Consider the following 42,215-nt stretch of genomic DNA (forward strand, 5'->3'; position numbering starts at 1 on the left):
GCTCGGCGTGATCACCCTCGCCTTCGGCCAGTTCTTCATGCAGCACATCTTCTACGCGGGCGGGTTCCTGACGGTGATCATCGAGTTCGTCGGCGGCATCCTGTTCCTGTTCATGCTCCTGAGAAAGGGAACGCTGTGATCGAGTTCCACGACGTCTCGATGTCGTACCAGGACAAGCGGGTCCTCGGACCCGTCTCCGGCACGATCCGCGAGGGCGGCATCACCTCCCTGATCGGACCGAACGGTGCCGGCAAGTCGACGCTCATGACGATCATCGGCCGACTGCTGCAACCCACCAGCGGCACCGTCACCGTGGGCGGACTCGACGTGCATTCCACGAAGACCCGGGAGCTGGCCAAGCATCTGTCGATCCTGCGGCAGGAGAACCACATCACCGCGCGCCTGACGGTCCGCGAACTGGTCGGCTTCGGTCGATTCCCGCACTGCCAGGGCAGACTCACCGCGGAAGACGTGCGGCACGTCGACGAGGCGATGGAATTCCTCAACCTCACCGACCTCGCAGACCGCTTCCTCGACCAGCTCTCCGGCGGTCAGCGGCAGCGCACCTTCGTGGCGATGGTGCTGGCACAGGACACCAAGTACGTGCTGCTCGACGAGCCGCTCAACAACCTCGACATGAAGCACGCCGTGCTGATGATGCGTCAGCTGCGGCGGGCAGCGGACGAACTGGGCAAGACGATCGTGCTCGTCATCCACGACGTGAACATCGCCGCCGCGTACTCCGATCACATCATCGCGTTGCGCGACGGCCTGATCGTCACCAGCGGCACGTCCGACGAGATCATGAGGGACGAGATCCTCACCGACGTGTTCGATACCCCCGTGACCGTCCACGCGATCAACGGGCAACCCACCGCGGTCTACGCGCGCTGAGCGGAACTTCGCTCAGAACAAGGTCAATTCGGCGTCGTCGGCGCACTTCGGCGGCTTGTGCGCGACCACGGGCGTGCTCGGCACCTCGATCGGGCCGGGCTGCGCCGCGATCTCGCGGGCGGCCTGGCCGGCGAGCGTGTCGGCCATCTCGTTGAAGTGGTTGCCGACGTGGCCGCGCACCCAGCGGAACCGCACCGGACCGGTGCGGTCGGTGAGCTCGCGGTCGATGGCGCGCACGAGTTCGAGGTTCTTCACCGGCGCGCCGGTGGCCGTCTTCCAACCCTTGCGCTTCCATCCGGGCAGCCACTCGGAGGCGCACTTGATCGCGTACTGCGAATCGGATTCGATGATCATCGGCTCGGCGCCGGGATGCGCGCGCAGTGCCTCGAGCACCGCCCGGAGCTCGGCGATCTGATTCGTGCCCGAACGCTCACCGCCCGACGCGCTGGGCCCCTCGTGATTGACCCACGCCCACCCGATGGCGCCACCGGGATTGCGAAGGCAGGATCCGTCGGTGCTCACGATGATCATGCGCCCGACCATAGCCGCACCCTCCGACACCACGAAAGTCGGCTCGAGCGCACAGAGTCGCGAAAGTCGGCTCCAGCGCACAGAGTCGCGAAAGTCGGCTCCAGCGCACAGAGTACGGTAGGACGGTGACCGTGTCCGACGAGCGAGGCCGTCGCATCGCGAGCGTGGCGGACGAAGCACCCCTCGACACCCCCGTGCGCGTGCCGTGGCCGGTCGACGTGGTGCGCACCCTGCGCCCGCTGCAGCGCGGGCCGTGGGATCCGTGTCATCGCGTCGTCGCCGGCGCCGTCTGGCGTACCTCCCGGATGAACACCGGTGCCGTGACGTACCGACTCACCCAGGACGGTCCGCACGGCGCGCGGTGTCTGGCGTGGGGTCCGGGCGCATCCGAGTTGGTCGATCGGCTTCCGGCGCTGCTCGGCGCCGACGACGACCCGTCCGGCTTCGTACCCGAGCATCCCCTGCTCGTCGAGGCGCACCGACGCATGCCTGCCCTGCGCATCACCCGCACGGGCCGGGTGCTCGAATCCCTGGTGCCGGCCATCCTGGAACAGCGGGTGCACGGGGTGGCGGCGTTCGCGTCCTGGCGTCGTCTCGTCACGTGGTTCGGCGATCCGGCGCCCGGTCCGGCCCCGGAGGGCATGCGCGTGCCGCCCTCCGCGGCGACCTGGCGGACCGTGCCGTCCTGGGAGTTCCATCGGGCGAACGTCGACCCCGGCCGCGCACGCACTGTGGTGCGGTGCGCGCAGGTCGCCGACTCCCTCGAGCGCCTCGTGCATGAACCGGCCGCCGACGCCCGACGGAAGTTGCGGGTCGTGCCGGGGGTGGGCGTGTGGACGGCCGCGGAGGTCGCCCAGCGCGCGTTCGGCGACACCGATGCGCTCTCCGTCGGCGACTACCACCTCGCGAAGGTCGTCGGATGGGCGCTGCTCGGTAAGCCCCTCGACGATCCCGGCATGATCGAATACCTCGAACCCCTGCGCCCGCAACGCTATCGGGCGGTTCGACTGATCGTGGAGTCCGGTGGGTACGCGCAGGTTCCGAAACGCGGCCCTCGCACCCCCATCACCGACCACCGTCGGCGGTGACGGGGTCTCGATCCACAGGGCCCGTAATCGTAGACTCGGTCACATGTCCGCCACCCACGACGCGGCCGGCCCCGATCGGCTCGGACACCTCCCGAGCTATCTGATGACCCTGGCGGCGCGACACGTGCATCGCGTCGTGTTCGACCGCCTCGATTCCGCCGATGCCCGAGGTCACCACTACCGGATCCTGGCCGCCCTCGAGGTACACGGTCCGTCCAGTCAGATCGACCTCGCCCGTCGCTGCGGACTCGATCGCAGCGACGTCGCCGCCGCCGTCGACGCACTCGTCGACCGGCGTTTCGTCGAACGAGCACCCGACCCGACCGATCGGCGACGCAACATCATCACCCTCCCCCAGCGCGGGCGCCGGCGACTGTTCGATCTCGACCGGATGCTCACCGCGGCGCAGGACGAGGCGTTCGCTCCCCTCGACGCGGCCGAACGCGCACAGCTCACCGCCATGCTGACCAGGATTGTCGAGTATCACACCAGGCCTGCGCCGATTTCCGCGCAGCAGTCGTAGGCTTGTAGAGGTGCATCCGGCGGAGATCCCGCCGTGAGCACGATCTACGAAAGGACCATCGGCGTGCAGGCCAAACCTTGCCGAGAATCGCGAGTCGTCAAGACCAGCAGGGTGTTTCCCAACGACGTCAACGACCACAACACGTTGTTCGGCGGGAAGCTGATGAGCGACATCGACATGACCGCGTCGATCTCGGCGACCCGTCACAGTCGTGCCTCGGTTGTGACGGCGTCGACCGATTCCGTGGCCTTCCTCGAACCCGTCCGTCCGTCCGATTCGGTGTGCCTCGAGTCGTTCGTGACGTGGACCGGACGTAGCTCGATGGAGGTCTTCGTCAAGGTCACCGCCGAAGATCTGCGCAGCGGGGAGCGGCGCATCGCCGCCACCGCCTTCCTCACCTTCGTCGCCGTCGACGACGGCGGTCGAACCATGCAGGTCCCACCGGTGCTGCCCGAATCCGACGAGGAACGCAAGCTGAACGAGTCCGGTGACGAGCGGGCGGAGCACCGCCGCATGCACCGCGCGCAGAGTCAGGAGATGGCGAAGTATCTCACCACGAGCCGGCCGTGGTAGGTGCCTTCACCCGGTGAAGGTCCGTCAACGGCCCGTCGCGAAGGCCGGCGAGCAGCCTCGTGAGGTAGATCGGGCAGTGGGACACTGCGCGGACGACATTCGCAGCATCCTCGGGTGGTATGGCGTCGAGTCGCCGGCTCGCGTTCCGGAGGATCGGTCGTTGGAGCCGTGCCCAGGCCCGCTCACCGAGCACCCGCGCCGCTGCCGCCAACGGAAACTGCGCAATGAACGACAAGCCGATACGGAACTCCCTCCATGAGAAACGTTTCCGACCGCGACTCGGACTGACAGCAGCCGGCGAACGTGCACGGCCATGGCGTTCGAGTTCGAACCCGACCTGTCCACGGAGGGAGTTCCCGACGATGTGGCAGGTGCCCCAGCCCGATGCGTCGAGTTCACGCTCGATACCGTCGGCGATTCCGCGGACCCGACCTCATGCACCCTGACACGTTCCCGACGACGAGAAAGGAGCATCGTGACCGAGTATCGGAATCACAACACGGCCTTCCACTCGGAGTTGCTCGCAGCGGTTCCGCACCGTGACAGCAGCGTCCTCGATATCGGCTGCGGCGACGGACTTCTCCTTCGGAAACTCGCCACGGCAGCTGCATCGGTCACCGGCATCGATTCGGATCACGCGGCTGTCGCCCGAGCGCGCGCACGCCTTGCCGACACCCCCGACGCGCACCTCGTCGAGGGAGATGTCCTCACCTCGTCGGAACTCGATGATCGGCGCTTCGACCTGATCACGTGCGTCGCCACCCTCCATCACATGCCGCTGATCATCGCGCTCGAACGCATGCGAGAACTTCTGGCCCCGGGAGGGAGCCTGCGCATCGTGGGGCTGTCTGCCAACAAGACCGTGATCGATCGGCTCGTCGCCGGGGCCCTTGTTCTTCCCGTTCGCGTAGCGAGCACCATCCACCGCGAATCCGGCTACCTCGGCATGACGACCGAACAACCCCGCGAGTCACTCGCCGATATCCGTCGCGCGGCCGCGATGGTGCTGCCCGGAAGCCGTATCCATCGACGCTTCTACTACCGCTACACGCTGGACTGGGCCAAGCCCCTCTGAGGGAATCAGTGAAATCCCGGTGATCGGCGTCGAACTGTGGAAGTATCTCGACGACTCGACGCGAAGGGGGATCGCGTGTTCGACATCGAGCTTTCGGCAGGAACGATCGAGTACGAGGACACCGGTGGCGACGGACCGGTTCTCGTGTTCATCCACGGTCTACTGATGGACGGAACCGTGTGGCGAAACGTCGTGGAACAACTCCGCGGCACCTACCGCTGCATCGCGCCGACCTGGCCTCTCGGCTCGCACCGCATACCGATGCGCCCGGAGGCAGACCTCACCCTCGTCGGCATGGGCCATCTCATCGGGGAGTTCCTCGACGCTCTCGACCTGCGTGACGTCACGCTGATCCAGAACGATTGGGGCGGCGCCCAGGCGTTCTTCGCCGTGTCGAATCCCGAACGGGTCTCGCGACTCGTGCTCGCCGCGTGCGAGGCATTCGACAACTACCCTCCCGGCCCGGTGAAACGACTCCTGCCGCTGGTCAAGCTTCCGGGTGGGGTACGCCTGCTCATGGCGGTGCTCGGCACGAAGTTCGGCCGGCGTGGCCCCGGCACCTGGGGATGGATGAGCAAACGTCCGGTACCCGGACCCGTCATGGACGCCTGGTTCCGCCCGGCCACCGTCGACCGGAACATCCGGCGTGATCTGGCCAAGTACGCACTCTCGGCCCCGCCCAAGCAACAGCTGCTCGAGATCGCTGCGAAAGCGGCGCAATTCTCCGGGCCGGTGCTGGTCGTGTGGGCCACCGAGGACCGCATGATGCCGCGCGATCACGGGCGACGCCTCGCCGAGGCCTTCCCCGACGCGCGGCTGGTCGAAATCGACGACAGCTACACCCTGCTGGCCGAAGACCAGCCAGAGAAGCTCACGGCGGCGATCGAAGAGTTCTTGACCGCCACAGCCCGCTGAGACGTCCCGCATCCGGATACGACTCGGCGGTTACAGCGCCCGCGCGATGATCTGCTTCATGACCTCGTTCGCGCCGGCGTAGATCCGCTGGACGCGCGCGTCCTCGTACATCCGCGCGATGAGGTATTCGCGCATGTAGCCGTAGCCGCCGTGCAACTGCACGCACCGGTCGATGACCTCGCACTGCTTGTCGGTCAGCCAGTACTTGACCATCGCGGCATCGGACGGATCGAGTTGGCCCTTCAGGTGCTGCTCGATGCAGTGGTCGAGGAAGATGCGGCAGGTGCGGGCGATGGTTTGACACTCGGCGAGTTCGAAGGCCGTGTTCTGGAACTCGAACAGGCTGTGCCCGAACGCCTGTCGCGCCTTGGTGTAGCGGACGGTCTCCTCGACGGCCCGGTCCATCGCACCGGCGGCCTGCGCGCCGATGATCAGACGTTCCTGCACGAGCTGTGCCATGAGCTGACCGAAGCCGAGACCTTCGGATTCGCCGAGCAGGTTCGTCACGGGCACGCGCACGTCGACGAACGACAGCTCGGAGGTGTCGGCGGCGTGCTGGCCGACCTTGTCGAGCACACGGCCCACCGAGAAGCCCGGGGCGTCACGGAGATCCACGATGAGCAGCGACACACCCTTGGCGCCTGCCTTCGGGTCGGTTTTGACGGCGAGGACGATGACGTCGGCCGAAGAACCGTTGGTGATGAAGGTCTTCGAGCCGTTGACGACGTAGTGGTCGCCGTCGCGCACCGCGGTGGTCTTGATCGCTTTGAGGTCCGAACCCGCGCCGGGTTCGGTCATGCCGATGGCACCGAGGATCTCGCCGGTGGCCATGCCCGGCAGCCACGTCTTCTTCTGCTCCTCGTTGCCGTATTCGAGGATGTAGTGCGCGACGATGCCGCTGTGCACGGAGTTGCCGAACGCGAGATCGCCGGAGTAGCCCTGCGCGTCGAACACCGCGAGGTCGTGCGCGAAGGTACCGCCGCCACCCCCGTATTCCTCGGGGATCGAGCAGCACAGCAGACCGAGTTTGCCGGCCTCGAGCCACACCTCACGATCGATACGACGCTGCGAATCCCACTTCTCGGCCTTGCCCATGACCTCGCGATCGAAGAACTCGCGCGCGAGATCGTAGACGGCAGAGACCTCGTCGTCGTACCAGGAGGCGACGTGCTTCTTCGGCATCGGGTTCGGATTTCCTTTTCGCAGTGTTCGGTCGGAGTGGTCAGGATCCGCGCAGTTCGCGCTTGAGGAGCTTGCCGCTCTGGTTACGCGGCAGGACGTCGGCGAAGCGAACGGCCTTGGGCACCTTGAACGGTGCGAGGCGCTGCTTGACGTGGTCGATCAAGGTGGGCTCGTCGAGCTCGTGACCGTCCTTGAGGACGACCACCGCGGTCACCGCTTCGATCCATTTCTCGTCCGGAGTACCGATCACCGCGACCTCCGCGACGGCCGAATGCGTGTAGATCGCGTCCTCGACCTCACGTGAGGCGACGAGGATGCCGCCGGTGTTGATGACGTCCTTGATGCGATCGACGACGGTGATGAAGCCTTCGGCGTCGCGGGTGACGAGGTCGCCGGAGTGGAACCAGCCGTCGCGAAAGGCCTCCTCCGTCGCGGCGGGATTCTCCCAATAGCCCAGGCACAGTTGCGGTGAGCGGTACAGGATCTCACCGGGTTCACCGTCGGGGACGTCGTTGCCGTCGGCGTCGACGACGCGGGTTTCGACGAACAGCACGGCCCGGCCGCACGAGGCGGGGCGCGCGTCGTGTTCCTCGGGGCGGAGGACGGTGGCGAGCGGACCGATCTCGGATTGGCCGAAACAGTTGTAGAAGCCGAGCTCCGGGTAGCGGCCGCGGAGTCGCTCGAGGACGGTGACGGGCATGATCGACGCTCCGTACTGCGCCTTGCGCAGCGACGACAGGTCGCGCTCGTCGAGGTCGGGATGGTTGGTCAGCGGCACCCACACCGTCGGGGCGAGGAACAGCGATCCGATGCGCTCCTCCTCCACCAGCCGCAGGATCTCGGCGACGTCGGGTGCGGGCAGCAGCCGCACGGTCGCACCGACCGCGAAGTACGGGATGAGGAAGACGTGCATCGCCGCGGAGTGGTAGAGCGGCATGCACACGAGCGGGTCGTCGCCGGCCGACAGGTCGAGCGCCTCGATCGACGACATGTATTCGAAGGTGAGCGCCTGGTGGGTCATCATGGCGCCCTTGGGCTTCGACGTCGTGCCCGAGGTGTAGAGGAGCTGGACGAGGTCGGTGTCGGCCACGGCGACGTCGAGCGTCGGCACGTCGCCGGTCTGCGCGACCGTCACCAGGGAGTCGTCGGCGTCGCGGAGCGGGACGACGGTCTCGGCCGGCACGTCGGCCAGGACGGCGTCGAGATTGTCGCGCAACACGGGGTCGACGAGCACGGCTTTCGCGCCCGACTGACCGAGCAGGTACGACAGTTCCTCGCCGCGCAGTGCGTAGTTGATCGGCACGTGCACCAGACCGGCGCGGGCAGCGGCGAGATATCCGATCGCGTAGCCGTCGGAGTTGGTGCCGTAGGCGGCCACGCGGTCGCCCTTGGACAGGCCCAACGAGAGCAGGTGCGCAGCGGCACGGGTGACGGCGTCGTCGAGTTCCCGGTAGGTGAACTGCCGGTCGCCGAAGCGGAGTGCGACGCGGGCGGGATAGCGCGCGGCGGTGCGGTGGAGGATGCCGTCGACGGTGCTCTGACGCGGGTCGGGGGTCATGCAGTGAACTTTATAGGACGTCCAACCAACTAGTCCAGACCTAGCGATCGCTCGGGATCAGCGGTCCTTCCAGACCGGTGCCCGCTTCTCGAGGAAGGCCGTCATCCCCTCCTGCGCGTCGTCGATCATCGCGTTCGACGCCATCGTCTCCGCCATTGCGGCATAGGCCGTCTCTTGCGGCAGATCGATCTGCCGGTAGAACGCCTCCTTGCCGATCCGCATCGTCTCGGGGGACGACGTGGCGATCTTCAGGGCGAGCTCGGTGGTCGCGGTCTCCAGCGTCTCCGGTTCGACGACGTAGTTCACCAGGCCCCAGTCGGCGGCGGTCTGCGCGTCGATGGTGTCGCCGGTCAGCAGCATCTGCAGCGCCCGCTTGCGGCCGATCGCGCGGCTGACCGCGACCATCGGCGTCGAGCAGAACAACCCGATCCGCACACCCGGGGTACCGAAGCGAGCGTCGCCGGCAGCGACGGCGAGATCGCACGCAGCGACGAGCTGGCATCCCGCCGCGAGCGCCGTGCCCTGCACCGATGCGATCACCGGTTGAGGGATCGACTGCACGGTCCGCATCATCTCGTTGCACGTCTCGAAGATCGCGCGTTCCTCGTCGAGCGTGCGTCCGATCATCTGCCGCAGGTCGTGCCCGGCCGAGAACACCGGGCCTTCCGCGCGGACCACGATCACCTTCGTGTCGGCCGCGAGCGCCGTCAGACCGGCGATGACCTCGCGCATCGTCTCCACCGACAGCGGGTTGCGCTGCTCCGGGCGGTCGAGGGTGAGCACCCCGATACCGCTGGCCTCGTCGACAGCGATGAGCACGGGCGGGGGCAGGGTGTCGACGGCGTCGGGGCCGTCCGCAGAGCGATCCGTCACGTTCCCTTTCCTACACCACCGGCGGGTTACCGGCGCGGCATCGACGAGACGAGATCCGCGACGCGGGCGGGCGCCCGACCGAGCAGCGCCGCCGTCACGGCGCTTCCCGCGACGAAGCCGTGATCGTCGTAGAAGTCGAACATCGCCGCCAGACGCTCCCGGGTATCCGCGGGCAGGTCGCGGCCGTGGCGCTCCATCCACACCGGGACGGACACCTGCTCGATCTCCACCGACCGCCCGGCGACCGCGCACAGCTGCCGCACACTCACCGAGTCCGGTCCCCCGAGCTCGTAGGTGGCGCCGTGGTGGATGTCCGTACCCTCGACGAGGACACGGGCCGCCACCGTCGCGACGTCCGACAGGGCGACGAACGAGAACGGCGCGTCGGGGTCGTAGGGGACGTCGAGTGCATCGACCGAGCCGTCGAGGACGGATGCGAAGTTCTCCGTGTACGCGCAGGGCTGCAGAACGGTCCACCGCACCCCGGAAGCGTGCAGGATGTCCTCGCAACGCGCCTTGTCGAGGTGGTGCGGCATCGCCGGCGTGTACGGCCAGGCGACGGAGTGGTAGACGACGTGATCGACAACTGCCTCGGCCACCGCCGCGAGGAACCGTTCGAACAGCGCCGGTTCGTCGGGGTGCATGTTCGGGGCGATGAAGTAGACGCCACGGCAGCCCGACAGGGCGTCGACGAGCCCGGCACCGGTCTCGAGGTCGACAGCACGATCCCCCGCCTGCCGAGCGGTGTGCACCACTCGGCGGACGGGGGTCGTGTCTGCCGTCTCCAGCGCCGCGATGACAGCCGTTCCGGTCTTCCCCGCGGCACCGATCACTGCGAGATCGGTGCCGCGGGAGAAAGTGGCCGTCGTCGACATCAGTTGCCGATGAAGTCGTACTCGGCGAACTCGGCACCACCCGACAGGCGGGCGTAACCGGGACCGCGGTCGAAGAAGGGCTCTTCCTCGCCGCGCTCGGCGCGCATCTGCGCACGCAGCGCCTCGGTGGCCTCGACGTCGGCGACGGGCTCCTCCGCCGAGGTGTCCTTCAGGATCACGCCGTAGTCGTCGCGGGCGCCCTCGACGGACACCTTGCGCCACAGCACGTCCCGGACCACCTCGCCGATCGGACGATCGAGCGGGTCGCCCCAGCCACCGCCACCGGTGGTGCGGATGCGCACGACCTCGCCGGCCTTGATCGGCTCGGCGTCCGTGAGGGCGTCGAACTCGCGCTCGTTCGGGCCGCCGGGATCGAGGGTGACGGAGAACGGCTTGCCGGCCTTGCCGCCCTTGACGCCCCAGCAGGCGAGGATCGAACGGTCCGCGATGGACATGAAGTTCGCATCCTTGAGCATGCGGATGTGCTTCTCGTAGCCGAGACCACCGCGATAGCGGCCGGCCCCACCGGAATCGATTGCCAGACCCAGCTTCTCGACGATGAACGGGAAACGGCTCTCGGTGAACTCCGTGGGCAGGTTCCGCGAGTCGGGCACCACGTGGATGGTGTCCTCACCGTCGGCGTAGTGCCGGCCGCCGGAGCCGCCGCCGAGCACCTCACGCATGAGGTAGGAGTGGCCGTCGAAGTCCTCGCCGTACACACCGGTGTAGCGGATGGTCTCCTGGTCGGCGGGCATGTTGCCGTCGACCGCCTTGGCGACCACACCGGAGAGCACACCGAGCAGACGCAGGATCACGAACGTGCGAGCGTTGGTGGGAGCGGGGAAGATCGGCGTGATGAGCGTGCCCGGCTCCGGGAACCTCATCTCGATCAGCGGCACGACACCTTCGTTGACGTCCAGTTCCGCCATGCGGTCCGGGGTGTCGGCCAGGTTGCGGAGGATCGGCGCCAGCCACTTGATGAGGAAGTTGCCGTCGGCGTAGTCACCGCAGTGGTTGATCGGGCCCTTCGCCTGCGGACCGGTGCCGTTGAAGTCCAGGATCAGGCGCTCGCCGCCCTCGTCCTCCGGGGAGGTCTTGGTGAGGGTGATGCGCTGCACGTGCAGCATGGGCTCGTCCACACCGTCGTGCTCGGCGTAGTCCTCCCAGGTGTACGTGCCCACCGGGATCTTGCTGAGGATCTCGCGGCGGTAGGTCTCCGTGGTGGCGTCGAGGATCGCGTCGAAGCAGGCCTCGACGGTCTCGACACCGTAGCGTTCGAACAGTTCCGACAGTCGACGCGCACCCATGAGGCACGCCGAGCACTCGGCGTCGAGGTCGGCGGCGAGCGAATCGGGCATGCGGGAGTTGCGGGTCATGATCCGCAGCGCCGCCTCGTTGGGAACGCCCTGGTCCCACAGCTTGATCGGCGGGACCATCAGTCCCTCCTCGTACACGGTGGTCGCACCCGAGGGCATGGAGCCCGGGCAGCAACCGCCGATGTCGTCGTGGTGGCCGAAGGCCTGCACGAACGCGACCACCGAAGGCTCGGTGTCGCCGGGGCGGGTCGCGAAGACCGGGACCGTGACGCACAGGTCGGGCAGGTGCCCGATGCCGCCTTCGGAGAGGTAGACGTCGTTGTGGAAGAAGACGTCGCCGGGCTTCATCGTCTCGAGCGGGAAGTCCCGCGCCACCGGATGCACGAGCGCCGAGTACGAACGACCGGTGAGCTTGCGCAGGTTGCGGTCGTGGATGCCGGCACGGAAGTCGTGGGCGTCGCGGATCATCGGCGAGCGCGAGGTCCGGGAGATGGAGGTCTCCACCTCCATCTCGACACTGGCGAGGTAGCCGGCGACGATCTCGACCAGCACCGGATCGGGAGCGCTACCCGAAGCGTCGGTCAGCCGGAAGGGCTTGCGGGTCGTGGCCGCGGCGGGTTCGAGAGTCGCAGTCATCGGGTGGCTCCGTTCGAGTCGGACGTCTTGCTGAGGCGGATGTTGCCGAAAGTGTCGATGCGAGCGCGGAATCCGGGATGAACCGGGATGGTCGAGCTGAATTCCTCGATCACGGCGGGACCTTCGAGTTCGTCGCCGGCGCCGAGGCGGGCGCGGTCGTACACGCGGGTGGTGACCCACTCGTCGAAGTACGCCTGACGGGTGCCGGTGAGCGCGTCGTCCGCCCCCGTGCCCGGGGCGATCTCGGCGAGTTCCGGTCGCTTGATGGGGCCGATACCGCTGACGCGGAGGTTGACCCATTCCACGTGCTGGTGGGGATCGTTGCGGAAGTCGTAGCCGTAGAGCTCGCGATGGGCCTGGTGGAAGCGTTCGGCCGCCTCGTCCATCAGTTCCTGGGTGATGGGGCCGTCGCCGACCGGCACACGCACCTCGAAGGCCTGGCCGAAATAGCGCAGGTCCGCCGAGCGGGCGTACTGCCGCTGATCGGGCCCGAATCCCTCGTCCTCCAGGGCACGTTCGGCCTCGGCCGCGAGGGCGTCGAGTCCGGCCTGTAGTTCCTCGATCTCCAACCGGTCGTGGCGGCTGACGTGCGTCTGCACATAGTCGTTGCGGACATCGACGGTCAGCAGCCCGAAGGCCGAGACGTTGCCGGGCTCGAGCGGCACGAGGACGTCCTTGAGACCGAGGATGTCGATGAGGCGACAGGCCAGCAGCGACCCGGAGCCGCCGAAGGTCACCAAGGTGAAGTCGCGGACGTCGAGACCACGCTTGACGGTGATCTGGCGCAGCGCGTTGGCCTGGTTCCAGGCCGACACTTCGAGAATGCCCGTGGCGCACGCCTCGAATTCGAGGCCGAGACGGTGTGCGAGCTCCTCGACGCCCTTGCGGGCGAGTTCGGTGTCGAGCGGGATCTCACCGCCGAGCAGGTGGGGAGGGATGCGACCGAGCAGGACGTGGGCGTCGGTGATGGTCGGCTCGTTGCCACCCTTGGCGTAGCACAGGGGTCCGGGATCGGCGCCCGCCGACTGCGGGCCGACGCGCAGGGTGCCCTCGGGGGTCATCCACGCGATGGAGCCACCGCCGGCGCCGACGGTCACCACGTCGATCATGGGGATCTTGGACGGGTAGACACCCACGCGACCTTCCGTGGTGAGTGCCGGCTCGCCGCCGACGACCACGGTGACGTCCGTGGAGGTGCCGCCACCGTCGCAGGTCAGCACCTGGTCGACACCGGCGACGCCGGCAATCAGCGCCGCACCCAGGGCACCGGCTGCAGGGCCGGAGAGCACGGTCGTGATCGGTTGGTGCACGACCTCCTTCGCCGACAGCACGCCACCGTTGGACTTCATCACGTAGAACGGGATGTCGCGCTGTTCGCCCTCGGCGGAGGAGAACTCGCGGAGCCGGTTCGCGATGTTGTTGACGTAGTTGCGGATGTTGGGCTTGACCGCGGCGTCGACGAGGGTCGTGATGGACCGCTCGTACTCGCGGTACTCGCGCAGCACCTCGCTGGAGATGCTCACGGTCGCCTCCGGGTACTCCTCCATGAGGATGTCGCGGACGCGGCGCTCGTGCTCGGGGTTGGCGTAAGAGTGCATGAGGCACACGCCGACGGTGCGGATCTCGCGGTCCTTGAAGAAGCGGGCGGCGGCGCGGACGTCGTCCTCGTTCAGGGGACGGATCTCGCTGCCGTTGTAGGCGAGACGACCGCGGATGGTGCGGACACGGTCGGCCGGCACGATGCGGTCGGGCTTGACCCAGAAGTAGGAGTTGCCGTAGCCGTCGGGGACCGACTGGCGGGCGATCTCGAGGACGTGTTCGTAGCCCTCGGTGGTGATGAATCCGAGGGTGCCGACCTTGCCCTCGAGGAGCTTGTTGGTCGCGACGGTGGTGCCGTGACTGACGGCGTCGATCGCGTCGCCGGTCTCGCCGAGCTGCGCGAGGACCTTCTCGATGCCTGCGAGGAAGCCGATGGCCGGATCCTGCGGTGTCGACGGGGTCTTCGTGGTGACGATGGCGCCGGACTCGTCGTCCACCGCGACCACGTCCGTGAATGTTCCGCCGGTATCGATACCGACCCGAATCTTCCTGGATCCCATGTTTCCTCCTGGGTTCGTCTCGCCGGTGTCCCACCTGACGTCTGATGACATTCCACCCCCTGAGCGGCGGTGTTTCTTTGTCACATCTCGCCGAACTCGTCGCCTGGAGTTCGGGGTTCGTGCACCTGCCACCTGCAGACGACGGCACCCCCGGGCCGTGATGGCCCGGGGGTGCCGTGGAGATTCGACGAGAAGGTCAGCGTCGGGCGAGGATCGCTCCCAGGGCGACGCCCGCCAGCGCGATACCGGCGCCCACTCCCGCGGACAGCAGAACGGTTGCTACCGAAGGTGTTCCGGCCGGTACCGGTGCAGCGGACGCAGCGGCCACGGGCAGCGCGGTGGTCTTCACACCCGCACCCTCGGCGACCTCGGCCACCTCGGCTCCGTTCACGCCCGCGACAACTTCGGCTTCGGCCGCACTCGGCGCCGCCGGCAGACCGTCGGCGATCACACCGTCGATGCCGTTGAAGAACACACCGGCCATCTTCTTGGCGACACCGGTGATCATCCGTTGTCCGACACCACCGACCATGCCGCCGACGACCGCGTCCGCGTCGTAGGTGAGCACGGTGCCGCCGTCGCGTTCTTCGAGACGCACCGTCACATCGGCCTTGACCGTTCCCGGGGCACCGGATCCCGATGCCGTCATCACGAACGATTCGGGGCGATTCTGCTGCGACAGAACCACTTCCCCGTCGTAGGTGCCCTTGATGGAGGCCACTCCGGCGGTGATGGACAGCTTGTAGTGGTTGTCGTTGATCTGCTCGAGCGACTGCACGCCCGGGATCGTCGCCGCGAGAACACGGCCGTCCTGCAGGCTGTCGTACACCACGTCGGGAGGTGCCTGCAGTTGCGCGGTACCGGCGATTCTCATTCGTTCTCCTTGTTTCGGGACGCCGCGTGGGTCAGACGCAGCTCGAACAACTCCGAGGGGGAAATCGGCATGCTGATGATCGGGATACCCTCCGCGTCCTCGACGGCCGCGGCGATCACCGCCGAGGTCGGGATGACACCGGCCTCACCGGCGCCCTTCATCCCGAGGGGATTGAGTGCGGACGGGGTGACGGTGTGGTCCATCTCGAGAGAGTCGGGCATCTCCGTCACGAAGGGCATGAGGAAGTCCATGTACGACGCGTTGAGCATCTGCCCGTGCTCGTCGTAGACGATCTTCTCATAGAGTGCGCCGCCGATGCCCTGCGCAACCGCGCCCTGCACCTGGCCTTCGACGATGCGCGGGTTGATGACGTTGCCGCAGTCGTGCACCACCGCGTACCGGAGCACCCGGATCTCGGCGGTGACGGGATCGGTCTCGACGATCGCCGCGTGGATTCCCGACGCGAACGTCGAGGTGGGCGGCGAGTAGTAGCCGGTCGCCTCCAGGCCGGGCTGCTCACCCTCGAGGACGGGCGGCACCGACATGTCGGTCTCGGCGTTCGCGAATCCCGTTGCGCGACGGGATGCGTCGTCGAAGGCGTAGCGGAGCGGGTTCGACAGTACGGCCACGACACCGAGTGGGATCGAGGTGCCCTCCGCGCCGGGTTCGGTGCCCACCACGCACACGTGCCCCTCGCGCAGTTCGAGATCGGCGACGTCGGCGTGGAGGTGGTCCGCGGCGATCTTCTTCGCCTTCTCCGCCACCATCTGCGCGGCGACGTGGAAGGCGGATCCGGACATCACGGCACCGCGCGAGGCGAACGTGCCGACCGCGTACCCGAATCGGCGGGTGTCGCCGGTGACGATCTCGACATCGGAGACCGGCACGCCGAGATCGTCCGCGACGATCTGCGCGAAGGAGGTCTGGTGTCCCTGGCCCTGGGTGGTCAGGCCCGTGGCGGCCTTGACCTTGCCCGAGGTCTCGATGAGCACGTGTGCGCCCTCGTACGGGCCCGGTCCCGTGCCCTCGACGTACGCTCCAACACCGATTCCGACGCGGCGGCCCTCGGCGCGGGCACGTTCCTTGTACTCGGCGAACTCGTCCCAGCCGATGAGCTTCTTGAGCTTGTCCATTCCGGCCTGGTAGTCGCCGGTGTCGTAGATGAGGGGACGGCCGTCCTGGAAGATCAGGTGGAAGTCGTAGGGCATCTCCTCGGGGCGGATGAAGTTGGTCTCGCGGACCTCGAGGACATCCTTGCCGAGATGCTTGGCGATGGCGTCCATCGCCCGCTCCATTGCGAACACGCCCTGGGGTCGTCCCGCGCCGCGGTAGGGCGTGACGATGACCGTGTTGGTGTACAGCGAATAGGCGTCCACCCGGAAGGCGCGCGGTTTGTAGGGGCCGAGCACCTGGGTGGAGGTGTTGAGCAGCACGATGATTCCGTACGGCAGGTACGCGCCGTTGTCGTGCCAGATCGAGAAGTCGAAGGCCAGCAGCCTGCCGTCGTCGTCGAACCCGACGGTGACCTCGTGGACCTGCCCGCGCTCGTGGGCGCTCGAGATGAAATGTTCGCGCCGGTCCTCGACCCACTTGACCTCGCTGGAGATCCCGGCCTGCCCCAGCTTGCGGGCGGCCCAGGTGACCATGACCTCCTCGGGCCACGGGTGGACGATCTTCACACCGAAACCACCACCGACGTCGGGGGCGATGCAATGGACCTTGTTGTGCGCCATGCCCAGTCGCGCGGCGATCGCAGCACGGGCGGACGTCGAGGTTTGGGTGGACGTCCAGAAGGTCAGCACCTTCTCGTCGTCGTCCCAGCGGGCGTAGACGCCCTTGCCCTCCATCGGCATCGACGCCGAACGTTCGATCTCGAGGTCGAGGGTCAACGTGTGCGGTGCCGCGGCGAGTTCCGCCTCGATGTCGCCGAACCCGTGCTGGAGGTGCGCCGCGACGTTGTCGGGCACATCCGGATGGACGACGTGCTCGGCGTTGCGTGCGGTGTCGACACCGACCACGGCCGGAAGGGCCTCGTAGGTGATGTCGATCAGCGCGCAGGCGTCCTCGGCGATGTACCGGTTGTCGGCCACGACCATCACGATCGCCTCACCGACATGGTTCACCTCGTCCTTGGCGAGCGGATATCCGTTGCGCGGAGCGGTGATCGCGGGGTGCGGGATGAGCAGTGGGAGATTCTCGGCCATCTCGGGCGAGTCGGCCTCGAGATCGTCGTAGGTGTAGATGGCGTGCACGCCCGGCAGTTCGAGAGCCGCATCGACGGCGATGTCGAGGATGCGGGCGTGCGCGTGCGGCGACCGGACGAAGGCCGCGGCGAGCGCGCCGTGCCCGAGATCGTCGAGATAGCGGCCGTTACCGCTGACGAGCCGGTTGTCCTCGACACGCGGGATGGGCTTGCCGAACGACTTGCCCGACTCGGTGGCACCACCGATGTCGGCGGGGGCGAGGTCGGTTGCCGTGCTCGTCGAGACCGAGGTGGAGACGGGCGAATCGGAGACGCTGGTCATGCTCGTCCTGCCTTTCCTCCGACCGGAGCGGTGGCGCCGCGGACCTTGGCGTCGAGCGAGGCGCGTGCCGCCTCGCTGTCGGGGCCGAGCGGTGAGCCTCCGGACCGTTCGCGCTTGATCTCGGCGGCGCGCAGCACGGCCGCCCGGATGTTCTGGTAGCCCGTGCACCGGCAGAGGTTGCCGGCGATCGCATCGGTCGCCTCCTCGTGGGTGGGCGACGGGTTCTCCTCGAGGAAGGCGGCGATCGTGGTGACGAATCCCGGTGTGCAGAAACCGCATTGCAGACCGTGGCAGTCGACGAATGCCTCCTGCACAGGGTGCAGGGTGCCGTCCGGTTCGACGAGCCCTTCGACCGTCGTCACCGAGCGGCCCTCGAGGCTCGCAGCGAGCACGAGGCACGACCGCACCGGCTTGCCGTCGAGCAGCACCGTGCACGCGCCGCACACACCGTGCTCGCATCCCACATGGGTCCCGGTCTGGCGGAGGTGATGACGGATCGCGTCCGATGCCAGCGTGCGCGAGGGCAGCACCACGGTCTGCGTCACGCCGTTGAGGGTGAAGGTCACGGCGACGTGGTGCTCGCCGGTCTCCGCCTGCAGCTCGTCGACCTGTTCGGCGACGGTCCGCCGCGAGGCGTCGCGACCACCCTTGTGGATCGAGCTCGTCATCGACTTCCTCCCGTGTGCATCGGTACCCGTGTGTCGTCGCGGATCGCGTCCTGCGCGGCCGCGAAGCCGACACGGCCGGTCAGTGCCGCCACCAGCTGCGACCGGTAGCGGTCGGTGGCGTGGATGTCCGCCTCCGTCTCGACGGTCTCGCGTGCCTTCTCCGCGACCTGCTGCCAGAGCGGGTCGCGCTCGTCGTGCGCCGAGGCTCCGCGCAGGATGTCGGTGTAGTCGACGACCTGCCCGAGTTCTCCCGCGGAGACGTAGGTCATCCGGGCGGACGTCACCGCGCCGTCCTCGACCTCCACCTGCGCGACCACGCCGACGAGGGCGTAGTCGCCGTGGCGTCGTGCGATCTCGTCGATGGCGGTGCCGGTGCCCGGCCGCGCAGCCGGCACCGTCACGCTGGTGGCGATCTCGTCGGCCTCGAGGGTCGATTCGAGCGGCCCGGCGAACAGCTCGGCGGCGGGGATCTGCCGGACTCCGCGGACGGAGCGAACGGTGAGCGTTCCCCCGAGCAGCGACAGCACGGCCGGCATCTCCGCGGACGGATCGGCGTGGACGATCGATCCCACGGTCGTTCCGCGATTGCGGATGGTCGGGTGTGCGACCAACCGGAGCGCGCGGCCCAGCAGGGGCTGGACCTGCGCGACCGTGGGATCGGATTCGAGCGCTGTGTGGGTGGTGAGAGCGTCGAAGGTGACGCCGAGTTCCGGTGAAGCGGAGATCGCGTCGAGGCGCGGGATCGAGCCGATGTCGACGAGGTGAGCCGGTGCCGCCAGGCGCATCGACAGCAGCGGAATCAGTGACTGGCCGCCGGCGAGCACTTTGCCCTCGTGCGCGACCCCCGCGAGGATCTCGCAGGCTTCATCGATCGACCGCGGTCGGTGATAGGTGAGTGGCGACGGTTTCATTGAACAGATCCTGCCCGCATAGTGTGATCGGCGTTTCGTGGAGAAGTGACAAAGCTCACCGGTCGACAATGTCAGATGTAATAGAGGTCACGCGAACTCCTTCAGCCTCCCGGCGCCGCTCTCCCCGTCGGGATCGGGCTCCGTCCGGACCGGTTCTCCCTGATCGGAGGGGGTATCGGGATCCTCGGGGGCGATGTCCTTGGGGGCGATGACCCGGCACAGGTGGTAGAGGCCGATAACGACGATGGTGCCCAGCGCGATGCCGCTCAGCGAGAACGTGTCGGTGAACTCGAGGCTGGTGTCGCCGATGGCGATGATCAGGCCGGCCGCGACGGGCATGAGGTTGCGCGGGTCGCCGAAGTCGACGCCGTTCTCCTTCCAGATCTTGGCGCCGAGCAGGCCGATGATGCCGTAGAGGACCACGGTGATGCCGCCGAGCACGCCGCCGGGGGTCGCGGAGATGACCGCGCCGAACTTCGGAGAGAAGCCGAGGAGCATCGCGATGACACCGGCCGCGGCGTAGGCGGCCGTCGAGTACACGCGGGTCGCGGCCATGACGCCGATGTTCTCCGCGTAGGTCGTCGTCGGGGAACCGCCGACACCGGTGGCGAGGGCCGTGGCGAGACCGTCACCGGCCAGCGCGCGTCCCATCATGGGGTCGAGATCGGTCTTGGTGATCTCGGCGACCGCTTTGACGTGTCCGGCGTTCTCCGCGATCAGGGCGATGACGCCGGGCAGCACGAGCACGATGAAGGTGAGGCTGAACGACGGGGCATGGATGCCGACGACACCGGCGGCTTCGTCCGTGAACGGCGGCAGACCGAACCACGGCGCGGACGCGACGCCGTCCCAGTTCACGCGGAAGTGTTCGGTGACGGCGTCGGCACCGGCGTCGTAGGAGGTGATCGGTCCGCTGATCCGGTCGAGGATCCACGACAGTGCGTAGCCGAACAGCAATGCCAGGAAGATGGCGACGCGGCCGAGGAAGCCGCGCAGCACGACACTGCCCACGATCAGCGCGATCATCACCGTCAGCGCGACCCACTGATCCTGCGGCCAGTAGGTACCGGCCACCACCGGTGCCAGGTTGAAGCCGATGAGCATGACCACCGCGCCGGTGACCACCGGCGGCAGGATCTTGAAGACCAGCGAGCCGCCGAGGAAGTGGATCACCACACCGATCGCGGCGAGCACGAGCCCGGAGACCATGATCGCACCGGTGACCTCCGACGGCGAGCCGCCCTGGGCGTAGATCGCGGCGATGCCGCCGACGAAGGCCGCGGAGGTACCGAGATAGCTGGGGATCCGGCCCTTGACGACAGCGAGGAAGAACAGGGTGCAGAAGCCCGAAAGCATGACTGCGAGTTGCGGGTTGAGTCCCATGATGATGGGGAAGACGAAGGTGGCGCCGAACATCGACACCACGTGCTGGCCGCCCAGGCCGATGGTGCGGCCCCAACTCAGGCGCTCCATCGGCGCCACGACCTGTCCCGGTTCTATGTTCTTGCCGTCTCCGTGCACTGTCCAGATGGGCATATCGGACCTTTCAGCAGAGTGTGGGTGCCGATAGCGTTCACGTGGATCGTTACGCCTGTGTTGCCGATCACACGTGTACTTCGGTAGCCGCAAACGCTAACGGAGCAGCTCCGGCCCGGCGTGGGAGGAATCTGCCAGGAGCGACCTTCCGAAATTGGCAAGATCGGTGGTTGATCGTCAGGAATCGATCCCGCGCATCGCGATGATCTTGAGGGCGAGCGAAAGGTCCAGCCGCAGTTCGGGCTGCTCGGTGAAGGGACCGAGGATCTTTTCGAGTTTCGCCACACGATAGCGCAGAGTGTTGTAATGAAAATGTAACTGGCGCGCGGCTTCTGCGATGTTGATGTTGGTGGCGAGGAGCACCTCGAGGGTACGGCACATGTCCTGCGCCTCGGCCGTGCCGTCGGTCAGTTCCTTGAGCGTCTCGCGCGCGAACGACTCGAGTTCCTCGGTGTCCTCGACGAGGCTCAGCAACCGGTACACACCCAGATCGTCGAAATGGGTCACCGCCCACGGCCCGGAGATCTTGCGGCCCACTTCGAGTGCCGTGCGCGCCTGGGCGTAGAGCACCGGCAGGTCGTCGGTGGACGACGACGCACGCGAGACCCCCACACCGAACGGGCGACGTCCTCCCCCACCGGCTCCGCGCACCTGGGCGACGAGTTCGTGCACGAGGGTCATCGTGTCGCTGCCCTCACCCATGAGCACGACGGTCTCGGTCGCCAGGGCCGTGACGGACGCTCCGGAATCGCGGCCGGCGAGCGCACCCGCGAACGCGCGGGCCTGCCGTTCCACGACGGGCAGTCGCGCCGGTGCCGCCGAGGAATCGTCGTCCACGCGATCGGGTTCGACGGCGACCACCACCACCGGGCGGTCGAGATTCCAGCCGAACATCTGGGCGTGCACGATCACCTGTTCGGGTTCACCGGCGCGGCCGCGCAACAGGTCCCGGACGAAGTTGGCCCGGTGCTTCTCCTCGACCGCAGACACTGCGAGCTCACGGCTCACGACGAGCGCACACACCGTCGCCGCCTGCTCCACGAGATACAGATCCGGCGCGGAGAGATCACGTGCAGGACAGAAGAATACGAGCCGACCGTGGTCGATGCCGTTGGCGGAGATCGCGGCGATCGCCACGTACTCGTCGCCGAATCGGTGCAGACCGAGACCGCCCTCGATCGAATCGGTCCGTACCCGGCCTGTCGAGTCGACGGCTGCCGTCGAGGACAGCCAGGCGAAGTCGGATTCATTTCCGGCCCTGTAGGTCTGACGTCCGTCCGGGGTGGTGATCAGCACCGCCCCGCCGAGCCGGCGCGAGATGCCTTCGGCGAGCGCCCTGTGCCCGCCGCCGGCCATGACGATCTCGAGCAGCCCGCGACGGAGGTGATCCGCCTCGAAGACCGCTTCCACCTGAGCGACAGCCATGTCGCGAAGACCCCGCGCGAGACGGTGATCCGCGACGACCTCCTCCGGCGTCGTCAGCACCGGGAGGGGAACGTCGTCGGTGAGGCTCTGCGGCAGCGGATGTCCGGTGTCGAGCCGGACCACGAGCGCCGAGACCTCGCTTCGGTCCAGCCGCGCCAGGAAGTCGGCGACCGGCACGGCGAGTCGCGCGAGCACGGTGGTGGAGGTGACGAGCAGCAGCCCCGGACGCAGCCAGGGACCGATCTCGGGGAGCATCATCACCGCGACCCCGGTGACAGGTCGCGCCGTGGAGACGTCACCGGCAAGCACCGTCGGTGCGACGAGGAGACCCGAGGAGACGACGTCTGCGAGCGGGCACGGTTCGAATACGACCGCTGCGCTGTCCTCCGGATCGGCTGCGCTGCGTCCCGGTTCGGATGCGCTGGGCCCCGGTTTCTCAGCCTTGCGCACCGTCACAGCACTACCCGTCCACCTGCCAGTCGTTCACCCCCGCATGGGAGACACGTGACATTAGAGGGCTGCCGCAATACCGTCAATCGCAGGCGGACAATCCGCAGGTCGGGCAGCGCGTCCCGCCGGCACCCGGTGGATGGGTCCGCGCAGTGTCGCAAGGCTGCGCCCGGTGGCACCGCGCGTGCTCACGAGGATCTCCGCGAGGATCGACACGGCCGTCTCCTCCGGGGTGCGTGCCCCGAGGTCGAGTCCGATCGGCGAGTGCAGTCGTCCCAGTTCGTCGGCCGACAGACCGGCCTCGCGCAACAGGGCGACCCGGCGCTCGTGCGTGGAGCGACTGCCCATCGCCCCGATGTATCCGGCCTCGCAGCGGAGGGCGCGTTCGAGCAGCGGGATGTCGAACTTCTCGTCGTGGGTGAGCACCGCGACGACCGTGGTGGGGTCGACCGGCGCCGACTCGAGGAAGACGTGCGGCCACGCCACCACGACCTCGTCGGCGTCGGGGAATCGGGCGGGCGTCGCGAAGACGGGCCGGGCGTCGATCACCGTCACGCGGTAACCGGCAAACTTCCCCAGCGTGCACAGGGCGGACGCGAAGTCGATGGCACCGAAGACGTACATCCGCGGTCGCGGCGCGAAGATCTCCACGATCTGCGCACGCCCCTCGTCGACATAGACCTCCGAAGCGCCGTAGGACAGGCGCAGGCGCACCTCGTCCCCGACGTCGGTGCCGTCGCCCCCGTCGAGGGTGACCACACGATGGTCGGCGGACTCCCGATCGGTAACGACGGCGACCGGCTCTCCAGCCCCGATCCGCCGTGCCACCTCGGGGAACTCGGGATAGGTCGCGGCATCGACCCGCTGCACGAACACCTCGATGGTGCCGCCGCAGGTCAGACCCACTCCGAAGGCGTCGTCGTCAGTGACGCGGAAGACCTCGGTCCGTGCACGCCCGTCGGCGAGCACGTCACCCGCGATGTCGTACAGCGCGCCTTCGATGCACCCTCCCGAGACACTGCCCACCACCTCGCCCGACCGCGAGACGGCCATCGCGGCGCCGGGTTCGCGCGGCGACGACTTCCAGGTGCGCACGACGGTTGCGAGCGCGAACGTCTCACCGTCGTCGAACCATCGCGACAGCTCGTCGAGAATGTCCCGCACAGCGGTCTCCTTACCGGTGTGTCACAGACGCGCGGCGACGGCCAGCGCGACGTGGTCGTGGAAGGGGCGCGCGACGACCTGCACGCCGATGGGCATGCCGTCACTCGTCCGCCCGACAGGGACGACGACGGACGGGAGGCCGGTGACGCTGATCGTGCGGCAGCTCGCCAGTGCCTCCTGCCAGGTGAGCAGCCGGTCGCCGACAGCGAAACGATCGTCGCTGAGCGGAGGCGCCCCGATGGACGCGACCGGCAGCACCAGCACGTCGCCCATCTCGTCGAGCAGGCGATGGATCAGCGCGGTGCGCCACGCCCAGAGGCCCTCCACCTCCCGATGTTCGGCGCGACCGGCCGTGGACAGCAGGTCGCGGATGACAGCACCGAAGCGGTCGGTCCTCGCCAGCGCGTCGATGTCGGCGTGGGTCTGGGTGGCCCTCAGCCGCCCGAACAACTCGTTCCCCTCTACCAGGGCCGACCCGCGGTATTCACGGGCACCGAGGCGCCGCGCGCTCTCGCGGACGACGTCCTCGATCTCGTCGTCGACGGGCACGGTGCCCTCCCCGGGCGCCCAGGTGATCGTCAGCGTGTCGACGTCGACGGTCGCCGGGTCGGTCCACGCGACGTGCGGTTCGGAGATCATGCGGAGGGCGAGGACGAGGTCGCCGAGGTTCCGTGTCATGGGCCCGACGGTCTGCAGCGCGCCGTGCACCGTCGTCGGATTGGCACGTACATGATCGCCGACGAGCACCCCCGGGTACTGGCCGTCCGCGGACACCCGGCCGACGGTGGGGCGGATCGAGCACAGGCCGGTGCAGTGCGCGGGCCAGCGCACGGACCCGCCGAAATCGGTGCCCAATCCGAGGACGCTCATGCCCGACGCGATCGACGCGGCTTCGCCCCCGCTGGATCCGCCGGGTGAGCGCGGCGACTCGGGGCTGCCGAGCGGGTTCACGGCCGGTCCGAACATCTCGTTGTCGGTGAGCCCGGAGGTCCCGAATTCGGGCGTGTTGGTCTTGCCGACGAGGATCGCGCCGGCCGCCTTCATCGCGGCGACGGCCGGTGCATCGACGACGGGGACGTTGTCGGCCAGCGCCCTCGAGGCGGCCGTCGTGCGCACGCCTGCGGTGGCGATGAGGTCCTTGACGGTGAACGGCACCCCGGCGAGCGGACCGGCCACCTCGCCGCGGTCGAGGCGTCGGTCGAGGGCGTCGGCCTCGGCGAGGGCACTCTCCGCCGCGACGGTGACGATCGCGTTGAGGCGCGTGTTCTGCTCGGCGATCAGGGCGAGATGGTCCTCGACGACCCGACGGGCGGTGACCTCGCGGTTGCGGACCACGGCGGCGATCGACCGCGCGTCGGCGCCGGTCCACGTGCCGGTGCGCTCGGTGTCGAGCGTCGGGGATCGACCGTCTACCGCCACTGGCCCTCCTTGGTCTGCGTTCGACGAGAACGCTATGGCCGGCTCCGGGTCCCTCCTACGTCCACACTCCACAGGAAGCCGGTCGCCGCGGTGTGAAGAGTTGATACTTTCCCGCCGGAACGGGCCTGAGAGGATCGGGGAATGATTCCGTCCTGGGCTCGTCTCGCGTTCGCCGTATTCGCGGTGAGCTGGGGCGCCAATCAGTTCGCTCCGATGCAGCTCGTCTACCGCGACCACCTGGGACTCGGCAGCGACTCGTTCACCGCCATGCTCGGCTCCTACATCGTCGGGTTGATCCCCGCCCTGCTCTACTTCGGGCGCGTGGCCGACCGGATCGGGCGTCGTCCGGTGATCCGGGCGATGATCCCGGTGAGCATCGTGTCGTCGATCGTCCTGCTTCTCGGCGCCGATATCCCGGCGTTGCTGTATCTCGGCCGGGTCCTCGCCGGATTGGCATCCGGGATGGCGTTCGGAGCAGGCACCGCGTGGATGAAGGAACTGAGCGAAGGTCCAGGTGTGGGAGCGCGCCGAGCCGCCGTCTCACTGTCGGCGGGATTCGGCAGCGGCGCCCTGTTCGCCGGTCTCATCGCGCAGTGGCTGCCCGACCCCGACCGTCTGCCCTATCTCGTGCACATCGCTCTGATGGTGGTCGCGCTGGTACTGGTGTGGACCGTCCCCGACGCCCACCGGCCCCGCACCGTGCAGGGCTCGTGGCGCCTGTCGACGCTGTCGTCCCCGCGCTTCCGCTGGGGTGTCGTGCCGTGGGCCCCGTGGGTCTTCGGATGCGCGACCGTCTCGTTCGCCACGATGCCGCCGATCGTCTCGGGCCGCGTGGACAGCGTGGCCGTCGCGTTCACCGGCGTGGTCGCCGCCCTGACCCTGCTCACCGGTGCGTTGATCCAGCCCGTGGCCCGGCGCATCACCCGGCACGGTGAGGACCGTGGCGTCTGGACGGGGGTGGGTCTCGGTGTGCTGGGCTTCGTGACCGCCGGCGTCGCAGTGCTCGTCGACGGCCCGGTATCGGTGCTTGCCGTCCTCGTCACCGCCGTCCTTCTCGGCGGGGGTTACGGCATGCTGCTCGTCTCCGGTCTCGTCACCGTCGAGCACATCGCTCCGCCGGACGAGCTGGCGCAGACCGTCGCCGTCTTCTACTGCCTGATCTATCTGGGTTTCGCGGTGCCCTTCGTCATCTCGCTCGCCGCACCCCACGTCGGGTTCGTCGCATGCTTCGCGGTCGCCGTGGCACTGCTCGTGCTCGCGCTCGTCCCCCGGAAGTTGCTCGCCGATCAGGAAGCGACCCTCGTCGGCTCGCGCTGAGCGAGGCCGACGGGACTCTGGACGCGCACCTGCTCGAGCAGATCCGACAGCGCACCGGCGACCTCCTCGGGACGGTCGGCGAGCACGCGGTGACCGGCACCGACGAACCGCACGAGGTTCGCGTGCGGCAGCCGCGCCGTCATCGCCTCCGACAACGACAAGGGCACGAAGACGTCCTCCGTGCCCGCCGCGACGACCACCGGCACTCTGGCGAGCACATCGAGGGCGGCGGACTCGTCGAGCACCGCGAAGTCGGCCAGCAGTCGCGACCAGGTGACGACGGAGGTCTCGTTCGACAGCGCCGATCCGACCACCCGCAGCCACGATTCCTCCGTGCGCCTGCGTGCGGCAACCGTGCACACCCGGCCCCCGGCGCGTTTCGACAACTCCATGACGCGCGGTGCACGCGACACCGCCCGGTGCACGATGAAGGCGGCCGGATGCCGCAGATAGCGTCCGATACCGCCGTCCGCGAGCCCCGATGCTGCGGTGGCGAACAGGCCGACACCCACGATGCGGTCGCCGACGGCGTCAGGGTGACGACGGACGTAGGACAGTGCGACCATGCCGCCCATCGAATATCCCGCCAGCACCACCGGTCCGTCCGGCGCGAGGGTCCGGAGCACCGCGTCGAGGTCGTCGGCCATCCCGGAGACCGTGCACGCCGTGACGTCGCCGGTCCCGGAACGACCGTGTCCTCGCTGGTCGTAGCGGACGATGCGCAGACCCGGCAGGTCCACCGATTCGCAGACGGCATCCCAGCTCGCGGCGTCCTGGCAGTGGCCGTGCAGGCACACGAGGGTCAGACCCGCATCCCGCGATCCGGTCACCGTGGTGGCCAACGGCACTCCGTCGTCGGCAACCACGGTCACACGAGCGATCGTGTTCGGGTCCGTACTCGACGTCGGCTCGGCCATCTCGCCTCCTGCACAGCGCATCTGCAGGAGTTGTCGCGTCGCCCTCGGGTGCCGTTAACCGCCGACATCGAATCGTGACGTCCGGTCGTCAGCGCGGGGCGAGCGCCCGGATCATCGGTGCGGGATCGCCCGAGGGCACCAGGGCGATGGCCGGGGTGGTCACACCTGCCTCGACGTAGCGCTCCACATGCTCGCGGCAGGCCTCGGGTTCGCCGTGGATCACGAGGGCGTCGACCACGTGGTCCGGGATCGCTTCGAGGGCGGCCTTGCGGTCGCCTTCCGCCCACGCCTTCCACATGCCGGCGAAATCGTCCGAACGGCCGAGGAATTCGTGGAAGGCCCGATAGACGGGGACGTTCATGTAGGCGGCGATCATGCGGCGGCCGATGGCGCGGGCGGTCTCGGTGTCGAAGCCGGGGAGCACGAAGATCCGCGCGACGATCTCCTTGTTCTCGCCGCCCTCGTGGACGTAGGGCGCCACGGTGCGGACGTCGTCGGCGGACAGCCAGTTGATGATGGCGCCGTCGGCCTCACGCCCGGCCAGACGCAGCATGCCCGGGCGCAGTGCCGCCAGCAGCACCGGCGGCGCCGGGTCGGGTACGACGCCGGCCCGGAAGCCGTCGACGGCGAAGGTGTCGTACTTCTCGGAGACCTTCTCCCCCGCCAGCGCCGCACGCAGGAACCGCAGGGTGTCACGGGCACGCTTGAACGGTTCCTCGAAGGGGATGCCGTTCCACTTCTCCACGATGACGTCGGAGGAGGTGCCCACCCCGAGCACGAAGCGGCCGGGTGCGGCGGCGGCGAGGCTCGCGGCCGACATGGCCAGCGTCGCGGGGCCGCGAGTGTAGACGGGGACGATCGCGGTACCCAGGCGCAGGCCGGGAGCCCACACGCTCGCGAGGGTCAGCGGGGTGAACGCATCGGCAGCGCCGGCCTCGGACGACCACACGTCCGTGTACCCGAGATCGGGGAGCTCTTCGATGATGCGTCGCTGGTCGGACAGGGGGATGCCGTCGAGCGGGACGGTCAGGCCCCATCGTCGTGTCGTGTTCTCCGTCATGACCGTCACCCTAGCCACACTGTGGTTCAGGTCATATCCGGGCGTGTCCCGCCCCGGGCGATCGAGCCCGCCCCGCGCCCACTCCGGTCCTCGGTGTCCGGTCAGCTGTATCCAGACTCTGTCCGAAGGTGCGCAAAGGAAGTCACGACGACCGCATCAGCCGATCGGTTCAGAGGAGTTGATGGAAGATGTCGAGGGTGACGTTCCACTCGGCGGTCCCGGGGTTTTTGCGGTCCGGCTGGACAGTGACGAAAGTGCGCGCCAGCGCCACGCTCAAGCCGCCGGCAATCAGCGGCAATCTCTGCTCGGTTCTCTCGGAGAGGGCTACGTCCAAGGGCGGTTGGGCCGCCAGTTGGTCGAGCAGAGGTTGTAGTTCGATCTCCTCGTCCAGCTTCTCGAATCGGTCGATGCTCTCCTGCAGCCCCTTGGTGATCGGCAGGTCCCACGGTTCGATCACGTCCCGCAGGTTTGCCTTTGCCGAGGCCTTGCCGATGAGGATCACGTCGTAGATCTTGTCGTCGATGAAATCTGTATAGCGTTTGAGATCGTTCCGGTCGACGTGCAGTCCAGCCGCTACCCGGAAGAACCGCTGGAATTTTGCAGTGCCCATCACTGGCATGTCGTCAGCTCCTCTCGAAGTATTCATGGATTTGTCGTACCGCCATCGCTCCTTCACCGACAGCGGATGCGACCCGTTTTACCGAGCCGCTGCGGACGTCACCCGCTGCGAACAGACCGGCCCGGCTCGTTTCGAGTGTTCTCGACGGCGGGGCGTCGATTCTCTGGTTGCCGTCCTCACGGGCGGGGACGGCGTCCACGCCCGTGAGGACGAAGCCGTGATCGTCGAGCGCGATCGCGTCGGTCAGCCACCCGGTATGCGGCATCGCCCCGATGAAGACGAACAGAGCGTGCACCCGGATCCTGGCCTTGTCGCCCGTGCGATTGTCCTCGATTGCAATCTCTTCGAGGTGCTTGTCGCCGTGGACCTCACGAATCTCGGCGTTTCGGTGCACGGTCACGCGCGGATGGCGTTCGATCTGGTCGACGAGATACCGGGACATACTTTTTCCGAGGTCGTGGCCGCGGATGAGGAGGTGAACGTGGGAAACTTGGTCTGCGAGGAAGACGGTGGCCTGGCCGGCGGAGTTTCCGCCGCCGACGATGGCTACAGGGTCGGTGCCGCACAGCCGCGCTTCCTGATTGGTTGCGGCGTAATACACGCTTCTCCCCTCCAGTGCCTCGATTCCCGGAACCTCCAACTTGCGATATCGCGCCCCGGTGGCGAGCACGACCGCCCGGGCGCGGATCTCGCCGCCGTCCGCCAGTTGGAGCACATGGTGCCCGCCCTCGGATCCCAAACCGGTCACCTCCGCCGACACGAGAAGGCGGGTACCGAACTTCCCGGCCTGAATCACGGCCCGCTCCGCCAATTCGGCACCGGAGATCCCCGCCGGAAAGCCCAGGTAGTTCTCGATCCGGGAGGAGGTGCTAGCCTGCCCACCTGCAGCGATCGACTCCAGTGTCACCGTGTTCAACCCGTCGGATGAGCCGTACACGGACGCGGCCAGACCCGCCGGTCCGGCACCTACGACGACGAGGTCGCATACGTCGTGCGCTGCGTCCGGGACCGGAAGCCCGACGATGCGGGCGAGTTCGGCGTTCGTCGGATTGCGCAGCACCTTCTCGCCGTGCCAGATCACGACGGGAGTGTCCTCTGGGGCGACACCCAGGCTTTGCAGCAGTTGCTCCGCCCGTTCGTCTTGCTCCAGATCGATCCATTTGTGGGGCAGCCGGTTGCGCATCGCGAACTCGCGAAGCCGCAACGTGTCCGGGGAATAGCAGGAGCCGATGATTCGGAACCCCGAACCGAGCCCGATCAGTAGGTGCCGGCGCACCAGGTAGGCCCGCAGGATCAGATCGCTGAGCACGAGGTCGTGGGCGACGAGCTCGCGCACCCGCTCGGCTGGGACGACGAGCACCTCGCCGTCCTCGATCGCCTCGGCGGTGAAGAACGCCACCTGGCTATCCAGCAGTCCGAGCTCGCCCAGGAATCGGCCCGGACCGTGCAGGCGCAATATCCGACGCTCACCGTCCTCGGCGCCCTCGTCGATGATCGCGACCTTGCCGGAAAGGACGACGAAGAAGTCGCTGCTGCGGGTGCCCGCTCGAATCAGCACCTCGCCGGCGTGAACCGATCGACGTGTGCCTCCGGTCTCGAGCGTCGCTACCTGGGCGTCCGTCAACCGCGGGAATGCCCCGACTGTATCCGGAGTCTCGTCGTCGACGAGCTGACCGTCGCCGAGGCGTGGGGCGTCCTCAGACGAAATTCTGGTCGACATAACACCAACGCCAATCTTCACCGGGTTCCATCGACTGGACGATCGGATGGCCAAGGGCGTGAGCGTGTGCGCTCGCGTGCTTGCCCGACGAGGAGTCGCAGCAACCGACGTGTCCGCACGACAGACACAGCCTCAGATGTACCCACGGGGTGCCGAGGCGAAGACATTCCTCGCAACCTTGTGGAGTGCGGGGCGCCACGGCCCGGATCGCGATCACATGTGGGTCCGCGTGGGCAAAAGTCATGAGTTCGCCTCCTTGCCTGCTTTTTCCGAGAGCGCCTGATCGAGCCATGTGCGCAACACCGGTACCGGAGCGGCGCCCGCCTGACGAGCGAGTACCTCACCTCGGTCCATCACCAGCAGCGTCGGAACGGCACGGACGGTGAAACGTTCGGCCGTCTGGGGTGCAGCATCCACGTCAACCTTGACGAGCTTGATCTGACCTGCGCGTTCTGTGGCGAGCTGCTCGAGCGCGGGGCTGACCATTCGGCACGGAGCGCACCACGTCGCCCAGAGGTCAACGAGTACAGGCACCGAGGATTTCTCGGCGACCTCCGCGAAGTCGCCATCCCCTGCCGAGGCGATCCAGGGCAGCGGCTCGTGGCAATTTCCGCAGCGGGGTCTCCCGTTCCCGGCCGCCGGTACCCTGTTGACCTTGTCGCAGTGTGGGCACTTCACCTTGTCGGATCCCATGACGACACCCCTTCTCAGGCCGCGATGGCGGGTTCCGTATATGCGACGGACAGTTCGCCGTCATCGACCGTGACATCGATGGTGCCGCCCGGTTCGATTTCGCCGCGCAACAGCGCACGACCTATCCTGGTTTCGACCTCATGGGCGATATACCTGCGCAGGGGTCGTGCACCGTAGACCGGGTCGAAACCGTGTTCGGCGATGAGCCGGCGTGCTTCCGGTGTGATATTCAAGTGTATCTGTCTCTCTGACAATCTGTTCCGAAGATCGGTGAGTTGTAGCTCGACGATGTGCTCGATCTGGGGCAGCGTGAGCGGGGTGAACAACACGATGTCGTCGATCCGGTTGAGGAACTCGGGACGGAAGTGCCCGCGCAGTTCCGCCAGCACCCGCGCCCGGGCGTCCGGCTTGATCTCGCCGTCCGCTGTGACTCCGTCGAGGAGATGCTGGGATCCGATGTTCGAGGTCATGATGATCACCGTGTTCCGGAAATCGACCTGCCTGCCTTGAGAATCGGTGATCCGGCCGTCGTCGAGCACCTGTAGAAGGGTATTGAAGACGTCGGCATGGGCCTTCTCGATCTCGTCGAAGAGCACCACGGAGTACGGCTTGCGACGCACCGCCTCAGTGAGCTGACCCCCCTCGTCATACCCGACGTACCCGGGGGGCGCACCGATGAGCCTACTCACCGTGTGCCGTTCCTGGTACTCGCTCATGTCCAGGCGCACCATGTTGTCTTCGCTGTCGAAGAGGGCGCTGGCCAGCGTCTTTGCGAGTTCGGTCTTTCCCACGCCCGTCGGTCCCAGGAAGATGAACGAACCGATCGGCCGGCGCGGATCACGGATGCCGGACCTCGCCCGGATCACCGCGTCTGCGACCAGTTGCACCGCCTCGTCCTGACCGACGACCCTCTCGTGCAGGATCTCGTCGAGCTTCAACAGTTTCTCCCGCTCGCCTTCCTGCAGTCGAGCGACCGGGATACCCGTCCATGCGGCCACGATTTCTGCGATCTCGTCTTCGGTGACCACCTCGCGCAGCAACGGATTGCGGCCTTGCCTGGTGGCCAATTGCTCCTCCGCCGCCTTGAGTTTGCGTTCGAGTTCGGTGATCTCGCCGTATCGCAGCTCGGCGGCCCGATTGAGGTCGTAATTGCGTTCGGCCTCCTCGGCTTCGTGTCGCAATCGTTCCAGCTCTCCCCGCAGCTCCTGCACCCGACGGATCGCTTGGCGCTCTGCCTCCCACTGAGCGTGCCGGGCGTCGGTCTCGGCCCGCAGATCGGCCAGTTCCTTACGCAACTCCTCGAGGCGTGTCTTGCTGGCGGCGTCCGTTTCCTTGGACAGGGCGGCCTCTTCGATCTCCAGCCGGGTCACTTTCCGGGTGAGTTCGTCGAGTTCGGCGGGCATCGAGTCGATTTCGGTTCGTAGCCGGGCGCACGCTTCATCTACCAGGTCGATCGCCTTGTCCGGAAGGAAACGGTCGGTGATGTACCGGTGCGAGAGGGTCACGGCGGCCACCAGTGCGCCGTCCTGGATCTTCACGCCGTGAAACACCTCGAGGCGTTCTCGAAGTCCGCGCAGAATCGAGATTGCATCCTCGGCACTGGGCTCGTCGACGAGAACGGTCTGGAATCGACGCTCCAATGCTGCATCGGATTCGATGTGCTTGCGATACTCGTCGAGAGTGGTGGCACCGATCATGTGCAGTTCGCCGCGGGCGAGCATCGGTTTGAGCATGTTGCCGGCGTCGAGAGATCCCTCGCCGCCGACCGATCCTGCGCCGACGACGGTGTGTAACTCGTCGACGAACAACAGGATGCGCCCCTCGGCCGCTTTCACCTCGGACAGCACCGCCTGCAGCCGTTCCTCGAACTCGCCGCGGTACTTCGCGCCGGCCACCAGGGAACCCATGTCGAGCGAGAAGATCGTCTTGTCGCGTAGGCCCTCGGGCACGTCGCCGCGGACGATCCGCTGGGCGAGTCCCTCGACGATCGCGGTCTTGCCGACGCCGGGGTCGCCGATCAGCACCGGATTGTTCTTCGTTTTCCGGCTCAGGATCTGCGTTACCCTGCGGATTTCGGCGTCTCGCCCGATGACCGGATCGAGTTTGCCTGCTCGGCCCTCGGAGACGAGGTCGCGTCCGTACTTCTCGAGCGCCTCGTACGCCCCCTCCGGGGTGGCCGAGGTGACGCGCTGGTTGCCGCGCACTGTGGTCAAGGCGGCGAGGAAGGTCTCTCGTGTGACCCCATGGCTGGTGAGAACCCGCCCGGCCGCACTGGTCGACCCCTCCTCGGAGAGGGCCATCACGAGATGCTCCACCGACACGTAGGAATCCTTGAGTCGCTTTGCCTCTCGTTCGGCGGCGTCGAGCAGTTTGGCCAGGCGCTGGGTGATCATCACCTGACCGGGCGTCGCACCGGGGCCGCTGACCTTCGGCCTACGCATGAGTGCCTGTTCCAGATCGGAGCGTAGAGCATCGACGTTCGCACCGGCCTGCTCGAGCAGTCGCGGTACGAGCCCTTCCTGCTGATCGACCAACGCGAGCAGCAGGTGCTCTCCGTCGACCTCGGTGTGGCCCATTCTGGTCGCGATGTTCTGGGCCTCCTGCAGGGCTTCTCGTGACCTTTCAGTCAGACTGCCGGTGTCCATGGGGGTGTCTTCCTTCCGTGGGACGCTGCTTCGAGTTTCTCGATTCGATCCAGCAGATCGAGCACGAGCCCGATTGCCGAGTAGTTCAGGCCTAGACCCGTCCGCAACCGTTGGATGCGGGCAGCGTGGGCCACTGCTGACGGTTCGAACAATATTTCGCCGCCGGGGTCGCGGCGTGCGTCGATCAGGCCGAGAGCCACGAGTTTTCTTGCCAGGTCGGGGTGCAGCCCGGTACGTTCGGCGAAGACATCCAGCGACATTCCGGTACGGCGAACCAATATGTACTGGGTGCCCGGGGTCGGGGTGCTCATGGCTGTTTCCTCGGGTCGAAGTTCGATTCGGCGGCCAACTGTTCGAACAGCTCGCGTTCACGTGCTGTCGGTTTCGATGGCACCATCACCTTGATTTCGGCGTAGAGGTTGCCGTTGGAGCCTCGCGGGTTGGGCATGCCTTCTCCGCGCAGGCGCAGCTTCCTACCTGTCGACGAGCCCGGTACGACTTTGACTTTCGCCTCACCGCCGGGAGTGGGAACGGCGACCGTCGCGCCGAGTGCTGCTTCCCAGGGGGAGACGGGAAGGTCGACGTAGATGTCCCGGCCCTGTACGCGGAACCGGGAATGCGGTTTGATCCGGACCACGAGGTACAGATCCCCGGGCGGTGCGCCGCCGTTGCCTCGGCCCCCTTGCCCGGCCAGCCGGATTCTTTGGCCGTCGAGGACACCGACCGGAATGTTGACGTCGTATCGCCGTCCGTCCAGACGGAGAGTGCGTTTGCCGCCCCGGTACGCCTCTTCCAGGGTCAGTTCCAGTTCCGCTTCCTGATCGGCGCCGGGAATCGGGCCGTACGCGCCACCGCCGCCGAACATCTGTCCGAAGAGGTCCTCGAAGTCGACGCCCCCCTCGCCGTCTGTGCCGTGTCCGAAGTGCACCCTCCGGCCCCCACCGCTGTACCTTCCGCCGCCGTACCCGCCGGCGCTTGCCCGGACCCGTTCGTCGTAGTCCTCGGGTACCCGACGGAAGTCGTCCCCGAATCGGTCGTAGCGTTTCCGGGTGTCTGGGTCGGATAACACTTGGTAGGCCTCATTGATCTCTTTGAACTTGTCTTCCGCAGTGGGGTCTTTGTTGATGTCGGGGTGATATTTGCGGGCAAGTCGGCGGTAGGCCTGCTGGATTTCGTCGGAGTCGGCGCTGCGCGGGACCCCGAGCGCTTCGTAGTAGTCACGCGCCATGGCGCTCACTCCTCAGGTCGGCTGACGACCACGGTGGCGGGACGCAACTGCTGTCCGTTTTCTCCGTAACCTGGCCGCAAGACCTCGATCACGGTTCCGGAGGGAAGGTCGGGTTGGGTCACCACACTGACTACTTCGTGGAGTTCCGGGGTGAACGGCACACCGACCTCGTCGTGGCGCTCGAAGCCGAGCCGTGACAATATCTGCACCGCTTGGTCCCGGATTGCCTTCACACCCTCGACGACGGCCTGAGGATCGCTATCCGCATGGGCCAGCGCGAGCTCCAAGTTGTCCAGGACAGGCAGCCACGCCGCCGATACCCTCGCTGTCTCCGCGGCGCGTTCACGGTCGAGATCTTTGGCATACCGCTTGCGCAGGTTGTCCAGATCTGCGAGTGCTCTGCGCCAGCGGTCCTCGAGTCGAGCCAGCTTGGCTTCGGTATCGGTGTGATCAGGCCTCGTCTCGGTCTGGTCCGTGTCAGTACGGTCGGTAGCCTGCTCGGTCGTCGAATGATCAGCAGATCTGTCCATCAGGTGCCTCAGCTCCGATCGAACTCGGCGTCGATCACGTCGTCGTCATCCGACGACGCAGCGTCTCTTCCGCCGGTCTGGTATCCCTCGCCGCCGTTTTGAACCGCTGCAAGCCCGTAGAGCAACTGCTGCAGCTCCGAGGTCAGTGGCTCTACCTCCGAGGGTGGAGCACCGTCTTCTACAGCCTTCCTCGCGTCGGCGATCAACATCTCGGCACGCGCCTTCTCGTGCGGTGGCGCACTGTCACCCAGTTCGGCAAGTCGCCGTTCCACCTGGTAGGCAACCGAATCGAGGGCGTTACGTGCGTCGACCGCCTTGCGCAGCTCCTCGTCCTCACGCCGGTTCCGTTCGGCCTCGGCGAGCATGCGCTCGACCTCGCTCTGGTCGAGGTTGCCCTGTTCGCTGATCGTGATGCTCTGCTCCTTGCCGGTGTCTTTGTCACGGGCGGTGACGTTGAGAATGCCGTTGGCATCGATATCGAATGTGACTTCGACCTGCGCCTCGCCGCGTGGCGCAGGTCGGATGTCTTCCAGCCGGAACCGGCCCAGCACCCGGTTATCGGCGGCGCGTTCGCGTTCGCCCTGCAGGACTACGACGTCCACGGCGGACTGATTGTCTTCCGCTGTGGAGAACACTTCGCTGCGTCGGGCGGGGATCGTCGTGTTGCGCTCGATGATCTTGGTCATTACCCCGCCCTGCGTCTCGACGCCGAGGGACAGTGGGGTGACGTCGAGCAACAGTACGTCGGAGACCTCACCTTTGAGCACGCCTGCCTGGACCGCGGCACCGAGCGCCACGACCTCGTCCGGGTTGACGCCCATGTGGGGATCCTTACCGCCGGTGAGCCGGCGAACGAGTGCCTGTACCGCCGGAATGCGTGTCGAACCACCGACCAGGATCACCTCGTGGATGTCGTTGGCGGTGATCTTGGCGTCACTCATTGCCTGCTTTACCGGACCGAGGCAGCGTTCCACCAGATCTGCCGTCAGATCCTCGAACTTCGATCGCATGATCGTGGTGGTGAGGTGTTTGGGGCCGTTCGCGTCTGCGGTGACGAAGGGCAGGTTGACCTGGGCTTGAGTTACCGAGGACAACTCGACCTTGGCCTTCTCTGCCGCCTCGAAGAGTCGTTGCAGCGCTTGTGGATCCTTGCGCAGATCGATGTTCTCCGCGCTCTGGAACTCGTCGGCGAGGTAGTCCACCAGGCGCCGGTCGAAATCGTCTCCGCCGAGGTGGGAGTCGCCGGCCGTCGAGCGAACCTCGACTACTCCCTCGCCGACATCGAGCAGGCTCACATCGAACGTGCCGCCGCCGAGGTCGAAGACCAGTACGGTCTCGTGGGTCTGTTTGTCCATGCCGTACGCCAATGCCGCCGCGGTCGGCTCGTTGATGATCCGCAGGACCTCGAGGCCCGCGATCCGGCCGGCGTCCTTGGTGGCGTTGCGCTGCGCGTCGTTGAAGTAGGCCGGAACGGTGATGACCGCTTCCTTGACCTTCTCGCCAAGGAACTTGCTGGCGTCGTCGACGAGTTTGCGCAGCACCAGGGCACTGATCTCCTCTGGTGCGTACTTCTTACCTCGCACGTCGAATCGTGCCTCACCGTTGTCGCCCGGTACGACGTCGAAGCTGACCGCTTTGGCCTCCTCGGAGATCTCGTCGAAATGACGTCCGATGAAGCGTTTCGCCGAGTAGATCGTGCCCTTCGGGTTCAGGATCGCCTGTCGTCGGGCCAGCTGACCCACCAGGCGCTCGCCGCTATCGGTGAATGCCACCACCGACGGCGTCGTCCGCGCACCCTCGACATTGGAGATCACCACCGGTTCGCCGCCTTGCCAGCTTGCGATGACCGAGTTGGTGGTGCCCAAGTCGATGCCTACCGCAGTTGCCATGATTCATTCCTTTCGATTGGTCCGGCCGGTGAGTCGGCGGACGGCTCGGTCCGCGACTTCGACGTCGGCGAGGACTTCGGAGTGCCGTGGTTGTGTAGGGACATGGTCGTAAGGACTGGGAACGAGGTGAAGTCGCGCTGGCTGCCCTGTCCGGTGATGCGTGCATGAGCAGGCCGAACGGAGCGCCGACAACGGCACCGAAGATCGGCGCGTAGAAGCTGAGATCGAGGCGTGTACACGGCGGCCGGCCTCGGTGGAGTAATCCAAAGATCCAGCCTAATGGTGTAGCTGTCCACGCGCCCGCGGCGGCGCGGGCGCGGCCCAGCGGTAGTTCAGTGTGCCGATGACCTATTCGACCGGCTCGATGTCCCGGCGCGCGATGGCTAGTTTGCCTACTGCGAAATGCTGGCCGGAGAGGTCGTCGACGGCGTTTTCAGTTTCGGCGAAGTTGGCGAACGTTACTATATTTGAGGGGCAGATCGGTGCGGACGTACCGTGGTAGTCCCGCCACTGGACTCTGACATCACCTCCCTGCCTGATGGGTTGGCCGGCCAGAATATCTCCGTGTGGTGCCGCTGCCGCGGATGCCTGGGGTTTTGCGTAGGGGCAGTCCCAGTGTCATCCGATGCGGTTCGGCCGCAGTGAGAATTGTCGCGTCAGGATTGCGTGAGTCCTGCATGTACCTGGCCTCTGCCTCGGTCCGGGGCACTTCTCAGTATCGCCCAGAACGGTGCCTACCGTCATGGAATGGGGGAATCGACGCGGCGGGTTCAAGTATTGGTCGTAACCCTGCTGATTGGAGAGAAGTGTGCGGATGGGACGAAGAGAGCAAAACGGGAGTCGAGTGTCGACAACGCTTGAATTCGAGGCCGATGCGACGGTGGAGAACGAGAGCACCGTGTCGGTGTGTGGCTAGTCTGCCTGATTCTCCATTCTGATCCTGGGAAGACTGTCGATCCCGCGTCCTCAAAGGCGGTAGCCGGCACCTTTGAGCGTCAACACGTCGGCGTGATGGACGATCCGGTCGATCATCGCGGCGGCGACGGCCTGATCACCGAAGACTCGACCTGACCTTCGTCGCCCGGCGGGACCGCTCCGCGGGGCATCGTGGCTTTCGACGCCGCGACCCGTTCGGCGAATCGCGCCGAAATATAGCGACGCACAGTTGATTCCGATACCGGGACACCGTGGTCGTTGGGCGATCGTTGCTACGGTCACCGACTCGTCGAGCTGGCCTTCGATCCAGGTGTGGTGGGCGGCGATCGCCGGCGAGGTCACCGCCCGCGCCGTCGGGTCCACCACTTAGGGGAACCAGGCCCCGATCAACTCGCGCCACAGGTTCTCGTCGAATCTGTGGCCGTCGCCGGGGGCAGCCCCGCCGCCAGTGCCAGGGCCAGGTACTTGCGGATGGTTTTGCGGTCGAGTCCCAGGGCTGTCGAGATCTGCACCTGGGAGCGGCCGGCATGCCAATGCCGGAACAACTCCGTCAGATCGGTCATCGTCCGCGTTCTCCTTGCCACCGCCGGGCCCCTTCCCAGGTCCTCGGTGGACCTCGGGAAGAAGCGAACCTGCAGCAGCACCCGCACCCCGACTGAATCGCCCCGGGTCTGTCGGAGGCTCTCGAACCTGTGAAGGATGAAGAGCATGGCAGCACCACGGAAGTACAGCGTTGAGCTGAAGGAACGAGCAACGAGAATGGCCGTCGAAGCCCGCCAGGATCCAGCGACACGGCCGGGAGCACTCAAACGGATCGCCGATCAACTCGGTGTGCACCCCGAAGCGCTCCGGACCTGGGTCAAGCAGGCCGAGGTCGACGGCGGCGTGCGCCTCGGCACCACAACCAGCGATGCCGAACGGATCGCACAACTCGAACGGGAGAACCGCGAGCTGCGGCGGGCGAACACGATCCTCGAACAGGCCTCGGCTTTCTTTGCGGCGGAGATCGACCGCCCACAGCGCTGATCGTGGAATTCATCGCTGCTCACCGCGATGAACACGGAGTCGATCCGATCTGCGCGGCCCTGCGCGAGACAGCTGCCCAGATCGCTCCGTCCACGGTCCGAGCTCACCTGAGTCCCCAACGAACGGAATCGGCCCGTGCGGTGCGTGACCGTCAGGTTCTGTCCGAGATCCGGAAGGTTCATGCCGACAATCTCTGCGTGTACGGGGCCCGCAAGGTGCATGCGAGTCTGAAACGAAAGGGGATGGCAGTGGCCCGATGCACCGTGGAAAGATTGATGAAAACCGATGGGTTACAGGGAATACCACGATTGAAGGGTCGGAAGACCACACACAGTGACAGCGCCGAGACTCCGCGGCCGGCAGATCGAGTACAGCGGCGGTTCGTCGCCGACGCACCCAACGTGTTGTGGGTAGCGGACCTGACCTACATTCGCACGCACTCGGGGTGGGTCTACGCCGCATTCGTCCTCGACGTGTTCTCCCGGATGATCGTCGGTTGGCAGGTCTCGACGTCGATGCGCACCGATCTGGCCCTCGACGCCTTGGATATGGGGCTGTGGGCGCGCCGACGGGCCGGCCAGGATGTTGCCGGGTCGATTCACCACAGCGACCGCGGTGTGCAGGGTGGATTCAATCGGTCGTCGCAACACCTCGATGACGGAGGTGTGCGATGGGACGCAGCAACAAGCAGACACGCCAGGCGCCGGTGGGTGCCCGACGGCAGTGGGCGGCGGATCGGGCGTTGCGCCCGTCGATGCGGTCACCGGGGAGACCGGAACCCTCGCGTGCGGTGCAGCGCGATTTCTGGCGGCGGATCGCCTCAGGAGCGACGACTGCCGACGCCGCGGAGGCCGTCGGCGTGTCGTGGCTGGTCGGGTCCCGGTGGTTCCGTCACGCTGGCGGCATGCCGCCGATCAGCCTGGACGAGCCCACGGGCCGCTACCTGTCGTTCACCGAGCGTGAGGAGATCGCACTGTTGCGCGCCCAGGATGTCGGCGTGCGGGAGATCGCCCGTCGGATCGGACGCGACCCGGAGACGATCTCACGCGAGCTGCGCCGCAACGCGGCGACCCGCAGCGGCACGCAGGTCTACCGAGCCGGAGTGGCGCAGTGGAAAGCGCAACAAGCCGCGAAACGCCCGAAAACGGCGAAGCTGGTAGACAACGACAGGTTGCGTGAGTATGTGCAGGAGCGGCTCTCCGGGGCCGTCCGCCGGCCCGACGGCACCGCCGTCGCAGGCCCCGACACGCCCGCGTGGAAAGGACTGAACAAGCCGCATCGGCAGGACCGACGGTGGGCGACGGCATGGAGCCCGGAACAGATCTCGCACCGGCTGAAAGTTGATTTCCCGGAGGATGAGTCCATGCGCATCAGTCACGAGGCGATCTACCGATCGTTGTACATCGAAGGTCGAGGCGCCCTGACACGGGAGTTGGTCACATGCCTGCGCACCGGCCGGGCACTGCGGGTGCCCCGTAGCCGATCGCAGAACAAGCCGCAGGGACATGTCACCGCGGACGTGGTGATCAGCGAACGCCCCGCCGAAGCCGAAGACCGTGCTGTCCCAGGGCATTGGGAAGGCGACTTGATCATCGGGACCGGCCGGTCCGCGATCGGCACGCTCGTCGAGCGCAGCAGCCGCTCCACGATCCTGGTGCACCTGCCTCGATTGGAGGGGTGGGGCGAGAGGCCGCCTGTGAAGAACGGTCCGTCCCTCGGTGGCTACGGCGCCGTCGCGATGAACGCCGCGCTGACGACATCGATGACCACGCTTCCCGAGCAGCTCCGCAAGACCTTGACCTGGGACCGCGGAAAGGAGCTGTCCGGTCATGCCCGGTTCGCTCTCAAGACCGGCACGAGAGTGTTCTTCGCCGACCCGCACTCGCCCTGGCAACGACCGACGAACGAGAACACGAACGGCCTGCTGCGCCAGTATTTCCCGAAGGGTACCGATCTGTCCCGGTGGTCCGCCGAGGACCTCGAGGCCGTCGCTCTGGCGATCAACAACAGGCCACGCAAGGTCCTCGGCTGGCGAACCCCGGCCGAGGTCTTCGCCGAGCAGCTACGCTCCCTGCAGTAGCCCGGTGTTGCATCGACCGGTTGAACTCGCCCAGTACACTTCCATTGCTTTCGCGGAAACCCTTGTGCTGGAGGGTATTGCCGCGTCGGTCGGCAGTGTCGGAGACGCGTACGACAACGCTCCGGCCGAGAGCACGATCGGGTTGTTCAAGACCGAAGTGATCGCCAAGGGAAACCCGTTCCATCCGGGTCCCTACAAGTCCGTCGAGGACGTCGAGTACGCCACGATGGAGTGGGTCGACTGGTTCAATCGCAGTCGCCTGCACAGCCGTCTCGGATACGTCCCGCCGGATGAATTCGAGGCGGTGTACTACGCTCACCTGTCGACTCCGCAACCGGAGCCGTCACCGATATAGGAGCGGCAAGAAAGGGACTGCTGCACGATCAGGTGACAGGTTCGGTCACGCAGCCTGAGTGGCTGGTGTGGTCATGATGGTCTCGTATTC

The 42,215-nt window shown here is 66.9% G+C and carries 38 protein-coding genes, 3 pseudogenes and 1 other annotated feature (1 of these 42 cut by a window edge); of the genes and pseudogenes, 12 read left to right on the forward strand and 29 right to left on the reverse strand.

Annotated features, from left to right (window positions below):
• Both A5767_RS03875 and A5767_RS03880 read left to right on the forward strand, forming a co-directional pair.
• Positions 1-139: the final stretch of an iron chelate uptake ABC transporter family permease subunit gene (locus A5767_RS03875; protein WP_228044714.1), read on the forward strand. The gene continues 872 nt to the left of window position 1, outside the view; only the last 139 of its 1,011 coding nucleotides appear in the window; the start codon falls outside the window, past its left edge; the stop codon is at positions 137-139.
• Positions 136-894, forward strand: a complete 759-nt coding sequence (locus A5767_RS03880; protein WP_033098433.1) for an iron ABC transporter ATP-binding protein — start codon at positions 136-138, stop codon at positions 892-894. Before A5767_RS03875 ends, A5767_RS03880 begins: the two co-directional genes overlap by 4 nt.
• Positions 895-906: 12 nt before the next feature.
• On the opposite strand, the gene A5767_RS03885 is transcribed toward A5767_RS03880, so the two are convergent.
• Complete coding sequence (locus A5767_RS03885; protein WP_033098456.1) at positions 907-1,425, reverse strand: ribonuclease H family protein; 519 nt, start codon at positions 1,423-1,425, stop codon at positions 907-909.
• 125 nt (positions 1,426-1,550) lie between these two features.
• Between A5767_RS03885 and A5767_RS03890 the strand changes: the two genes are divergently transcribed.
• The 5 genes from A5767_RS03890 (at position 1,551) to A5767_RS03910 (ending at position 5,599) form a co-directional block, all read left to right on the forward strand.
• Positions 1,551-2,513 (forward strand): DNA-3-methyladenine glycosylase family protein, encoded by a 963-nt coding sequence (locus A5767_RS03890; RefSeq protein WP_064851681.1) that lies wholly within the window; start codon positions 1,551-1,553, stop codon positions 2,511-2,513.
• Between the two features lie 43 nt (positions 2,514-2,556).
• Entirely contained in the window at positions 2,557-3,036 is a 480-nt protein-coding gene (locus A5767_RS03895) for a MarR family winged helix-turn-helix transcriptional regulator (protein ID WP_019290768.1), read from the forward strand.
• A 33-nt stretch (positions 3,037-3,069) separates the two neighbouring features.
• Positions 3,070-3,609 (forward strand): acyl-CoA thioesterase, encoded by a 540-nt coding sequence (locus A5767_RS03900; RefSeq protein ID WP_019290767.1) that lies wholly within the window; start codon positions 3,070-3,072, stop codon positions 3,607-3,609.
• A 475-nt stretch (positions 3,610-4,084) separates the two neighbouring features.
• A complete protein-coding gene (locus tag A5767_RS03905) occupies positions 4,085-4,684 on the forward strand; it encodes a class I SAM-dependent methyltransferase (RefSeq protein ID WP_082937594.1) in 600 nt (199 codons plus the stop codon).
• Positions 4,685-4,759: 75 nt separating this feature from the next.
• Positions 4,760-5,599, forward strand: coding sequence for an alpha/beta fold hydrolase (locus A5767_RS03910; protein ID WP_064851682.1), 840 nt, complete (start codon positions 4,760-4,762; stop codon positions 5,597-5,599).
• Positions 5,600-5,629: 30 nt separating this feature from the next.
• On the opposite strand, the gene A5767_RS03915 is transcribed toward A5767_RS03910, so the two are convergent.
• From A5767_RS03915 to A5767_RS03980, 14 genes are all read right to left on the reverse strand, one after another.
• Positions 5,630-6,781, reverse strand: coding sequence for an acyl-CoA dehydrogenase family protein (locus tag A5767_RS03915; RefSeq protein WP_006551018.1), 1,152 nt, complete (start codon positions 6,779-6,781; stop codon positions 5,630-5,632).
• Positions 6,782-6,821: 40 nt separating this feature from the next.
• Positions 6,822-8,339, reverse strand: a complete 1,518-nt coding sequence (locus tag A5767_RS03920; protein WP_064851683.1) for an acyl-CoA synthetase — start codon at positions 8,337-8,339, stop codon at positions 6,822-6,824.
• Between the two features lie 57 nt (positions 8,340-8,396).
• Complete coding sequence (locus tag A5767_RS03925) at positions 8,397-9,212, reverse strand: enoyl-CoA hydratase (RefSeq protein WP_006551020.1); 816 nt, start codon at positions 9,210-9,212, stop codon at positions 8,397-8,399.
• A 26-nt stretch (positions 9,213-9,238) separates the two neighbouring features.
• Positions 9,239-10,087, reverse strand: coding sequence for an SDR family oxidoreductase (locus tag A5767_RS03930; protein ID WP_064851684.1), 849 nt, complete (start codon positions 10,085-10,087; stop codon positions 9,239-9,241).
• Positions 10,087-12,039, reverse strand: a complete 1,953-nt coding sequence (locus tag A5767_RS03935) for a hydantoinase B/oxoprolinase family protein (RefSeq protein ID WP_064851685.1) — start codon at positions 12,037-12,039, stop codon at positions 10,087-10,089. Before A5767_RS03935 ends, A5767_RS03930 begins: the two co-directional genes overlap by 1 nt.
• Positions 12,036-14,138 carry a hydantoinase/oxoprolinase family protein gene (locus A5767_RS03940; protein WP_039586498.1) on the reverse strand — a complete coding sequence of 701 codons (2,103 nt, stop codon included), beginning with the start codon at positions 14,136-14,138 and terminating at the stop codon, positions 12,036-12,038. The genes A5767_RS03935 and A5767_RS03940 overlap by 4 nt, the downstream gene beginning before the upstream one ends.
• Before the next feature lie 196 nt (positions 14,139-14,334).
• Positions 14,335-15,012, reverse strand: a complete 678-nt coding sequence (locus A5767_RS03945) for an SRPBCC family protein (RefSeq protein ID WP_006551024.1) — start codon at positions 15,010-15,012, stop codon at positions 14,335-14,337.
• Positions 15,009-17,537, reverse strand: a complete 2,529-nt coding sequence (cutA, locus tag A5767_RS03950; protein WP_064851686.1) for an aerobic carbon-monoxide dehydrogenase large subunit — start codon at positions 17,535-17,537, stop codon at positions 15,009-15,011. The genes A5767_RS03945 and cutA overlap by 4 nt, the downstream gene beginning before the upstream one ends.
• A complete protein-coding gene (locus tag A5767_RS03955) occupies positions 17,534-18,205 on the reverse strand; it encodes a (2Fe-2S)-binding protein (RefSeq protein ID WP_006551027.1) in 672 nt (223 codons plus the stop codon). Before A5767_RS03955 ends, cutA begins: the two co-directional genes overlap by 4 nt.
• Complete coding sequence (locus tag A5767_RS03960; protein ID WP_064851687.1) at positions 18,202-19,116, reverse strand: FAD binding domain-containing protein; 915 nt, start codon at positions 19,114-19,116, stop codon at positions 18,202-18,204. Before A5767_RS03960 ends, A5767_RS03955 begins: the two co-directional genes overlap by 4 nt.
• Positions 19,117-19,203: 87 nt before the next feature.
• Positions 19,204-20,652: a uracil-xanthine permease family protein gene (locus tag A5767_RS03965; protein WP_006551031.1), complete on the reverse strand. Its 1,449-nt coding sequence runs from the start codon at positions 20,650-20,652 to the stop codon at positions 19,204-19,206.
• A gap of 177 nt (positions 20,653-20,829) precedes the next feature.
• Complete coding sequence (locus tag A5767_RS03970) at positions 20,830-22,533, reverse strand: helix-turn-helix domain-containing protein (RefSeq protein WP_064851688.1); 1,704 nt, start codon at positions 22,531-22,533, stop codon at positions 20,830-20,832.
• 54 nt (positions 22,534-22,587) lie between these two features.
• Positions 22,588-23,691, reverse strand: a complete 1,104-nt coding sequence (locus A5767_RS03975; protein ID WP_064851689.1) for an XdhC family protein — start codon at positions 23,689-23,691, stop codon at positions 22,588-22,590.
• A gap of 21 nt (positions 23,692-23,712) precedes the next feature.
• Positions 23,713-25,110 (reverse strand): amidase, encoded by a 1,398-nt coding sequence (locus A5767_RS03980; protein ID WP_006551034.1) that lies wholly within the window; start codon positions 25,108-25,110, stop codon positions 23,713-23,715.
• A 141-nt stretch (positions 25,111-25,251) separates the two neighbouring features.
• Between A5767_RS03980 and A5767_RS03985 the strand changes: the two genes are divergently transcribed.
• Positions 25,252-26,427: an MFS transporter gene (locus tag A5767_RS03985; protein ID WP_064851690.1), complete on the forward strand. Its 1,176-nt coding sequence runs from the start codon at positions 25,252-25,254 to the stop codon at positions 26,425-26,427.
• Here A5767_RS03985 and A5767_RS03990 read toward each other — a convergent pair.
• The 14 genes and pseudogenes from A5767_RS03990 to A5767_RS23250 form a co-directional block, all read right to left on the reverse strand.
• Positions 26,397-27,299, reverse strand: a complete 903-nt coding sequence (locus tag A5767_RS03990; RefSeq protein WP_231913107.1) for an alpha/beta fold hydrolase — start codon at positions 27,297-27,299, stop codon at positions 26,397-26,399. The genes A5767_RS03985 and A5767_RS03990 overlap by 31 nt on opposite strands.
• Before the next feature lie 133 nt (positions 27,300-27,432).
• Entirely contained in the window at positions 27,433-28,404 is a 972-nt protein-coding gene (locus tag A5767_RS03995) for an LLM class F420-dependent oxidoreductase (protein ID WP_039957951.1), read from the reverse strand.
• Positions 28,405-28,573: 169 nt separating this feature from the next.
• Complete coding sequence (locus tag A5767_RS04000; protein WP_010595771.1) at positions 28,574-29,014, reverse strand: DUF1931 family protein; 441 nt, start codon at positions 29,012-29,014, stop codon at positions 28,574-28,576.
• 13 nt (positions 29,015-29,027) lie between these two features.
• On the reverse strand, positions 29,028-30,743 hold the full coding sequence (locus A5767_RS04005; RefSeq protein ID WP_064851691.1) for an FAD-dependent oxidoreductase: 1,716 nt from the start codon (positions 30,741-30,743) through the stop codon (positions 29,028-29,030).
• Positions 30,721-30,987 (reverse strand): UBP-type zinc finger domain-containing protein, encoded by a 267-nt coding sequence (locus A5767_RS22405; RefSeq protein ID WP_082937589.1) that lies wholly within the window; start codon positions 30,985-30,987, stop codon positions 30,721-30,723. The genes A5767_RS04005 and A5767_RS22405 overlap by 23 nt, the downstream gene beginning before the upstream one ends.
• The gene (trxA, locus tag A5767_RS04010) at positions 30,984-31,436 is read right to left on the reverse strand and encodes a thioredoxin (protein ID WP_064851692.1); all 453 of its coding nucleotides are present in this window, start codon (positions 31,434-31,436) and stop codon (positions 30,984-30,986) included. Before trxA ends, A5767_RS22405 begins: the two co-directional genes overlap by 4 nt.
• 14 nt (positions 31,437-31,450) lie before the next feature.
• Entirely contained in the window at positions 31,451-34,081 is a 2,631-nt protein-coding gene (gene clpB, locus A5767_RS04015; protein WP_064851693.1) for an ATP-dependent chaperone ClpB, read from the reverse strand.
• Positions 34,063-34,392: a chaperone modulator CbpM gene (locus A5767_RS04020; RefSeq protein WP_006930777.1), complete on the reverse strand. Its 330-nt coding sequence runs from the start codon at positions 34,390-34,392 to the stop codon at positions 34,063-34,065. Before A5767_RS04020 ends, clpB begins: the two co-directional genes overlap by 19 nt.
• The gene (locus A5767_RS04025; protein ID WP_064851694.1) at positions 34,389-35,309 is read right to left on the reverse strand and encodes a DnaJ C-terminal domain-containing protein; all 921 of its coding nucleotides are present in this window, start codon (positions 35,307-35,309) and stop codon (positions 34,389-34,391) included. Before A5767_RS04025 ends, A5767_RS04020 begins: the two co-directional genes overlap by 4 nt.
• Positions 35,310-35,314: 5 nt before the next feature.
• Positions 35,315-35,839 carry a nucleotide exchange factor GrpE gene (locus A5767_RS04030; RefSeq protein WP_064851695.1) on the reverse strand — a complete coding sequence of 175 codons (525 nt, stop codon included), beginning with the start codon at positions 35,837-35,839 and terminating at the stop codon, positions 35,315-35,317.
• A gap of 8 nt (positions 35,840-35,847) precedes the next feature.
• A complete protein-coding gene (gene dnaK, locus A5767_RS04035; protein WP_039584650.1) occupies positions 35,848-37,728 on the reverse strand; it encodes a molecular chaperone DnaK in 1,881 nt (626 codons plus the stop codon).
• Positions 37,729-37,731: 3 nt separating this feature from the next.
• A pseudogene (locus A5767_RS24100) lies at positions 37,732-38,252 on the reverse strand (general stress protein).
• Positions 38,253-38,694: 442 nt separating this feature from the next.
• Positions 38,695-38,802 (reverse strand): annotated as a pseudogene (locus tag A5767_RS22955) (ATP-binding protein); the annotation flags it as partial.
• A 248-nt stretch (positions 38,803-39,050) separates the two neighbouring features.
• On the reverse strand, positions 39,051-39,227 hold the full coding sequence (locus tag A5767_RS23250; protein ID WP_231913109.1) for a hypothetical protein: 177 nt from the start codon (positions 39,225-39,227) through the stop codon (positions 39,051-39,053).
• A 145-nt stretch (positions 39,228-39,372) separates the two neighbouring features.
• On the opposite strand from A5767_RS23250, the gene A5767_RS04050 reads away from it, so the two are divergent.
• From A5767_RS04050 to A5767_RS04060, 4 genes and pseudogenes are all read left to right on the forward strand, one after another.
• Positions 39,373-39,690, forward strand: coding sequence for a transposase (locus tag A5767_RS04050; RefSeq protein WP_064851697.1), 318 nt, complete (start codon positions 39,373-39,375; stop codon positions 39,688-39,690).
• Positions 39,651-39,779: a sequence feature (AL1L pseudoknot), on the forward strand. (Overlaps the previous gene by 40 nt.)
• Positions 39,693-40,313: pseudogene (locus tag A5767_RS24105) on the forward strand (IS3 family transposase); the annotation flags it as partial. Its footprint overlaps the feature before it by 87 nt.
• Before the next feature lie 131 nt (positions 40,314-40,444).
• Positions 40,445-41,770 (forward strand): IS30 family transposase, encoded by a 1,326-nt coding sequence (locus tag A5767_RS04055; RefSeq protein ID WP_442978722.1) that lies wholly within the window; start codon positions 40,445-40,447, stop codon positions 41,768-41,770.
• A gap of 64 nt (positions 41,771-41,834) precedes the next feature.
• A complete protein-coding gene (locus tag A5767_RS04060) occupies positions 41,835-42,125 on the forward strand; it encodes an integrase core domain-containing protein (protein ID WP_197483193.1) in 291 nt (96 codons plus the stop codon).
• Positions 42,126-42,215: the final 90 nt, after the last annotated feature.

The organism is Rhodococcus sp. 852002-51564_SCH6189132-a, assembly GCF_001665495.1.
Classification (GTDB): Bacteria; Actinomycetota; Actinomycetes; order Mycobacteriales; family Mycobacteriaceae; genus Rhodococcus; species Rhodococcus pyridinivorans.

Excerpts from the sequence above, each read along its gene's own strand:
- A5767_RS03985 (WP_064851690.1), top strand. The coding sequence starts at position 25,252 with ATGATTCCGTCCTGGGCTCGTCTCGCGTTCGCCGTATTCGCGGTGAGC.
- A5767_RS04030 (WP_064851695.1), bottom strand. The coding sequence starts at position 35,839 with ATGGACAGATCTGCTGATCATTCGACGACCGAGCAGGCTACCGACCGT.
- A5767_RS03965 (WP_006551031.1), bottom strand. The coding sequence starts at position 20,652 with ATGCCCATCTGGACAGTGCACGGAGACGGCAAGAACATAGAACCGGGA.
- A5767_RS04000 (WP_010595771.1), bottom strand. The coding sequence starts at position 29,014 with ATGGGCACTGCAAAATTCCAGCGGTTCTTCCGGGTAGCGGCTGGACTG.
- dnaK (WP_039584650.1), bottom strand. The coding sequence starts at position 37,728 with ATGGCAACTGCGGTAGGCATCGACTTGGGCACCACCAACTCGGTCATC.
- clpB (WP_064851693.1), bottom strand. The coding sequence starts at position 34,081 with ATGGACACCGGCAGTCTGACTGAAAGGTCACGAGAAGCCCTGCAGGAG.
- A5767_RS03940 (WP_039586498.1), bottom strand. The coding sequence starts at position 14,138 with ATGGGATCCAGGAAGATTCGGGTCGGTATCGATACCGGCGGAACATTC.
- trxA (WP_064851692.1), bottom strand. The coding sequence starts at position 31,436 with ATGGGATCCGACAAGGTGAAGTGCCCACACTGCGACAAGGTCAACAGG.
- A5767_RS04025 (WP_064851694.1), bottom strand. The coding sequence starts at position 35,309 with ATGGCGCGTGACTACTACGAAGCGCTCGGGGTCCCGCGCAGCGCCGAC.
- A5767_RS03885 (WP_033098456.1), bottom strand. The coding sequence starts at position 1,425 with ATGATCATCGTGAGCACCGACGGATCCTGCCTTCGCAATCCCGGTGGC.
- A5767_RS03935 (WP_064851685.1), bottom strand. The coding sequence starts at position 12,039 with ATGACTGCGACTCTCGAACCCGCCGCGGCCACGACCCGCAAGCCCTTC.
- A5767_RS23250 (WP_231913109.1), bottom strand. The coding sequence starts at position 39,227 with ATGACCGATCTGACGGAGTTGTTCCGGCATTGGCATGCCGGCCGCTCC.
- A5767_RS03960 (WP_064851687.1), bottom strand. The coding sequence starts at position 19,116 with ATGAAACCGTCGCCACTCACCTATCACCGACCGCGGTCGATCGATGAA.
- A5767_RS03920 (WP_064851683.1), bottom strand. The coding sequence starts at position 8,339 with ATGACCCCCGACCCGCGTCAGAGCACCGTCGACGGCATCCTCCACCGC.
- A5767_RS03930 (WP_064851684.1), bottom strand. The coding sequence starts at position 10,087 with ATGTCGACGACGGCCACTTTCTCCCGCGGCACCGATCTCGCAGTGATC.
- A5767_RS04055 (WP_442978722.1), top strand. The coding sequence starts at position 40,445 with ATGCGGTCACCGGGGAGACCGGAACCCTCGCGTGCGGTGCAGCGCGAT.
- A5767_RS03995 (WP_039957951.1), bottom strand. The coding sequence starts at position 28,404 with ATGACGGAGAACACGACACGACGATGGGGCCTGACCGTCCCGCTCGAC.
- A5767_RS03955 (WP_006551027.1), bottom strand. The coding sequence starts at position 18,205 with ATGACGAGCTCGATCCACAAGGGTGGTCGCGACGCCTCGCGGCGGACC.
- A5767_RS04050 (WP_064851697.1), top strand. The coding sequence starts at position 39,373 with ATGGCAGCACCACGGAAGTACAGCGTTGAGCTGAAGGAACGAGCAACG.
- A5767_RS03945 (WP_006551024.1), bottom strand. The coding sequence starts at position 15,012 with ATGAGAATCGCCGGTACCGCGCAACTGCAGGCACCTCCCGACGTGGTG.
- cutA (WP_064851686.1), bottom strand. The coding sequence starts at position 17,537 with ATGACCAGCGTCTCCGATTCGCCCGTCTCCACCTCGGTCTCGACGAGC.
- A5767_RS04020 (WP_006930777.1), bottom strand. The coding sequence starts at position 34,392 with ATGAGCACCCCGACCCCGGGCACCCAGTACATATTGGTTCGCCGTACC.
- A5767_RS04005 (WP_064851691.1), bottom strand. The coding sequence starts at position 30,743 with ATGTCGACCAGAATTTCGTCTGAGGACGCCCCACGCCTCGGCGACGGT.
- A5767_RS03915 (WP_006551018.1), bottom strand. The coding sequence starts at position 6,781 with ATGCCGAAGAAGCACGTCGCCTCCTGGTACGACGACGAGGTCTCTGCC.
- A5767_RS22405 (WP_082937589.1), bottom strand. The coding sequence starts at position 30,987 with ATGACTTTTGCCCACGCGGACCCACATGTGATCGCGATCCGGGCCGTG.
- A5767_RS03895 (WP_019290768.1), top strand. The coding sequence starts at position 2,557 with ATGTCCGCCACCCACGACGCGGCCGGCCCCGATCGGCTCGGACACCTC.